35 protein-coding genes (1 of these 35 cut by a window edge) are annotated in these 48,399 nt (G+C 41.0%); 9 read left to right on the top strand and 26 right to left on the bottom strand.

Going from position 1 to position 48,399, the window contains the following annotated elements; translation table 11 throughout:
• Positions 1-68: 68 nt before the first annotated feature.
• Entirely contained in the window at positions 69-1,244 is a 1,176-nt protein-coding gene (devC, locus tag AB0756_RS38620) for an ABC transporter permease DevC (protein ID WP_038079515.1), read from the bottom strand.
• A complete protein-coding gene (locus AB0756_RS38615; protein ID WP_038079516.1) occupies positions 1,241-2,557 on the bottom strand; it encodes an ABC exporter membrane fusion protein in 1,317 nt (438 codons plus the stop codon). The genes devC and AB0756_RS38615 overlap by 4 nt, the downstream gene beginning before the upstream one ends.
• 228 nt (positions 2,558-2,785) lie before the next feature.
• On the opposite strand from AB0756_RS38615, the gene AB0756_RS38610 reads away from it, so the two are divergent.
• From AB0756_RS38610 to AB0756_RS38600, 3 genes are all read left to right on the top strand, one after another.
• Positions 2,786-3,634, top strand: a complete 849-nt coding sequence (locus AB0756_RS38610) for a TetR/AcrR family transcriptional regulator (protein ID WP_038079520.1) — start codon at positions 2,786-2,788, stop codon at positions 3,632-3,634.
• Positions 3,635-4,136: 502 nt separating this feature from the next.
• On the top strand, positions 4,137-6,248 hold the full coding sequence (gene argZ / locus AB0756_RS38605; RefSeq protein WP_038079521.1) for a bifunctional arginine dihydrolase/ornithine cyclodeaminase: 2,112 nt from the start codon (positions 4,137-4,139) through the stop codon (positions 6,246-6,248).
• 86 nt (positions 6,249-6,334) lie between these two features.
• Positions 6,335-6,874, top strand: a complete 540-nt coding sequence (locus tag AB0756_RS38600; RefSeq protein ID WP_038079716.1) for a DUF2085 domain-containing protein — start codon at positions 6,335-6,337, stop codon at positions 6,872-6,874.
• Here AB0756_RS38600 and AB0756_RS38595 read toward each other — a convergent pair.
• Together AB0756_RS38595 and AB0756_RS38590 are read right to left on the bottom strand one after the other, a co-directional pair.
• Complete coding sequence (locus tag AB0756_RS38595; RefSeq protein WP_167844677.1) at positions 6,871-8,256, bottom strand: endo-1,4-beta-xylanase; 1,386 nt, start codon at positions 8,254-8,256, stop codon at positions 6,871-6,873. The genes AB0756_RS38600 and AB0756_RS38595 overlap by 4 nt on opposite strands.
• Positions 8,257-9,238: 982 nt before the next feature.
• Positions 9,239-10,528: an RNA-guided endonuclease InsQ/TnpB family protein gene (locus AB0756_RS38590; protein ID WP_038079522.1), complete on the bottom strand. Its 1,290-nt coding sequence runs from the start codon at positions 10,526-10,528 to the stop codon at positions 9,239-9,241.
• A gap of 51 nt (positions 10,529-10,579) precedes the next feature.
• Between AB0756_RS38590 and tnpA the strand changes: the two genes are divergently transcribed.
• Positions 10,580-10,978 (top strand): IS200/IS605 family transposase, encoded by a 399-nt coding sequence (gene tnpA, locus AB0756_RS38585; RefSeq protein ID WP_038079531.1) that lies wholly within the window; start codon positions 10,580-10,582, stop codon positions 10,976-10,978.
• Positions 10,979-11,169: 191 nt separating this feature from the next.
• Here tnpA and AB0756_RS38580 read toward each other — a convergent pair whose 3' ends face one another.
• The 15 genes from AB0756_RS38580 to AB0756_RS38510 all read right to left on the bottom strand — a co-directional run bounded on the left by AB0756_RS38580 (position 11,170) and on the right by AB0756_RS38510 (position 32,946).
• Positions 11,170-12,258, bottom strand: coding sequence for a glycosyltransferase family 4 protein (locus AB0756_RS38580; RefSeq protein WP_038079720.1), 1,089 nt, complete (start codon positions 12,256-12,258; stop codon positions 11,170-11,172).
• Positions 12,259-13,204: 946 nt separating this feature from the next.
• Positions 13,205-14,548, bottom strand: coding sequence for an oligosaccharide flippase family protein (locus tag AB0756_RS38575; RefSeq protein WP_038079533.1), 1,344 nt, complete (start codon positions 14,546-14,548; stop codon positions 13,205-13,207).
• A gap of 39 nt (positions 14,549-14,587) precedes the next feature.
• Entirely contained in the window at positions 14,588-15,631 is a 1,044-nt protein-coding gene (locus tag AB0756_RS38570) for an acyltransferase family protein (RefSeq protein ID WP_202048611.1), read from the bottom strand.
• A gap of 462 nt (positions 15,632-16,093) precedes the next feature.
• Entirely contained in the window at positions 16,094-17,383 is a 1,290-nt protein-coding gene (locus AB0756_RS38565; protein ID WP_038079535.1) for a glycosyltransferase, read from the bottom strand.
• A gap of 3 nt (positions 17,384-17,386) precedes the next feature.
• Positions 17,387-18,424, bottom strand: coding sequence for an NAD-dependent epimerase/dehydratase family protein (locus AB0756_RS38560; RefSeq protein ID WP_038079539.1), 1,038 nt, complete (start codon positions 18,422-18,424; stop codon positions 17,387-17,389).
• Positions 18,421-19,473: a Gfo/Idh/MocA family protein gene (locus AB0756_RS38555; protein WP_038079540.1), complete on the bottom strand. Its 1,053-nt coding sequence runs from the start codon at positions 19,471-19,473 to the stop codon at positions 18,421-18,423. The genes AB0756_RS38560 and AB0756_RS38555 overlap by 4 nt, the downstream gene beginning before the upstream one ends.
• Positions 19,474-19,573: 100 nt before the next feature.
• Positions 19,574-20,572: a glycosyltransferase gene (locus tag AB0756_RS38550; RefSeq protein ID WP_038079730.1), complete on the bottom strand. Its 999-nt coding sequence runs from the start codon at positions 20,570-20,572 to the stop codon at positions 19,574-19,576.
• A gap of 155 nt (positions 20,573-20,727) precedes the next feature.
• On the bottom strand, positions 20,728-21,681 hold the full coding sequence (locus AB0756_RS38545; protein WP_167844676.1) for a glycosyltransferase: 954 nt from the start codon (positions 21,679-21,681) through the stop codon (positions 20,728-20,730).
• Between the two features lie 53 nt (positions 21,682-21,734).
• Positions 21,735-22,940 carry an O-antigen ligase family protein gene (locus AB0756_RS38540; RefSeq protein WP_050045747.1) on the bottom strand — a complete coding sequence of 402 codons (1,206 nt, stop codon included), beginning with the start codon at positions 22,938-22,940 and terminating at the stop codon, positions 21,735-21,737.
• 115 nt (positions 22,941-23,055) lie between these two features.
• Entirely contained in the window at positions 23,056-24,285 is a 1,230-nt protein-coding gene (locus tag AB0756_RS38535) for a glycosyltransferase family 4 protein (RefSeq protein ID WP_167844675.1), read from the bottom strand.
• 407 nt (positions 24,286-24,692) lie between these two features.
• Positions 24,693-25,979 (bottom strand): glycosyltransferase family 4 protein, encoded by a 1,287-nt coding sequence (locus AB0756_RS38530; RefSeq protein WP_038079543.1) that lies wholly within the window; start codon positions 25,977-25,979, stop codon positions 24,693-24,695.
• A gap of 16 nt (positions 25,980-25,995) precedes the next feature.
• Positions 25,996-27,207: a glycosyltransferase family 2 protein gene (locus tag AB0756_RS38525; protein WP_038079545.1), complete on the bottom strand. Its 1,212-nt coding sequence runs from the start codon at positions 27,205-27,207 to the stop codon at positions 25,996-25,998.
• 123 nt (positions 27,208-27,330) lie between these two features.
• Positions 27,331-27,894, bottom strand: coding sequence for a serine O-acetyltransferase (locus AB0756_RS38520; RefSeq protein WP_038079547.1), 564 nt, complete (start codon positions 27,892-27,894; stop codon positions 27,331-27,333).
• Positions 27,879-30,101, bottom strand: coding sequence for a GumC family protein (locus AB0756_RS38515; protein WP_038079549.1), 2,223 nt, complete (start codon positions 30,099-30,101; stop codon positions 27,879-27,881). Before AB0756_RS38515 ends, AB0756_RS38520 begins: the two co-directional genes overlap by 16 nt.
• A gap of 1,057 nt (positions 30,102-31,158) precedes the next feature.
• The gene (locus AB0756_RS38510; protein WP_038079562.1) at positions 31,159-32,946 is read right to left on the bottom strand and encodes an N-acetylmuramoyl-L-alanine amidase; all 1,788 of its coding nucleotides are present in this window, start codon (positions 32,944-32,946) and stop codon (positions 31,159-31,161) included.
• A gap of 144 nt (positions 32,947-33,090) precedes the next feature.
• Here AB0756_RS38510 and AB0756_RS38505 point away from each other — a divergent pair, with 144 nt between their 5' ends.
• Both AB0756_RS38505 and AB0756_RS38500 read left to right on the top strand, forming a co-directional pair.
• Positions 33,091-34,728 carry a CTP synthase gene (locus tag AB0756_RS38505; RefSeq protein ID WP_038079564.1) on the top strand — a complete coding sequence of 546 codons (1,638 nt, stop codon included), beginning with the start codon at positions 33,091-33,093 and terminating at the stop codon, positions 34,726-34,728.
• Positions 34,729-34,816: 88 nt separating this feature from the next.
• Complete coding sequence (locus AB0756_RS38500) at positions 34,817-35,248, top strand: hypothetical protein (RefSeq protein ID WP_038079568.1); 432 nt, start codon at positions 34,817-34,819, stop codon at positions 35,246-35,248.
• Between the two features lie 18 nt (positions 35,249-35,266).
• Here the strand turns inward: AB0756_RS38500 and AB0756_RS38495 are convergent, their stop codons facing one another.
• The 5 genes from AB0756_RS38495 to trxB form a co-directional block, all read right to left on the bottom strand.
• Positions 35,267-36,166, bottom strand: a complete 900-nt coding sequence (locus tag AB0756_RS38495; protein ID WP_038079574.1) for an ROK family protein — start codon at positions 36,164-36,166, stop codon at positions 35,267-35,269.
• A 58-nt stretch (positions 36,167-36,224) separates the two neighbouring features.
• Complete coding sequence (locus tag AB0756_RS38490; RefSeq protein WP_038079578.1) at positions 36,225-36,428, bottom strand: hypothetical protein; 204 nt, start codon at positions 36,426-36,428, stop codon at positions 36,225-36,227.
• Between the two features lie 291 nt (positions 36,429-36,719).
• Positions 36,720-37,610 carry an ABC transporter permease gene (locus AB0756_RS38485; protein WP_038079581.1) on the bottom strand — a complete coding sequence of 297 codons (891 nt, stop codon included), beginning with the start codon at positions 37,608-37,610 and terminating at the stop codon, positions 36,720-36,722.
• Positions 37,611-37,730: 120 nt separating this feature from the next.
• Entirely contained in the window at positions 37,731-38,063 is a 333-nt protein-coding gene (locus AB0756_RS38480; RefSeq protein WP_038079583.1) for a DUF433 domain-containing protein, read from the bottom strand.
• A gap of 211 nt (positions 38,064-38,274) precedes the next feature.
• A complete protein-coding gene (trxB, locus tag AB0756_RS38475) occupies positions 38,275-39,645 on the bottom strand; it encodes a thioredoxin-disulfide reductase (RefSeq protein ID WP_038079585.1) in 1,371 nt (456 codons plus the stop codon).
• 252 nt (positions 39,646-39,897) lie between these two features.
• On the opposite strand from trxB, the gene AB0756_RS38470 reads away from it, so the two are divergent.
• From AB0756_RS38470 to AB0756_RS38460, 3 genes are all read left to right on the top strand, one after another.
• On the top strand, positions 39,898-41,226 hold the full coding sequence (locus AB0756_RS38470; protein WP_038079592.1) for a class I SAM-dependent methyltransferase: 1,329 nt from the start codon (positions 39,898-39,900) through the stop codon (positions 41,224-41,226).
• A gap of 145 nt (positions 41,227-41,371) precedes the next feature.
• Positions 41,372-41,923 carry a type IV pilin protein gene (locus AB0756_RS38465; RefSeq protein ID WP_038079595.1) on the top strand — a complete coding sequence of 184 codons (552 nt, stop codon included), beginning with the start codon at positions 41,372-41,374 and terminating at the stop codon, positions 41,921-41,923.
• Between the two features lie 132 nt (positions 41,924-42,055).
• Entirely contained in the window at positions 42,056-44,284 is a 2,229-nt protein-coding gene (locus tag AB0756_RS38460) for an O-linked N-acetylglucosamine transferase, SPINDLY family protein (protein ID WP_038079601.1), read from the top strand.
• A 100-nt stretch (positions 44,285-44,384) separates the two neighbouring features.
• Here AB0756_RS38460 and AB0756_RS38455 read toward each other — a convergent pair whose 3' ends face one another.
• Entirely contained in the window at positions 44,385-47,426 is a 3,042-nt protein-coding gene (locus AB0756_RS38455; RefSeq protein WP_038079606.1) for an O-linked N-acetylglucosamine transferase, SPINDLY family protein, read from the bottom strand.
• Between the two features lie 294 nt (positions 47,427-47,720).
• A protein-coding gene (locus AB0756_RS38450) for a glycosyltransferase (protein WP_050045745.1) crosses the window boundary here: on the bottom strand, positions 47,721-48,399 show its end. Its footprint extends 1,913 nt past the window's final position; the window shows 679 of its 2,592 coding nt (coding positions 1,914-2,592); its start codon lies beyond the right edge, outside the window; the stop codon is at positions 47,721-47,723.

Genomic DNA, 48,399 nt, shown 5'->3' with positions numbered 1-48,399 from the left:
ACGGCGGGAAACCCGCCTACAGGGCTGGTCTCACCATTAGCCATTAGCCATTAGCCATTAGCCATTAGCTAAAACATATCCGCAGGATCGGCTGATTGCAGTTTTCGAGTAGCGATCGCACCCGATATGAGACACATAATGATGGTGAGGATAAGGACGAATACAGCTCGTGAGAGAGTCATGTAAATGGGTAGGTTGGTTGCATTTCTGGTTAAAGAGTAAAGACCGAGGGGTACTATAGCCCCAGGAATAAAGCCTAGAAATGCTAAGATAATAACTTCTTCAAATATGACTCCAAGTAAATAGAGATTTTGATATCCCATTGCTTTGAAGGTAGCGTATTCTTTAAGATGGGCATTGACATCTGTGGAAAGGACTTGATATACGATGATGATCCCAACCATGAATCCCATTGAGACTCCCACCCCAAAGATAAAACCAATAGGGCTTTCTGATTGCCAAAAGTTTTGCTCAAATTGAATAAATTGCTCGTGGGTTAAAGCTTTGACATCATCCGGTAAGTAATTTTGTAGCGCTACAGCTACCTGTTCTGCATTATAGCCAGATTCAAGGTAGATTAAACCTAGATTAATACTTGCTGCTTCTCGCTTGGGAAATAGCCGTAAAAAGTTTTGGTCGCTGGTAATTAAGTTACCATCAGCCCCAAAGGAAGTTCCCAGTTTGAATAACCCAGCAAGCGTAATGGTTCGATTTTCTATTTCAGTTGTTGCTGTTTTTCCTTGTTCAATTTGAGCAATAACTTCCTGATACTTTCCTTTAGAATCTCGGTCAAATAAAAAGTTATCTGTCAGTTTTATCTTATCTAACTGTTGGTTGACTTCTGCTAGCTGGAAAGCCGAACGGTCGGGATTAATACCCATAACTTGAATGGCTGTTTCGCTGCGAGTTTGAGGATTTTTCCACGTAATGACGTTAACGTACATTGCTTCTGCTGCTTTCACTCCTGAAAGAGAAGATGCTTGATACAATCGCCGTCGGGAAAATGTGGATAAATTTTGCATATTACGAGCTTTAGGGCTGATTAAAACAATATCTGCATCCAAAACTCGGTTGAGGCGTGTATTACTGTCATACAAAGCGCTTTGAAAACCCAGCTGCATAAACATGAGAACATCAGCAAAGGCTATCCCTGATAATGCTACAAGCAAACGGCTTTTTTCGCGACTCAGTTGCAGCCATCCTAAAGGAGTTCGTCGTTGTAATTGTTGGATAAATCCGATCAAATCTCAATCACCGCCTTGACTTGTAAGTTAGTTAACTTTGCTGCTTTTGTACTGGAAGCATTATCGAGTCGTATATGGACTTCCACAACTCTGGCGTCAATATTGCTGCTGGGATCTGTGTTGACAACGCTTTGGCGCTTCACTTGCAAGCCTATTAAATCAACTTTTCCTTGCAATTCTTTTGAGAAAGAATCACTCGTGACTCTCACTTGCTGTCCCAGACGCACTTTATTAATATCACTTTGATAGACTTCTGCAACAACGTACATTTGGCTTGTTTGTCCAATTTCAACAATGCCATCTTGCGATACGACTTCGCCCGCACGCGTGTGTATATCTAAAATTTGACCGTTTTGTGGCGATCGCACGTAAGCTTGTTCTAAATTTTTCTTAGCCTGATTGACTTCTGCTATAGCGTCGTTGACTTCTGCTATAGCCAATTCTATATCCACCGGGCGGACTTCGGCTATCTTTTGCAATGTGGCTTGAGCTTCATTAACTTGTCGCTTACCGGTGGTATTGATGCGGGAAAGAACAGCTTGGGCTTCGCTCAGTTGTCTGCGACTCGTGCTATCGATACGGTTTAGGACTGCTTTGGCTTCGTTAAGCTGCTGTGTTGCTGTATCTAAACTCAAACGTTTGCTGTCAAAAGAAGATTTAGAAATCGCACCTTCTATTGCAAGCTGCTCGTAACGTTTGTATTCAGAGCGAGCATTATTCAATTCTGCTTCTAGTTTTCCAATGGTTGCTTGTTGCGCTGTTTTATCTCCTTCCCATTGCGCTTTAATTCTAGCTATGGTTTCTTCTTGAGCGATTTGATCTCCCTCCCACTGGGCTTTTAATCTGTCAATTTGAGCTCTTTGGGCGTCAATCTCACCGCGTTTTGCACCCGCTTTAACCTGAGCAAGGTTTGCTTGCTTGATTTTTACCTGTTCTTGCGCCTTGACTAAACTGGCTTGAAGTCTATCTTTGCTATCAAGAATGGCGATCGCTTGTCCTGCTTTGACTTCTTGTCCCTCCTTTACCAAGAGTTGCTCGACTCGATTTTCTTGAGAGGATGTGGGTGCTGAAACTTTAATGACTTCTCCCTGTGGTTCTAGCTTTCCTAAAGCAACAACCTTTGTGACTTTAGGTGCGATCGCTTGAGGTACTTGAGGCTGACTCGATTCTTTCGCCTGAAACTGCTGAAGTTGGTAGATTGTGACTCCACTAATAACGAGAGTTGTGGCAATTCCTAAGACGAACACGGGGTGGCGCTTTTGTTTGAAAGATACAGAACTGTTAGATGTTGTCTTTGTTGCATCACTCACCATAGGTGATTTGCCTCGTCAGTTATGACATTAACTAAACTGTTTAGTTTTCTTGCTTATTTATAAACTAAACTGTACAGTATATGGATGTCAAGGGGAGAGCGCATACATAAAATATAGTTATTGAAAAGCTGTAGGATAGAAAAACTCGCTATTTAGTAGAAAACCTGTTTGTCAGACTTATTTTCTGACAATTCAAAGAAAACACTATATAATGTAGCCTTATTTAAAATGAAAGAAACAGAAGACCAGACTCCAGAGCGCAAGCTTTCCGAAGAGAAGGTTGAAGCCATTCTCTCAGGAGCAATACAAGAGTTCTTAACACATGGATATGCTGCTACAACAATGGATCGGGTCACAGCAGCAGCGGGTGTATCTAAGGCAACTGTTTATAATTATTTTCAGGATAAGGAAGGATTATTTACTGCCCTCATACAAGAATTGATCCTCAAGCAGTATCAAGCTGCTTTTAATCCTCAAAAAGCCCTCTCAGCGGAGGGTGAAGTGTCTGATATTCTGCGCTTAGTAGCAGTTTCCCTTATGGATAAAGCAACAGGCGATGAACGGGTTATGGGATTAATGCGCTTGGTAGCTGGTGAATCGGGACGCTTTCCGGAATTAGCACGAGCTTTTGTTCGTAACATGGAAAAACCAGCTTTACAAGACCTCACTCAATTTCTGGCTTGCAGTCCTCTCAATCTACCCGATCCAGAAGCATCTGCACGAATTTTTTTGGGGGCGTTGGTTCATTTCATGTTGGTTCAGGAAGTATTCCATGGTAAAGACATTCTACCTATGGAACGCGATCGCCTGATCGACAACTTGGTTGGCTTGTTTGCAGCCAAACAAACTCCACAGCCTTCACCATCAGATCCATTTTCAGGAACGAAGCAAAAATCTCAAAGACGTAACCGTAAGGATTCTGGGAAATTTGAGCGAGACTATTCCGAACCCAAGCGTCTGAGATCTATCCGACTGACAGATACAGCTTGGGAAAACTTGGCTGCGATCGCAGCTAAAAATCAACTGACCCGGAGTGAAATTATTGAAATCATTGCTCGCAATGAGGATGCGATCTAAAAATATGTACACCAACGTGTATATACATGGGTGGCTAAAGATTGAGTACTTTTGTTGAGTAGATATGCTGTATATACATGGATGGAATGATTTATTCTTATGGTTAGTATTTTCTCGTTCTCAAGGAGAACCTGTAAAAAGGAAAAGGAGCTTAGCAAAAATTAACAATACTCGTAACGGTAAACTCTAAGCGAATATACAGAGGAGAAACAAACTAAGCAAGCGGTATTGCCGAATTACAGCATAATTCCAAAGCTTTAAGTCCAACTCCCTTCTCCCTAAGGAAGAAGGGTTGGGGATGAGGGCAACTTCGTTATCTCTCCTGTTTGATACCTTGCACACTAGGGCTAGAATATAGCATGACCTTTGTGCCTTTATTAACTTAATCAGTAGAAATTTTTACAGAAATGTAGTAAATTCTACAGAAAAAAGCTCAAACAAAAATCTGTATTGAAAAAAAAGGCAAAAAAGGTTTAGCATCTAACCCCAACTGTAAACTTTTATGGATTCCCGGATTCGCTTTTTGATGTGCTCCCCCGACCACTATGATGTGGACTACGTTATTAACCCTTGGATGGAAGGGAACATTCACAAGTCATCTCAAGAACGTGCTGTAGAACAGTGGGAGAAACTGCATCATATCCTTAAAGAATATGCAATTGTAGACTTGGTGCCACCTCAGAAAGGTTGGCCAGATATGGTGTTTACAGCTAACGCTGGCTTGTTGTTAGGGAAAAACGTTGTCCTGAGTCGTTTTTTACACAAAGAGCGTCAGGGGGAGGAACCTTACTTCAAGCAGTGGTTTGAAGACAACGGCTACACTGTTTACGAACTGCCTAAAGATTTACCATTTGAGGGTGCGGGAGACGCACTTCTGGATCGGGAAGGACGCTGGCTGTGGGCTGGATATGGTTTCCGAACAGAGTTAGATTCTCACCCCTACCTGGCAAAATGGCTGGATATTGAGGTGCTGTCTTTGCGCTTGATTGATGAGCGATTTTACCATCTAGATACTTGCTTCTGTCCTTTAAGTAATGGCTATCTGCTATACTACCCTCCCGCTTTTGATTCCTACTCCAATCGTTTGATCGAAATGCGGGTTCACAAAGATAAGCGCATTGCTATTGCAGAAGCAGATGCGGTTAACTTCTCTTGCAATGCGGTGAATGTTGACCACATTGTTGTCATGAATAAAGCTTCTGATGCTTTAAAAGCACGTCTGGCACAAGTCGGGTTTCAAGTCATTGAAACTCCACTGTCTGAATTCTTGAAAGCTGGGGGTGCGGCTAAGTGCTTGACACTGCGAGTCACCGAACCAGTACGGGAAGAAGTTCATGCCAACGTATTGGTTGAAAGTCGCATCTTCCGCATTGAAGGGCATTTGCTGGACTCTGGTTTGATTAACCGTGCTTTGGATTTAATTGTCGATAACGGTGGTAGTTTCCAAGTCCTGAATTTTTCATTGGGAGAACAACGGCAAAGTACTTCAGCGGCGGAGGTGAGAGTGTCAGCACCTTCTCATGAAGTGATGGAAACTATTCTCTCTCTTCTGATTGATTTGGGTGCGGTCGATTTACCGCAGGATGAGCGGGATGCTAAGCTCGAACCCGTGACTCTACCTGGAGTTGCACCTGATGATTTTTATGTCACCACAATTTATCCGACTGAAGTGCGGATTGATGGTGAGTGGGTAAAGGTACACAACCAGCGCATGGATGGTGCGATCGCAATTTCTCAAACTCCCAATGGCTTGTTAGCACAATGTAAAATTTTACGTGACTTGGAAGTTGGGGAACGCGTTGTTGTTGACGTACAAGGTATCCGTACTATCCGGAAAACAGAATCTCGCGAACAACGGAATGCTCAGGAATTTAGCTTTATGTCGGCTGGGGTTTCTAGCGAGCGGCGCGTGGAACTGGTTGTTGAGCAAGTGGCTTGGGAATTACGGAAAATCCGCGATGCTGGCGGTAAAGTTGCTGTAACGGCTGGACCTGTGGTAATACATACTGGGGGTGGCGAACACCTGTCGCAGCTGATTAGAGAAGGATATGTTCAGGCGTTGCTGGGTGGAAATGCGATCGCAGTTCATGACATCGAGCAAGCGATGATGGGGACTTCCCTAGGTGTGGATATGAAGCGAGGTGTTGCTGTCCGTGGAGGACATCGACATCATTTAAAGGTGATTAACACGATTCGTCGCTATGGTAGTATTGCTAAGGCAGTTGAGGCTGGGGTAATTCCTAGTGGCGTAATGTATGAGTGTGTACGCAATGGCGTACCGTTTTGTCTTGCTGGATCGATCCGGGATGACGGTCCTTTGCCAGATACGGAAATGGATTTGATTAAAGCGCAAACTGAGTACGCTAGGTTGCTCAAAGGTGCGGATATGATTTTGATGCTGTCATCGATGCTGCATTCGATTGGCGTGGGAAATATGACTCCTTCCGGGGTAAAGATGGTTTGTGTTGATATCAATCCAGCGGTAGTGACGAAGTTGAGCGATCGCGGTTCCATAGAGTCTGTTGGTGTGGTGACGGATGTGGGCTTGTTCCTAAGTCTCTTGGTGCAGCAATTGGATAAGTTGACCAGTCCTTATACTATTAAGTTAGGTTAAGTTAAGTTGGGTGGGCAATGCCCACCACTTGATTGTTTATTCATGAGCCACAGAGTACGCAGTGGAAAGAAGAAGAGGAAGAGAGAATGGTAGGCGTGACTTCTCGTCAAGGAGTACAAATTCGTTGGGTTAGTTTTATTGCGGATTTCCTACTATCTGGGATGGTGGTTGGACCTCTGGTTGCTCCTTTTTTGGCAGGGTCTGGGTTACCTTTATTACCTATTGTTGCGGATATTATTTATTTGATGGGCCGTCATGTGTGTCCTCAACCCGATATGGGAGTGGTTTTGGCATCACCTCACATTATGGCGGTTTGTATGCGTTGTTACGGAACTGTAACGGGTTTGCTGGTGACTCGCTTGCTGTTTGGGATAACAGGTGGTAAAGGTTTTTACTGGTTGAGTCAGTACGGTTGGAGTGGTGTTGCGGTTGCTAGTGTTTTGATGATGGCTTATCCCTTGGAACTGGCTGCTCAGGTTTTGGGTTTGTGGAGCTTTCACAATTATGTTGTGACTCCTTTTGGGTTGATAACAGGTTTGGCATGGGGTTTATTGACTATGCCGATTTTGCATGGAGGGGTTGTAAACTCCCAACTTCTTGAAGGAAGTCGGGAGTCTGGCGTCTAGGACGTTATACCACTGATTGTCAATCTTCTACCATCAGGTGAAAGAGTTGTGGATACTGTTTGACTGGTAAGGTTTTTGCTGGCTGTGACTTCATAGTCGCCTAGGAATCCTCTGACCTTGAATTCCCCATTAGTATCTGTTTTACCTGTTGTATTCGTCCACCACTGATTGAAGACTAAATCAAGGTAAACCTGTCCGCTGGGCTTTAAGCTCCAATCGGCATTGTAGATGGGCGCATTGCTAAGCCAATGTTTGCCGTCCCAAAAACCCCACATGATAAAGCCTTTTGTAGCTGGATGGCTGAAAACAGCCGTCATAAAGTCACGCGTTACCTCAGCTTGTAATTGTTTGTCAGGTGTCAGCACATCAAACTCAGTAATTTTAATGGGAAGGTTGAATTTAGCAAAGCGATCGAGGGTACTGAGAAAGTCTGGTATTGAAATAGGAAGCTCGTTGAATAAATGACCTTCTATACCAATTCCTTCAAGTGGCGCACCGTTGGCAAGTAGGTACTGAATGATATTTTCGTATTCATCTGCTTTGCTGTTTCTCTCATATAAATTTTGGTTAACGTAGAGAACAGCATCTGGATCTGCCTGATGAGCAGCATGAAATGCATCGACAAGAATAGATTGACCTAAAATTGTCTGAAAATCTGTGTTCTCACAAGGCTCGTTTACAACATCCCAATCGTTAATTTGACCTTTCAAGGCACTAGTCTGTTCGGTGATATGAGAAATGATACGAGTCCGTAAAAAGTTATCTGCAGCTGTCTTTCCCTGTAGCGATAGGGTGTCATTGTAGGCACTCTCCAACTCAGGGGGCGAATTTCTCCAACTAGGCCAAATAAGATTGTGTCCGCGCACTTTCAGGTTTCTACTTTTCAACCAGTTAACTGCTTCTATCGCTTGGGAACGTAATTGCAAGTTATCCCATCGAACCCACTTAAGACTATCTTCATTCACTGCTTCATTAAATAACTGTAAAACGTTATCTCGATACCGATCGCCATCAGAGTTATTCGAGTTCAATAGCAAAGCATCGTCAGTTGCACTCCCAAAGCTGTAGGCGTGGCGCTTCATGGCAACACGTACATCTGCATTAGGGATGGGATTACCACTAGCATCCGTGACTACAACTGTCAAATCACCTTTACGGTATTTTTCAATATTTTGGTTAGCTGTTTCACGCCACGCAGTGTCAGATGAAATTTGGGCTATTAAATGGCTGCTGTTTTCCTGTCGATTTGGGAAATTTGTCTCCTTTGCTTGCGTCAGTGCAATATGAATACCAAATGTCATGACAAAACCGAACAGAGTTGCTAGCAGTGTCACGATCGTTTGCCTTCTCAGTTGGCATTGCTGCTTTTTGCAATTGAACATATTCATTATTTCTAATTTCTTGCTTTTTTACACAAAGATTTTTGCTAAAAACCGGAGTTTCTATCTCACTTAGCAAAGCCAGCATATCATAGTAGCGCAGTTAATATTAACCTGAATTTATCAATTTTTCAGATAAAAATCTAGAATGGTTAAAGTATAAAAATCTTTACTAAAAATCTTGGGTTTAACCATTCTCTTAAACAAGAATCACCTATCTAAAGTTAGAGATTCGTTTGTTATATGACTTTTCTTAAAGTGGCACAAGAGGGTTGCTATAAATGTTCTAAAATTGAAATTAAATGTCAAAAAGCTTTCAACAAACTATGTTTGAGCTTAGCGGAACCTCACTTATAAGATTTTTTCATGAATGATATTCAATCTATAATTTAGAGTTTTATTATTGAAATTTTTATGTTTATCTATTAGAAAATGTAATTTCTCTATCGAAAAATTCAGGACAATCAACACAAATCTCACCCAATGCAAACCCATTCCACTGTTTGGATGACTCCCAAATCACCCTAAAAATTACTAATTTTTGGAAATAGGGGTATAATGAAGCCCACGAGCATCAAACGGTAGACTTTAGCCTTAACGATTCTTATATGGAAATCCTACAAAGAGACGCATATATGCACATCGGATTTATCTCCCTTAAGTACCATGTATAAAAGGAGAGAACTAGGAAATTAAGTTCCCTCCCCTTTACAAGGCTACCCATTAGGTGCATCTTTACTAAAGCTTCCATGAAGCCAGACAAAGCTATGTATTGTCCGGATTTCTCTTAATATTTTGAGAAAGAGCAAGCTAAATTACAAACAATTAGATCTTCGGCGCAACTTTAGCAAGTTGACCTACGAGACTGCTCCTTGTAAGCTTTATCCAATCAAAATTTTAAGATTGTGAAGAAAGATGTGGATTAATGGATCGCTCTTATAAGCAGGGGGAGGGAGTGAATGTATATAGAGTAGTTTTGACATACTCACCGACCTAAAGGTGCGGTGATTCTTGACACTTCATCGACTGATGCGACCGTTGTCGTCTGACTCTGTCTCTGTGTCCGTTTAAGGTCGTGCCGATGCCCCATGCCGACCATTTCTATATTTCTACAGGCATTCTCATCTCTGTCGTGTTCAGTACCGCAATTTAGACACAATACTGAACGCACAGAGAGATCAATTTTGCCCCAACGATACCCACAGCAAGAGCAAGTTTGACTAGTAGGTTCCCATCTGCTAATCACCCTGAATTCCCGGTTAAGCTTTTCAGATTTAGCCTCGCACAATACCCGGAATTCTCGCCATCCCTGCAAGCTGATTGCTCTTGCAAGTTTGCGGTTTTTAACCATTCCTGATACGTTTAAATCTTCCAAAACAATAGTTTGGTTCTCGCTAACTACTTTGGTTGATAACTTATGCAGGAAATCTTTGCGGGTATCAGCGATTTGATTGTGTCGTTTAGCAATCTTTAACCGAGTAACTTCACGGCGTTTAGACCATGATTGTTGTCTTGCTAGTTGGCGTTGTAGTTGGCGAATTTTACGGTCTTTCTTTAAGTAATTTGGGCTAGTTGCTACTTCGCCATTACTCATGACCGCAAAAGTTTTAAGACCTAAATCAATGCCAATGCTTTGGTTTTTAGCGTTGACTTGAATAGGAGCTATCTCTACAACGAAACTGAGGAAATAACGATTAGCACAATCTTTGATGACTGTTACGCTGCTTGGTGCAGATGGTGAGCAAGTTCGAGTCTTGGCGGTTTCCGTCGAGTCGAAACTTGCGAACCCGGAGGGTAGTTGTCTTGACCAAACTGGCTTAACATTGCCAATCTTTGCCAAGTACACTTCATCTCCTTTGATAGAAAATCCACCAATTCTAAACCGTGCTGATTGTCTCCCTGTTTTCTTTTTAAACTTGGGAGTACCTACTTTTTTGAGGCAGCGCGTTGCGGGGGTTCCAAGCGTTGTAGCGACTGCCGTACCTTTTCTTTTACCTTTGAGTGAATCAAAAAAGTTCTTGTAGGCAACACCTAAATCAGCAACAGACTGCTGTAATGGAATGTTAGAAACATTAGACAACCACGATCTTTCATCAGTCTTTTTAGCTTGCGTAATCACCAACTTTTGCAAGTCGTTGTTACTGGGCAACTTTTCAGACTGCTTACAGATAGCCAACGCATCATTCCAAACTACGCGCACACAGCCAAACAACTGAGCTAAACTCTGTTGCTGTTGGTCTGTTGGGTAGAAACGGAATTGATACCTGGCTTTCATAGACAGTGCTATAATTGGTCTACAAAATAATTATACATTGGTCTACAGAGAATGACAAGCCAGTTTCGCAGGGAAAGACACTCTGTTACAGACTTAAAAATTCACTTGGTCTGCGTTACTAAGTATCGTAGGTCTGTATTTACAAAAGAAAGCCTTGAATTAATTGATAAGACGTTTAGAGAAGTAGCTAAAAAGATGGACTTTCAAGTAATTGAATTTAGCGGCGAGGATAATCATGTTCACGCACTTATTGAATACCCTCCTAAATTATCTATCTCTCAAATAGTTAATGCTTTAAAAGGTGTTTCAAGTCGCCGCTATGGACAAGCTCGATACCCGAAACCTAATAAAGATGCCTTATGGAGTCCTAGTTATTTTGCTGTGTCTGTAGGGGGTGCGCCAATTGAAGTTCTAAAGCAGTACATCAGGAATCAAGAAAAGCCGTCCTAGAAGGACGGGGCTTGTATCCCATTCTTTTGGTCAAATCAGTGGTACGTTGATAGGGGCACACGGTATTGTCCTCAAATTGGGTACAATTGAGGTAAAGGAAAACTGCTATAGCTCGCAGTTTGAGAGCCGTTATGAATTTTCTCACTCTTGTAGTGGGATAAGGTGGGAAAAGTATTGTTTGGACATACAAACTAAACAAAAATGGCTGTTCTTACCGGGCTCTCAAATCTCGAGCTGATTTCCATAGCTAAATATTCAACATAATTTTTTTGGTTGTACTGCTTTTGGACTAGTTCGTAACCTCTCTGAGCCTGCATTTGCGCTTTGTACGGATTGTCCAAGAGATTCTGGATTGCTTGTTTCATTTGCTCTGAATCGTAGGGACTAACACCAGTAACTATGCCTTCATCAATCAGTTTGCTAATTATTCCTGGTGTGCGAGTGATTACAACGGGTTTGCAACAAGCCATTGCTTCAAACAAAGTACTGAGTCCGGCTTCTTGTGTATTCTCAACCAAAGGAACAACAACTATGTCAGAGTCACGGTATAATTGTAATAATTCATACCAAGAGTAAAAGCGAGATGACATATTATTTGGAATCAGTTTTGGGAACGATCGCTTTAATTTTTTGGCATTATTTGAGAAAGCGCAAATTTTGACATCTACATCTAAATCCTTGGTAGCATCTGCAAGAGTCCTATAATCCCGTTTTTCTAAACCTCCACTGCCTATAATCGGGCGGCGTTTCTCGTGGGAGGTAGGTCCTGGTGTAAAGAAAGATGCATCTGTCGGTTGTGCTTTCACTTCATAAATTCGATTTTTGGGTAATTGCAAGTATTGGCTGAGAAAAGTAATTTCTGAAGGAACCGTAGAAACAAATAAATCAATTTTATTGGCTACTTGAAATATTTGTAATGCCAGACGACCGCGAGGTCTATTCATGTTGTGAAAATAGCCAATAAGTTTGGGTCGCCTCTTTTTCAGCCCACAAAGAGTTGCTAAAGGAATGCCGACATCCTCACCCGTACAATAAATGATATCATCTTCATCACATTGTAAGGACAAGTTGCGTGCTAAAGCCCAGTGTTCTGGACGACCTATAACCTTTGCAAGTATTCTATCTATTGGTAAAATTTGTTCTTCTCCTGGCTGATGAACTTTTGCTCCCAAACGCTGACTGAGTTCCCAGATAGCGTGAGAGGGAGTCATTCCTAATTGGGCATTTCGTGTCATGCCTTCTAGATCGCATGGGGGACTTAAAGCTATATGGTATTTCAAATTTTTCTCCTTCCACAATTCACTATTAACTCTTTCCAGAGTCTTGTAATTTACTCTCAAAAAAAATGTAAGAATGAGAGAAAATGTTTTGAGTTACAAGTTGTATCATTAACAAAATAATATCAAACATATATGTAAAAAACATTACGATGATTTGTCAAGGTTTTGTATTTTTTGATAAATTTTGTATATAGGAAATGCTATGATTTCGTTCTATTATGAAGATTATGATAATTTTTTATAAACTTTGATTTTTGAGAGCTTTTTTTTGGTAGAAGCTGCTTTTAAACAAAATCTAATCTGAGATGCATGAAATTTTTCAAGCTAAAAACTTGACAGCAAGGCTTTCAAGAACCAAAAAGTACTGACGAATATAAGATATATTTTCAAAGCTACCAACCTTAGTTACAAAGATTAAGGTATACCTGAGTTACTTGGGAAACGTAATGAAAGTAATAAAAGTAAGATCGAACCAACCTTACCTTGCTAACACTTAATTTTTATCCCTTTTAAACTACATAGATAGCAATCCTAAATCATTTGTAGAAAATTGGAGTGCTAATAGCTAATAGCTAATGGCTAATGGTAAGCCCAGAGAAAGCAGGATGTGAGTACAGTGCTGCAGGCGGGTTTCCCACGCTCTGGGGACTAGCGAACTCGTATAGCCCTGCGGGCATAGCTTCGCAACGCGAAGCGTCTCCGTAAGGAGATAGGGCTAATGGTCAAAAAGCCATTAGCTATTAGCAGTCTTCACTCTTATTTTTATATTTCATTTAGGACTGCTATATATGTAACAAGTGTATTCAATCCGGACAAAAATTGAAGATTATTCAAAGCACTTGCAGATGAAAAATTCTATAAATAAGCATACTTACTATAAATTTAGTTTGTGATTCTCATCGTTGATTATTTTTCATCTAAAAATTAGCTTTCGATCGCTGTTCGTTCAACTCCAAAGTGACTGAATCGGTAACCCGAAACCTAAATAATTGCGAATTGCTAAAAATAGAGCTAAGACACCAATAAAAAAGACTGTGGTTTGAATATCTTGGATAAAACAAGAAAGTTTTTCCCGCCAAAGCCCGTAAAGGTTAACTATATATAAAGGGAAATCGCTCAATGCAATAACGAGAATTGCCCCAAGCGTACCATATTGAGAATATAAGACTGGTAGGATGAACGTAATTGTTGCAAACCGAGCAAAGTTGCTTTGGGCTGAGTAAAGGGGTTTTCCAATTGCTAGTAGAGCAGGGCTAATGGTATAAAATAGCAGGGAAAACCAGATACCACAGCATAAAATTGGCATCATCCAGGTGGCTTCAGCGTACCTGTCATCATACAGTACTGCAATCACCAGATCGCCGACAGTCACAAGTGAAGCTAATACAACTGCAAAACCTAATAACATCAGCCGTCGTTGACGAAGTATTTTAGCTCGTAAAGTCTCCCTTGGTCCATCAAGTACGTTAGCGATCGCTGGAAAAATGACTTTATAACTGAGTTGTCTGATGATTTCACGGGGTATGGTTGCTAGAGTGTAAGCGACTGTATAAACACCTAACATTTGAAACGATAGTAGCTTACCCAAAACTAGGCGATCTGCTTGTTCAGCAGCAAACATCAACCCTGATGAAATAAACATCCATTTACCGAAAGACAAAATTTCTTTGACTGCTTCTGGTTCCCAGCCAAAATCAGTGGGAGATTCTGGTACTAACCAGTAGCTGCTAATCATTTTGTACAATCCTCCCAGCGCTACTCCAAAACCTAAAGTCCAGATGTTAGGGTAAAGCCAGACTAAGGTAATCAAAGTGGAAAGATAACAAAACTGCAAAACGAGCTCGTAAAGGTTGAGCTTACCCAATTCCATTCGTCGGTGAAGGCTGTGCAAACCAATAGCACTCAATCCATCAAAAACTGAGAAAATCACAGATAGAGGAATTAACCATAAAAGGCGTCGATCGTTGTAAAAGTTTGCAATGGGAAAAGTGAGAATCAAGCAAACAATCCAGATGATCAAACCGCGAATTGCTTGTAGTGTTTTTGCAGTCTTCAGGAAAGCTGGTTCATCTCCCCGTTGGCTGTTGACTATACTTTGAGCAATACCAATGTCTGAGAATAATTCAAGACCTACTCTTAAGGTATTCACTAATGCCATTAAACCAAAAAATTCCGGTACAAGGAGGCGAGTTAGAATTAAATTATTGCCGAATCGCAGGACTTGAATGCCTCCAAAACCAACAATTGTCCAAATTGCTCCAACGATAGCTCGCTTTTTTACAGATTTCATATTTACATTTTAAGGTAATAGTCGTTGTGAGAATAAAAGTTAAGCTTTTAGAGAACGGAGCTTAAACATATATTGAAATCCCAATTTTGAACAAATTTTACTGAAGGCGATAGGTCCGTAAATACCAACATATGTTCCTATTAGTAAATGAACGATAGGTTCTGAAATGTGAAACATTTTCTGAAGAAAAATACGAGCAGAAGATGCAGCGATAATATGGGCTACATAAATTTCTAAAGAAAAGATTCCCCACTGTTTTACAAAATTCATTGTATTGAAATTTTGTAAGAGAACAGATAAAGCTGTTGACGCAGCAATACCGATCGTAGCAATGATGAAAATTGCAATAGGATTTTCATCGAATTTGAACACAACTGCTAGCGCGATTGCTAAATATCCAACTACTATTGTTAAGAGTAAAGGAAGAACCTTAAGTTGGTTAATTTTTGTTAGTAAGTTACTGCTACCAAAGCAAAGCCCTAAAGCAAAGTAAATGGCATAGCGTCTGACTAAATACAAAATACCCCAAGGACCAATGCTAATATCCAAGCAATATAAAATGTATATAAAGACAGAAAAAGCTAAAAAAATAACAGGAGATATTCTTAACTTATGGAAAATTGCATAGGCTAGCAAAATGATAAATAAAGTATAGAGGAACCAAAATTGCTGATAGGGTTGATAGATAATCCTCCAAATATCTGTAAATGTAACTGGCTGATTTGTATAACGTGAGGTCAAGATTTGAAGAATATTTTGTAGAATTGACCATATAAAATAGGGGTAAACAATGACAGAAATTTTATCAAGGACAAAACTTTTGAAAGGTTTGGATAGCGATCGCACTACAAACAACCCAGAGATAAAGAAGAACAGAGGCATATGAAAAGCATAAATCCAGCGATCGACCCACATGATGAATGCGGACTCTTCCAAAATCGAACTTTTTACTAGACCCCGTAGAGTATGTCCAACCACAACTAAAAATATACCAATCCCCTTTGCATAATCAACCCAATGCAGCCTTTGCTGCTTTACTTTTGTAGATGTTGCTTGAATCATAGTAGATGTTGCCTGAATCATAAATGGGTTTCTTAAAGGAATTTCAAATAAAAATATCCAAAAATTTCTTGTGGTACTAAGAGCAGTATTATGCGGTAAATCCAGAGAAAGGAGCTTAATTTCCTTATCTCTATGGAGAACTCCAAAGCCTCTGTTGAGGCGACTGCGGAGCCTGAAACTTGCTACCGATATAGGACAGGGAAGGACGCCTATCCCACAAGATGGATAGGATAATTTATTTCTTAGAAATCCCTAAAGACCATCACTAAATAACTAAATCTTGGGCATATATAGAGAAGAGCATTTCGGTACTCATGAATTGTTATAAGTAGGTGGGCAGAAAAATTTACAAGTATCTAACGAAAAGTAAAATCTTTGTATTTAACTTGGAGTAGCGCTGTCTGTACCTGCTGTATGCAAGAGTAGCGAACGCACGCGTTGCAACGAAAAACCAGTAATGATTGTTTGCACCCACTGGCTTAGTTACACTTTGCTGATAGCAGCTTCTTTTTTGGTTGTTAAAATCGAAACCTCTTTTTCTGGTAGCTTCGGACGAATAAGCTCGATACGTCCTTGTAGTGCTGCATTCATGACACAATGCAGCCGTGTAACTTCATAGATAATGTTAAAGTCTTTTTCAACTTTTGCTCTACCCGCCGTGCCAAATGTAACTCGGAGTTGAGGAGCATGGAGTAATTTTTTGATACACTCTCCTAGGGAGATTGCATCCCCTGGTGGAACTAGATAGCCGTTAACACCATTTTCGACTAACTCACTGACTCCAGCAATTTGCGTTGCTACAACCGGTACACCCGCAGCCATGGCTTCCATCAGGACAACAGGTATACCCTCTGCAAAGCTAGACATCACAAACACATCTGTCTGTTGCAAATACTGGCGTACTTCTGCTTGGGACTTATAACCAACATATTCGACACGATCTGTCAATCCCAGTTCGTCAGTTATTTTTTCCAATTGAGCGCGATCTGGTCCATCTCCAACGACTGTTAGCACGATCTCCGGTTCAACATCTTTTAAAGCAGCAAGGCTTTCTAGAAGAACGGGCAACCCTTTGACCGCCGCCAATCGTCCCACAAAAAGCAGCCGTTTTCCCAATTGGTTGTGAGTCACAACATCAAATAAAGTTGGATCGATACCGCAATGAATGATATGCATTCGATTCCATTTGTCAATAGGTGCAAACACCATTCCTTGAGAGCGAGCGTAATGGCTGATACAGCATACAAACAGCGCTCGTTTGATTTTTTCGTCAAGTCGCCAGTGATAGGGTTCAAAAAAGATGTTTGGACCGTGAAGTGTAAAGCTGTAAGTAAACCCGCCCAACTCAGCCGCTATCATTGCTACAGTACCACTAGAACTTGCCAAGTGATTGTGCAGGTGTTCTATACGCTTGGTCTTAATTTGTTGAGCGAGAATGCCGGCTTCCAGAAAGTAGAACAGTTGATAGATTAACCCGCGCCATCCTGGTTGTTGTGTAGCCCATGCTAGTTTCAACGCCCGCAAATATCTACTTGGGGAACTTAAAAATAGACTGAGATGCGCCAGGAGTAAGGCAATGGGATTGGGGGGAAGGATGTAGAACGTGCGATCGCGTTCGCTCTTTTGTTCCGGTCCTACCATATGCTCATCCCCCGTGCGGCGAATGGAAAAGGTATGGACTTCTACACCAAGTTCTCTCAAACCAGCAACTTCACGTTGGATAAAGGTATCCGTTGCTCTAGGGTACTCACCAGTTAGATAGGCAATCCGCATGACCTAGCCCCCCACAGTTTGTAACGAAGGTGCGGGAGAAGGTACATCTAACAGTTCCATATCACTACAACTGCGCTCAATTGCTTCATCAAGAGAATATTTGGGTTGCCATTGCAAAACTTTTTTAGCACGAGTATTGGGATATTGGAACGGCTTAAACCGAGCATCCAGCACTCTGGGAATAAATATACCAGGGAATCTTGCTTGCCCTTTAAGGATCTGTTGGTTGTACGTCCAGAAAATCCATGCTAAGAAGCGCATGAGAGGCCAACTAATGGAAATTGTGCGCGGTAAAGAGTCTAAGTGTTGCGCCAGTTTCTTGGCATAAACATTTTGGGTAGGCAAATTGTCATCAATGATGTTGAGAGTTTCTCCAATTGCTTCATTGCGTTCTACAGCGCTGACAATTGCATCTGCACAATTTTCTACATATGCTAAGGGACATTTTGCATTACCACCAACTTTTAACCACAGGTTCCCAACCAAAGGAGCTCCGATACAAGTGTTCCAGAGGTTATCTCTTCCATAAATCATCCCAGGGCGAATGTATGTCACTTGTGCTTTATAGTTTTGCTCAAACTCACGTACAAGTTCTTCCTGGAGAAGCTTGACTTGAGCATACTCGTCGCGATCGAGGGGTTTGCTCTCAAGGGGAGTCTCTTCGGTAATTGCTCTACCAGATGAGTAGTCATACACCGAGAAGGTGCTAATGTCAACTAACCGGAAGACTTGGGCTTGAATCATTGCATCAAGCAAGTTTTCCGTAGCGATAACTGTACCAGCAAATCGCCCGTAAAAGTCACCATCTTTAACGACTGCCAAATGGAGGACTGCATCTACACCCCGCAGAGCCTCAACAATACCATCCTTTCGCCGCAGATCGAGACGGACAAGTTCTACTGATGGATGATCGTGCCAAGCCAAGCGATTGACAGAACTTGCAGGTCGTACAACTGCACGCACTTTATGTCCCCGTCGCAAGGCTTCCGCAACAACATACTTGCCCAGATAACCTGATGCTCCTGTTATCAAGAGTTTCATATTTGATTTGCCTCCAGAAGTAATAATTGCACTAAACGGTTTGTTCGTTCCATGTCTTCAAAAGTAATTGGTGGCGTTTCACCATCGGCTAATGCTGTATAAGTTTTATCTAAAAGACGGTGCAGACCTTCATAGGGAGTTTTTTGCATCACCTTGCGGCGGAAGTTAGTCATTGATGCTCCCATCAACTCCCATCCATTAACAAAATGGTTTATTAACGGCGAGAGGAGTTTACCACCACGAGGTACAACACAGCGAAGGTAAGGTTGAAATAAATCTGTTTCCGCGTAACCTTTTGAACCACGTACTGTGATAAAGAAACATTGGGGTAACGCGTGACAGGTGAATCGAATCCGAGCGTGTTTTGAGCCTCCAATCACGATCGCATCCAAGTCATCGTACTTAAATAAATCTCCACCACCGTGATTGCTCCAAGCCGCACTGACGCGGTCAAAATCCGGAATAAAGCGCACCACTAAGGAGCACAAGTGTGTAATAAAATCATGAACAACGCCTGCGGGAAGTTTGTGAATGGGATTGGGCAGATTTTCATCTGCAAACGGTCCACCACTGCGAACATCAACTGCTACGCGAACTTCAACTTCCTGCACTTCACCAATAGTACCATCATCAACTAATTGTTTAATGGCAAGGATTTGTTCGTTGAAGCAGTAGTTCTGATTTTCAATTAGCCAACGATTTTGAGACTGCGAGAATGCCCAAAGTTCTTTGAATTCATCATAGGTTGGTGTAATTGGTTTCTCACAAAAGACGTGTACGTTAGCTTCCAAACAATCCTTGGCAATCCGCTTGTGGGTGTTAGGAGGAGTCAAAATGTGAACAACATCAGGCTTCACCTCATCTAACATTTGGCGGTAGTCAGTGTAGATCGAGTCTGCACCGAACCGTCGTGCTGCATATCTAGCAGCAGCATTTGAAAGGTCACACACACCAGCCAGATGAGCGCGATCGCACTCAGACAGAAACTTTAAATGCTCTTTAGAAATTGCCCCCGTACCAATTACGGCTGATTTGAGTTTTGTTGCCATTTAGAGTTAGTTGTTATTAGTTGTTATTAGTAGTTAGGGTTAGTAGTTAGTCACAACCACTACCATCAGCCATTAGCCATTAGCCATTAGCCATTAGCCATTAGCCATTAGCCATTTTGTATTCCACAATAGTGCTCTGCTGCTTGGATAAGCGAGACAGGTGAAACTTAATTTGACCTTGTAGTTGTGGGAATTTATCTAACACGCAAAACAGAGCGTAAACAATTGCATCTGATGCTGAAAAGCCCCGTTTTCGGGTAAAGCGGTACACGCGGTAAACTAAAAAAGCATAAGCTATTAAAAGTAACATCACACTCAGCCCCATGGTTGGCAATACACCAGCGATCGCCAATAAAGGCAAAAACAAACCCCAGAACCAAATTCTACGACTTTCCCTCACCCAGTGCCGTTCTGGACTGCGACCGTGGAGCCAAGCGCCTTCTGCATAAGCATGACCGTTACGAATTGAACGCTTCCACCATTGTCCAAAACGTAGAATTTGGGCATCATGTAGAGTCATTTCTGCATCAATACGCAAAATTTTACCACCTATTTGACGCAGCCGCACGCACAATTCTGGTTCTTCTCCTGCTATGAGTACTGGATTGTAACCTCCTACCATTTTGAATGCACTGACTCGCATCATGGCGTCACCCCCACAAGCTTTAGCTTCACCTACGGGAGTATTCCATTCAATATCACAAAGGAGATTGTAAATTGATTGGTGAGGAAATTCTTCTCGACGACGACCGCACACTACCACAACGTCTGGTTGAGAGACTAAAATCTGTTCGGCGCTTTCCAACCATCCCTCAACAATCCGACAATCTCCATCTACAAATTGAACAAATTCTACCTCTGGTTTCACCTGCAATAAGTGTTCAAAACCTGCGTTTCTCGCACGAGCTGCTGTAAAGGGAACAGATAGATCCAGTTCCACTACACGAACATCAAGGGACTGTGCTAGTGCCACGCTACCATCTGTTGACCCAGAATCAACGTAAACGACAGTTCGGTTTTCGCCCATCGCTGATTTTAAACAATGATGGAGACGTTCTCCTTCGTTGCGCCCGATAACAACAACTCCAATAGATTGCAAAGTCATACCTCCTAAAACGATACTGTCTTTTATCGATTCAAATTGACCTTAGTTGCTTTTGGGCTCGTAGTTGTGCTGTCTTCGCACAGATGGCAACAACTTTTTTTAATTGAAAGACACCTTTTTTAGGATGGCTGGAGGAAACTCAATCAAATTTAAACACTACTTTTACGACCTAATAAAAATTTAAAATTTATTAAGATACTTTTCAAGTAGTTATAAAAGATTCTAGAACCTCCCACAATTCCAAATTCCAAAGAAAAGTAATCTTTGATGTATTCTTTAAATTCAGGTATTTGTAAAACCTTAGTTAGATTTGTTTTCCCAATAAGTCTTCCAACTGCGTGAGCATAAAGTCTATTAGTGTAAGATTTAGTTTCAGGAAAACACTTTCTTAGGTAATAACATGTTTTGATATTCGTTGCTGCGTTGATGTATTCGTAATCCTTTCTAAATTCAAATAAATTCGCTCCATGAATACGATGAACGGCTACTTTATCAGGAGATAACAGACCGGGTGACTTAGAAATTGTTGCTAATCGTAAAAAATTATCTGCAGAAATTAAAATTTGTTCTGGCATTGGTAATATTTGCTCTAGTACGTTTCGTTTGAAACATAACCCGCTAGTCGCTGGAAGATAGGGTAGGTTACCTCCCTCAAGCATCTTTTTACGGAAATCAACCAATGAAAACTTGTGAATGCTTCGATCGGCTCGAAATTCTAAAGAATGTCCGTTTGCATTCACATCATCTAGTTCGTGAAAAATCCAACCTAATTCAGGATTTTTTTGGAAAAGTTCAACTATTTGACTGACTTTATTTAGATGAAAGTAGTCATCAGCATCAAGAAAACAGATGATATCTCCTTTACTAGCTTTAAAACCTGCATTAAAAGCGGACGCTTGCCCTCCATTCTGCTTCAAGACAGAAACAATCTGATTTTCATAACTCTTGATAACGTCCTTAGAGTTATCTGTAGAACCATCATCAACTACAACAACTTCTATAAGAGAATATCCTTGATTTAAAGCACTGTCAATTGATTTGCGTAAAAATTGTGCATAGTTATAGTTATTAATGAGAATGCTAACCAACGGTTGTTCGTTCATGTTATTTCCTGTTTTCTCTTCGGTAATGTTGATTTTTTATAAAAATGATTTTTTTAATCTCTTTTCAGTCTTTTTTGATGTCCGGTAAAAGCAATTGCTATGTAAAGAACCCAATATAAATTAGCTAAACGCATTAAAAAACTCTCTGTCATGTTATTCATTGCCAAGAAGCTCAGGAAAGCTAATGGCCAAAGTTCTTCTGTATCTTTAGTGGCGTAAGCTCGTTTCAAAGCCCGAGCAAAGGCGATAACAAAACTTACTAGAAAAAGGGATAACCCAACTAAGCCAATATCAAGTGCTACATCAAGAAATCCATTGTGCGCGTGGGGTGGAATCCATCCTGATATCGCTTTACCTGCTTCGACCGCAAACTTACTTTTAGGAGCCCAATAGGCATCACGCCCATATCCAAAAAACGGTCTTTCCATTAACCGGGATATTGCAGTAGCCCATAGAGGTGTACGTCCGGTTAGGGTAGGATCTTTGCCCAAGCCAGAAATGAGTTCTACCCAATAACTAAAAATGACTAGAGAAAGACATCCTAGAACAAGAACTCCAATGTCTACAAAAATTACACTAATTTTTCCCTGCCAACGAAAATTTTTATAAAATAACATAACTAATATAAGTAAGAAAGAAAGAACCAAGGAAGTTTTTGATGTTGACAGTAACATCAAAACTATGGATAAACTAAAACCAAACCATTTATATAAAATTGAAGAATCTTTTGGCAGTGAAAAAAAGGCTAGTGAGCTTAAAACCATCATGCTACCCAGTGTATTTTTATATCCATACACTCCTCTCCATGCTCCTGGGTGGTCGAAACCATGTATTGCAATGGAAGGAAATACAATAGCAAAAAATATACTGAAGAAAGCTCCTAATAATAAAGTAAAAGCAATAAGTTGCACCTGCTCTCTTAAGGTAAATCTTGTAGCTAAGTACAAACCAAAAGAGGTCATCATAAAGATTTCTTTTGCATTAGATAATGTAAAATCTGGAAACTCTGACCATGCAAATGATAATAAAGATAAAACTGTCAATAGACAAAGTAATACATCTCGGCTAGCTGCGATCAAAGATTTTTTCCAATAGATAAAAATAAGAAGAGTTGAGGCTACCCAAACTATATATCTAATAGATGTGGCAACAGCGCTTGGAAGAACATCACCCATAGCGCCGATACCTAATACACCTGAGAAAAAAGTTAATCCTAATATGGCAAAGAAAATCTCGGCATTTTCTAAAAATTTTTTCACTGGTTTAAATTTGTTTAATTGGAATAGCAAAAAAATTATTTTTAGCGATCGGTCAACAGTCGCGATGGAAATATTTAGTTTCCTATTGAATTAGACTGTTGACTTTTCGTATTATCTATGATTCAACTAACAAGCGTTTTTGCTGACGCCAACCATAAAAATTGTAGCAAGTTTCTTCTATATGTTTCAGCCGTCTTTGATATGTTTTCTCAAACGTATGTTCTTGAGCAAACTCTAAAGCTTGAAAAGACTGTTCTCTAATCAATTGTCTGTTTTTGTCTAAGATAGCAATTTTTCGAGCTAATGCTTTTGGTCTATCCATCTCAATTAACCATCCCGTTTTAGAATGTTGTACAACTCCTGCAAAAGCTTCATTGTCATATCCAATAATTGGTACACCACATGACATTGTTTCTAGATAAGTACATGAAGGATCGCTTTGTCTGTGACAGCAAACGAACAAATCTACATTTTTTTTGACAAAAGGAAGCAGTTGTGTATTGAAGCTCACCATCCCCATCATTTTCACAGAATCACTCAGAGCGCTTGCTGCAATTTCAGACAGCATCTTCTCTTTCAGGTCGCCATTACCAAAAATAAACATTTGAAACCGAACCCCTAATTGCTTGAGTTCTTGAGCAATATCTATAAGATGGTCAGCACCTTTCATTTTAATGAGACGACCGGAAAAACAAAGCCGTAGAGGTCGATTGGGTTCACACAAGTCATTAGTTCTTTCTTCAAGCTCTTGACGCTTTGCTAATAAGCGGTCAGGAACTCGATTATCAAAATACAGAAAGGCATTAGAATTGATTTTACGGTATTCGTTATAAGTAGGAGTGCCATTACATTGAATACCCTCAGCCAACTTTATGCCATTGACCTGTTTTCTTTCTTGATTTTGCTCCCATAAAATTCTTCGCCAACGGAGAATTGGATTTTTTGTGCTTATATTTACAATTTGTTTTCTAGCTTTGAAGCTGTATTCAGAGATATAAATACAGGGAACACCAGCCGATTTGCAATACTGACTGATTTTGTTATGCTTAGCTCCTACAGCGCTATATACAATCGATGTCTTTTTTAGAAGAACAGCAGGTTTGAGGTTTTTATAAGAGACGATTTGTAACTCGTAAGGTAACTCATCTGGGTTAACAGTGACAGTTTCTAGCAACTCTTTTTTTGTTGGATCTTGCTCTATTAGAAGTCTCATTTTACCAGGCCATAGACTAGAAAATTTATTCATCTCATCGAAAAACTTTCTAACCACGAGCACTTGTGAATTTTCCTGACTTTGAACTTGGTAGTTAAGTAATACGGTCAAACCTAGGTCTTGAGAGTTCATGAGTTGCTCCTGCTTTTTTATCTTCAAAGGAACGATCGGCAGACAGACAAATTCAAAGCACAAATCAAGCTATTTATAGAATTTTACTAGCGACCTGCAATCAGTCACCAGTCACCGGTCAATCGATATCGCTTGCTGTTATCTCTACGAACTCAGACATTTTGAAGTTTAATTACAAACCAAAGACAGACAGGAATCTTCCAAAGAGCACATCAGAAAATCGCTTATAAAGTTAGCGAGCGGCAATGGCCCTGTAGAGAATTAGTACAGTAATATCAAAAACTTGGTTGCTGCAAATGAGCAGAAGAGCTATCGAGCTTTATGACTCAAACAACCGAGTTTTCCCCCATGTTCATTGCTAGACTCGCTCTCTAGCAACCTCTACCTAAGTCAGCATCATGTTAAATTCAACCCACCTGGATTAATGACTTGAGTTTTCTTTGATTGAATTTTGATATTTTACAAGTTTGGTGATAAATATCAAGAATGCAGTCAATTTTACGTTCCCAATCAAAATACTCGCGAACACGCTGTTGCCCAGCACGACCCATTTGCAAGCGCAACTCAGGTGACCGTGCAAGCTTTAACATAGCGTTGGTGAGCCCAGTAATAAACTCTTCCTTTGAAGAAGGCTCAACTAAAATACCACAAGTGGCATCCAAGTAATCCATAGGACCACCCCATTTTGTTGCAATTACGGGTAATCCGATCGCCATTGCCTCCAGAACTACTGCTCCACCACACTCTATCAAACTTGGCATAACGAGTGCATCTCCGGCTCTTAGCTTGCTAGCGCAATCCTTTTGAGACAGCCAACCAGTGAATGTAACTTGATTTGCCAAGCCTAAACTATGAGTCAGAGCTTCTAGTTTCTGGCGGTGATTGCCATCTCCAACGATCTCTAAACTAGCATTGATTTGGGCAACCACTTTTTGAAAGGCTAAAAGCAGTAAGTCTATAGCTTTACAGTCTACTAGCCGCCCAACAAAAAGAAAATTAATCCCTGCTGGATTGAGTGTCTTCAATTCCAGTGGTGCCGGTTCCCACACGGACAAGTCCACACCGTTCTCTGTTAGCTCAATAATGTTACCAACGACTCCAGTGGGGAGTGCTTTTCTTGTCCGTTCGTTACTGACTAACAGCATTTGCGCTCTAATTTTACCAGGTAAAAGATAATTGCAAAAATCTGCAAATTGGCGTCCTAGTGAAACGAGTGGTTTAATCAAAAAGTTCTCCCGAGAGCGGAAAGCCGGAGGGTATTCCATTCCACCATTCATTGGACCAATAACAACTGGTGCGCCAACGTTAAATATCAGCGAGGGGTTTTTAGGTGCAACGGGAATTGGTTGATGCACGACATCTATATTGTTTTGGTAAACAATTTGGCGGACAAGTTTACGCTGAAGACTTTGGGTATACAGAGAACTCAGCAAGCCGGTCGTCATTTCTGCAACTCTTCTAGGTAGCAACAACGTGCAGCGCCATAGGATTTTGTGTATCCAAGTATCAGATATAAAGTGAATGCGATCGCGTTCTTCTGGAAAAAGGGCTTCTAGTTCAGCTTGCGTGCGAGAATGAACAATCAACCATGCCTCTATTTTCCGTGCTCGCAGCAATCTAAAATAATTCAGTGGCAAAAACGCTTCTCCACCATATTTACTAGAAGCATGTTCGGCAACAATGGCAACCCGCATTTCAAGCTTCTCCTATTTAAGTTACATCTCGTTCTGTACGAATCCAGGTATCTTGAGGTTTGACTAAAAACTTGAAATAAACTGGAATCTTCCAAAGTACATATAAAGGAATCGTTAACAATTGGCCTAAAGGCACATCTTGACTGGCAAATTTCGCCCAAGCTACAAGAATTCCACTGAAAAAAGACAATCCAGCAGTGGCTGCGATCGCAAATGGAATCCAAGATGCACCCAATACCGCACCTAGTAAAGAACCCGTCATCACTGCTAACAAGACGATTGCAAGCAAAGACAGAGGAGGAATACACAAATCGAGAGCGCTCATGACTAAGTCGAACCGACCTTGTTTCACAGCCTCTTTTAGAAGAAGGGGAAGATAAGCCTGTATCATCTGTAGATGACCGTGCTCCCAACGAGTGCGTTGAGTTTTAGCTGCTTGCACCTGAGATGGCCAATACCCTGTTACCATTGCTTCCGAGCAAAAAATGGGTTTGTGTCCGGCTATGGTTAAATCCAACCCTAATTTCATATCTTCAACAATATGACCGCTAGCTAAATTGACCGAGCGAATCACAGACCAAGGAAAAGCCATACCCGTACCATTGAGCAAACAAGGTATTCCTAAGAATGCTCCTCCACGAGCACGAACTAAATTTCTCACTACATTAGAAAATTGTGAAACCAAATCTCTTGAAGATGTAGAGTTTCGATCTCTTTTCATCAAGTAAATACCCTGAACGGGTCGTCCTGTAGCGATCGCATACTGACTCAGTTTCTCTACTGCACCCAGATGAGCTATACAGTCAGCATCCATCAACACGACAACATCAGGAGGTTCTGACTCTATAAACCGCAAACCGCGATCCAGGGCATATCCTTTTCCCCTGAGAGAAGAGTCATGACGTTCAATAACTGTAGCACCTGCAGCACGAGCAATTTCGGCCGTTGCATCAGTACAGTTATCAGCAATGACAATCAAGCGGTCTTGCTTTTTCAACACCGGAGTGAGTTTTTCCAATGTTTTTCCGATCGTCAGTTCTTCGTTATGAGCAGGTACTAGGACAGCTACTTTGGTATTGTGCCAACTCTCTTTAAAGTTAAAAGAGGCTGTTGGGAATAGAGCAGCAGTACATTCGAGAAGAAAAAACAGGCAAACGAGCGCAACGCTTGATGCACCGAGCAACAAAACTGCATCAGTACAAAAAGCCAGAATTTGGCTAACTGACATAAAGTTGTAACCTCAGTGTGACCTTGGACTTGAAATTTCGGATTTTACGGCAAGGACGGGCTATAACCACCAACATTTATCGGTGGGTCATACCCACCCAACCTACTTGCTTATCACTAACAACTAACCTCTAACAAGAATTTTTGCAGGTATCCCTACAGCTGTTGCTCCAGGTGGAACATCGCACAGAACTACAGCGTTAGCACCAATATTTGCGTTATCTCCAATAGAGACATCGCCAAAGATTTTGGCCCCAGCACCAACATTCACGCGTTTACCTAGCTTGGGTGCTTCAAACGGACGATCTAGATAACGAAGCCCCAAAGTCACTCCTTGGCGAATAATACTGTCGTCACCAATAGCGCAGTATCCGTGAATAACTATATCTCCCTGATGTTCAACAATGACGCGACGACCAAGTTCAACAGTGTAAGGCAACTCAATCCCGTACTGATTCCGAACTTTACGATACAGCATTCCATAAAGAATGCTGAAAGGTGCTCGTAAAAGTTTGGGTTTAATTGTCATTCTCCAGACACCAAAACGGTGAACTGCTACTGCTCGAAATCCCGGCTTGGTCCAATCTTTTCCATGAGCAATCCAGTCTTCTTTTATTTGTTGCCAAAGACCAAGATCTGAAGCTTCAGATATCTCGATCTTTGGTACAGAGTTTATTTGTACACCCATCGTTCACTCTCCACTTCAGCTTCTGTTACACTTTGTCCGGTGCGAGGATCGGCATAATAGAAGTAACTGTTAGGCTCGTGCTTCACTTTAACAGCGTTAGCAACAATTCCTAAAATGTTAGCTTCAGAACGTTCTAGAAGAGATTTTGCTGCTGTAGCACTTCTAGAATCAACAACACCAGGTCGAACCACCAACAAAACTCCGTCTGCCATTTTTCCTAAAATGGCAGCATCTGCAGTCCCTACTAAAGGAGGGGTATCAATTACGATGTAGTCATAAGTTTCAGAAAACATTTGAATCAGAGAGGTCATGCGTTCTGAATCAATTAAAGCTAGAGGATTGGGAGGTTGAACCCCTGCAGTCAGGACAGATAAGTGACTTGTCACTTCTTGTACAGCCTGAGAAAATTCATCCTGAGCAACAATAACGTTACTTAAACCGACTGAGTTAATCAAACCCCAGATGTGATGTTGGGATGGTAGGCGCATATCTGCATCAATCAGTAAAACTTTTCTTTCTGACTGAGCGAGTACCGCTGCTAAATTGGCAGAAACTTCTGATTTGCCCTCTCCCGGAACAGAACTGGTAACTACAATGGTGCGAAGTCGCTTGTGACTGATAAACTTTAAGTTTGCTTGAAGCATTTGGTATGCTTCATGAACGACGGTTCGAGGAGAAGTCGCTACAATCACTCGAGGAGAAGTCGCTTCGCCCATCAAGCGATCGCTTGATGATTTGGTGCTAGATTCGCTTGATGATTTGGTGCTAGATTCAAAGGTTGGTATTAAGCCAAGTACAGTGTATTTGAAAAATTCTTCAGCTTCCTTAGCTGTTTTTAGCGATCTGTCTACTAGGTCTACAAAAAACGCAGCAGCAACACCAAGTAGTAGCCCGCCCAATATACCCCCCACGGGTAAAAGTAATGTCAATTTAGACAGCGCTGGTTTTTGGGGCAGTTGAGCTGGTTGAATGATTCTAGCATTTCCAACAGTTTGCTTCTCTGCAACTTGGATTTCCTGCAATCTTAATGTCAGGTTTTCGTAATTCTTCTGAGCCAGATCTAATCTGCGCTCTAGATCTCCGTGTTTTTTCTCCAAATTCGGCATAACTGTCAGCCTTTGTTTGTATCCATTTCTGATATCAGACAAAGACTTTATTTTCTCTTCCAAACCTTGCCGTTTTTTCTCCAAGTTGGCATACTCAACGGTCATATCCTGCTTGATCTTACCTAACTGCAATTTATCGGTGGAAATCTCGCGTTGGGAGCCAGCAGTCTCACCGACTCGCTGTTTCAGTAGAGCCTTCAGGGTAACTTCTTCATTTTCTAAGTTAACAACAGATGGATGTTTCTCAGTGTAGCGTGCTCTTTCATTTGCCAGCTTTGTTTGGACTTTTTGCAATTCAGTTAAAACATCTTGTACGCCCGGTATCTGGTTCAAGGATGTTATTTCCACTGCATCCTGTCCGGCTAATTTGAGTTGGTTTAAAACTTTTGCTTGTTCGGCGCTCACTTCAGCAAGTTCTGCCTGAGCTTGATTAATTGTGTCATCGAGCTGGGCAACATTGCTAATAGCAGAAGTTGCCTCCTGTTTTAGCTCGACGATCTTATTGCTAGTTTTAAACTGGCGCAGCGCTTCTGATGCTCGTTCTAAATCTGCCCGAGCATAAGGCAATTGCTTTTTAATAAATTCTCCAGCAGCAAGGACTTGCTCTTGGTTCGATTGAATATTATTGTTAACATAAGCTTGCATCACTAGGTTAACAACATTTGCTGCTAGATTGGGAGCTTTTGCAGTGTAGGAAACCTTCAAAACATCTGTCCCTACAACTGGATCTACCTTAATTTCAAGGTCTTCTGGCTGTAGCGGAGTCCCGTCATTATTTTTTAATGCTAATTTGTCAATAACTTGTTGTAAAATTGGAGCAGAGGTTACAACTACAGCTTGGGTATCTGATGGGTTACCCTCACGCATCAGTGATTCAAGATGTCCTATTTTCTCCCCTGCTTTGGTCAGCGAAGAAGTTCTATCTGATTGGATAAGAAGTATTCCAGTGGCTTGGTACTTTGGTTTTTGCAAGTATATACCCAGTCCCGATAGTACCATTGAAACAAGCATAACTCCTGCAACAATATGCCAGCGACGCTGTATAACTAGCAAATACTTTTGAATATCTATTTCTTCTTGATGGCCTTTTGTTTCTTCCATAAAACTTCCCCACCTATCAAATTCAATGCAAAATTTCAGATGACATTGAAATTATTATGCAAACACTTTGACCTTATAGCATGAACTCTCTTTCAATTCATCAAATATAATTCTTTAATATGCGTCAAAAGGCATGATTTCAACTTTGATTTTCACATCTTTGACCGAATATCAACCAACTCTTCGGGCTATATAGAGGACAGAGAGTAAAATTTTGCACTTTAAATAAAGCTTTTTTGCCTTCTGGCAATTTTTGTCTCACTTTATTGTGTAGGAACTTGTGCTACTGCATTGGAAACACGCAACTCCATCTCCTTGGGATCGTTACACTACCGTTATCCGCGATCGCAAAAGCAGTGAATCCAGTTTTGCTGTCCATAACACTTAATGTCCTCACAATGTTGGTAAATGCACAGAGAGGTCGCATAATTTTTCAAACCTTTCTATACTGCAATGACTACTTAACTGTTACACTTTAAACCTCAAGTACAACCACTTACAACTGCACAAAAAATTGTAACTTCAAACACATTAATATTTTAATCTGCTGTTAGTTAGCTGTTGCTTTGGGTTTAAGGATACTAAGTGTTTTTTGTTAAGTATTGTCGAAACCAACTATAGCTTTTATCTTCTGCAATTTCAAGTAGAAACCCGGAAACTTTTTTAAAGAAACTGTGAACTTTACTGCTTTAATTCTTAAAGTAATAAAGGTAATAAAAGTAAGTTTCTCGGTCAAGAACTTAAAAGTTTTATGATTTCAAATTTAACCTTATCAAACATAACCGGATGAAAGATCCAAAAATTGGAAAGGTTGAGTGCTGGAGGTTAGAAGGATTCTTTGTGCCTACTATAGTGAATATTTTGACGGGTATTAACACCTTAGGTATATTTCCAAAGTACTATACTTGCTTGCAAGTCATAAAAGTAGGAAAAGTGTGGAAACTTCTTGTTTTTGTAAAAGAAAAAAGATGTTTTTGAGTTTATATAGATAATTTATTTCAAGCGAAAAAAGCTTTGCCTAAATAAAGTGCGCTTATTGTATGATACGAGAATTAGCTCATTTTTTAGCATCAGTTGCAAACCACTCAACAATTCCATCAGCGACGACTTTTGCTAACTTCTTTTGCTCGCTCGAGTCAGTTACCCACTCAAATTCATTAGGGTTACTCATAAAACCTAACTCTAACAAGACTGAAGGCGCACTAAAAGGACGTGTCAGTGCTAAATTATCCCAGAACACGCCATAAGAAGGACGTCCTAACTCTCTCACTATATAATTGTGCATGAAAATAGCTAAGTCGTGAGCTTGGGGATGGTACCAAAAAGTTCCCACTCCCTGAGTATTTTCAGCATCACCCTCATCCGGTAGTGAATTATAATGTACGGAAAAAGCAACAGTTGGCTCTTCTTTGTCGATCGCAGCAACTCGATCTGCTAAAGAGACTTCGCGATCGTCTTCTCGCGTCATGACCACCGTCGCCCCACGCTTCACCAACTCATCGCGCAATAATTTAGAGACAATCAAGTTAACATCTTTTTCTAAAAAACCAGTCGGTCCTGATGCGCCAGACTCTTTCCCGCCGTGTCCCGGATCGATCAGAATTTTAATACCTGTTAGCGGTTTTTGTTGTTTTTTCTCTCTGACTTTGGGAGGATGCCGTAAAGCCAAAATCAGACTTGTACCTTCGTACCTCAGCTTGTAACCCCACTGTCGATCGGATTTGAGGCGAAAAGAATATTGGACTCCTCCTTGTCCTCCCTGTGGCAAAGCAGGTAGTTGTTGCCAATCTAAGCGAGAAATGACAGGGTCATCATCCAAACGGATGATATCAGTTTGGGCAGTTGTATGATGAAGAGTGAGTGTAAAATTGCGATCGCTCTGCTGTACGCTTACAGGCACCGGAACTTGCAGGGGAAAAACCATTTCCGTCATACCGGAAAGTTTGCGATATCCCAAACTCCGAATAATTGTGCTTGGAGGAACAGCCCCCTTGAGCACGCGAGTTTCTTTGCTGTTAATCCAAGCACCATAATCCAACCGCAACCACTCACCTTGTCTCCCGATGATTGTTGCTTGAGTTCCTTTGGGTAAAGGTGTCAGCCTCGAATAATCCGAACTTGGTCCGGTGCGAGCTACCCCTGAATCTGCTGTTACCTCAACAACTTCCAATTGTGCGGGTGAGAGGACGGTAATTTTTCCAGAACTTTGTTGAGTGATTGTCTTACCATCCCGTGTCAATTGAAACTCAGGTTGTCCCATATTGCCGGATTCTGTCACCGTTGTACAACCCGCATACTTATCCGTTTGAGTTTGAACAGATGGTTGATTTTGTCCGGTTAAAGCAGCCGAGTTAGGTGGAAGTTGCGACATTTGTGGCTGGGGTAACAGAGGAATTGTTTGATTTCCCAGCTTGACAGAAACACTAGCACTTGGGGCAGCTATTGCGCTAAAACAGATGAGTTCCCCTGGAAGTTTAGCAGTATCTACTGCAGGAGTTAGAGAATCTTTAGCAAAGACTAGCCCTTGCAACAGTTCCGGTTGAGAGGAAACTCTTGTCACCTTAATTTGGACTTCTTGCTCCTGATAGCGGATATTAAAAGTATTTTCTCCCAATTCTAAGGGGAAACTTGGAGCAAAATGACCGGATTTGCTGCGAGTGATGGGCTTACCATTGATCGTCACTTGTCCATTAGATGGTGCTGTACCAATAAAAAATACCTTGCGAGCGCTCGTTTGGTATTTTGCTGGTGGATAAACAATCTTGAGGGATTGCTCTTGAGCCAAAACTATATTGGAGGTAACAACTATAGAACTTATTATGACTAATGCTAGTACTGATTTCACGTCAAAATAGAATAATAGTTTACAAAAATAAGGACGAAGGATCGAGGATAAAGAATGAACTATAAATGAAGTACATTGTAATTCATGCTTCATACTTTATACTTCATACTTTATACTTCCTACTTCAAAGGCATTTGAAATCCTATGACTAAGTTTGTATTTGTTACTGGCGGCGTTGTTTCTAGTATTGGTAAAGGAATTGTAGCAGCAAGTCTGGGACGGTTGCTCAAATCTCGCGATTATTCCGTGTCAATTCTCAAGCTCGACCCGTATATTAATGTCGATCCCGGTACAATGAGTCCCTTCCAACATGGTGAGGTATTTGTGACTCAAGATGGGGCAGAAACAGATTTAGATTTGGGACATTACGAACGTTTTACCGATACTTCAATGTCGCGATTGAACAGCGTGACTACAGGGTCAATTTACCAAGCTGTGATTAACAAAGAGCGTCGCGGTGATTATAATGGCGGCACGGTACAGGTGATTCCTCACATTACTAATGAAATTAAAGAGCGAATTGTCAGAGTTGCTAAAGATACAAACCCCGACGTGGTTATTACAGAAATAGGAGGTACGGTAGGCGATATTGAATCATTGCCCTTTTTAGAAGCAATCCGCCAATTCCGAAAAGATGTCGGACGGCATAACGTACTGTATATGCACGTGACGCTGATGCCGTGGATTGCTTCAGCAGGTGAAATGAAAACCAAGCCTACGCAGCACTCGGTAAAAGAACTCAGATCGATTGGGATTCAACCCGACATCTTAATTTGTCGGTGCGATCGCCCAGTTCCGGCATCATTAAAACACAAATTATCGGAGTTTTGTGATGTCCCTGTAGAATGCGTGATTACGTCCCAAGATGCCAAAAGTATTTATGAAGTACCGCTCATTCTAGAAAAAGAAGGATTGGCGCAGCAAACTTTAGAGTTGCTGAATATGGAGCAACGGACACCGAATTTGTTACAGTGGCAGACATTAGTGCAGAAGATGCACAGTCCCACACACCGGATAGAAATTGCGATCGTAGGTAAGTACGTGCAATTAAGCGATGCCTATCTTTCTGTAGTAGAAGCACTGCGCCATGCAGCAATAGCTATCAGTAGCGAACTGCACCTGCGTTGGGTGAACTCAGAAAAATTGGAAACCGAGGGATATGAAAAATTTTTGGAAGGTGTAGATGGCATAGTTGTACCTGGTGGTTTTGGCGTCCGAGGAGTGGATGGCAAGATAGCAGCAATAAAATACGCCCGTCAATCCCAAATCCCCTTCTTAGGTTTGTGTTTGGGAATGCAATGTTCCGTGATTGAATGGGCAAGAGATGTTGGCGGATTAAAAGATGCCAATAGTGCTGAATTTGATCCCCATACCGATAACCCAGTCATCAACTTGTTACCAGAGCAACAAGATGTCATTGATTTGGGCGGAACAATGCGCTTGGGTTTGTATCCCTGTCGTTTACTGCCAAATTCCCTAGCATACAAGCTTTATGAAGAAGAAGTCATTTACGAACGTCACAGACACCGCTACGAATTCAACAATGCTTACCGCAATTTGTTTGTAGACACAGGCTATGTTATCAGTGGAACTTCGCCTGATGGACGTCTTGTAGAGATTATTGAATTACCCGAACACCCCTTCTTTATTGCTTGCCAATTTCATCCGGAGTTTCAATCGAGCCCTAGTGTACCCCATCCTTTGTTCAAAGGTTTTATCCAAGCTGCCGTAGCACGAGCAAACGTATCTTTTGATACACAAAAACCTGTAGAAGTCTTTTAAGAACAATTGCTAATAGCTAATAGCTAATTGTCAGTTTTCTATTAGCGATTAACCATTAGCTATTAGCCAAATTAAATGAGGAACTTTTGTGGCATACTGGGTAAAAATTTACTATGAGAGAAATGAATACGTAGTCAATTTTGAGCACGTGACTGCTTTTTGCTGCGAACGTAATGGCAGGATTACGTTCTGGTTACCCGATTGCGCCATTCCAGTTATTATCAACCCTCAAAGTAACTTAGAAGATTATCAAAAAATTCTGAACTATGTAGAATACGTAACGGGAGTGGGATTTAACAGAGGTTATTGGGTAAAAATCCTTTACGAACGAAATGAGTACGTGGTTAACCTTGACAAAATCAGTTCTTTTTGTAGAGAACCAAACGGTAGGATAACTTTTTGGCTCCCAGACAGTACTATCCCAATTATTATCCACCCTATCAGTAATCCAGAGTCCTATGAGATTGTGGTGGAATATATTCAAAAGACAACAGGTTATTTATGGGAGATGAAGGGTTAGTGGGATAGGGAGCAATAACTATTGTCTAATCCCCAATTTCAAAAATGCCAACTTCGCTGCACCAACCATCCCGGCTGCATTACCTAACTCTGCTGGTAATATATGCAGCCCAACGCGTGAAGCAGGAACCACTCGGCGCTCAATTTCAGCACGGACTGTTGATAGGAAAAATTCGGCACATGCGCTGACTCCACCACCAATCACAACCGCTTCTGGTGTCAGCACGTAAATCAAGGTTGCCAATCCTGCTGCCAGTTGCTTACCATATTCTTGCCAAAATATCAATGCTTCAGGATCTCCCGCTTTTGCTAAAGCACTTAATTCTTCTGGTTCCTTTCCCGTGCGGCGGCGAATAGCAGTTACCGAAACATATTGCTCTAAAGATCCTTGATTTCCACTGTTGCATACCGGACCGTCTGGGATAAGAGTAATTAATCCCAGTTCGCCAGCAGCACCGTAATGCCCAGCAAACAGTTGACCATCCAGGATAATTGCTCCACCAACTCCAGTACCTAATGTTAGCAGAATAAAATTTTTAAAACGACGCCCCGCACCCAGCCAAGCTTCGCCCAAACCGGCACAATTCGCATCGTTTTCTACAATAGTTGGCTTACCTGTTTTTGCTTCCAACCAATCAGCTAAAGGAACATCGCGCCACTCTGGTAAGTTGATAGCGATTTTAGCAATGCGTCCGGCTGCATCTGACGGTCCGGGGGTTCCAATTCCGATGGCGGTTGCTTGTTGTTCTGGATCGACTTGAGCGATCGCATTAACGATAGCTGTGACAACTGGTAGTGGTGTCGCGGGTTGAGGCGTTGCTACAGTGAGCGATCGCAAACAAGAACCATCAGTAGCAAAACGCCCCAGTTTGATTGCCGTTCCCCCCAAGTCAATACCAATTACTTGAGAATGTTCCACCTTATAAATCCTTACACAAAGCAGTTACCGGGCATATTGGCACAAAGCAAACCCTCAATCAACTATTTCCACCGTCGTTAAAAAATTCAGTGTCCTCATTTTTCTCACGAGTTGCGGGGCGAAAGGTGGTAACAGTCAGAGAATGAAAATTGGGTTGGCTTTGCAATGATAATACCGGGTTACCATGTAAGATGCCAGAAAGGGCAACAGAAAGCATAAAACCACCAGCAGTCGCTGCTATTAGAGATAAGTTATCTTTCATACAAATTTCTCAGTAAGAATAGAACAAATAATAGGTTATACCATTTTGAATTTGAGATGAGTGGATTTTGGATTGGGAAAGCGTTGCCTAGACTCAATTGCATCCAACTATCTGCCATATAGTTTTTTCAAATTGGTATTGGCAAACTGGGTTAGTGGTAAATCTATAGAGAGTTTCCACATTTGCTAAGAATGCCAGAAGCAATAGCTCACAACTAAAAATGGCAATCCCTCTTCTGTAACGCTTAACTCTACAATCCCCATTTTCAAGATAGCTTAACAAAAATCGACTCTACTGCCGAATCTGTTTTCGCAAACGGGGATTGACAAAGTCGTTTAAACCTTCTCCCAGCAGCGATAACCCTACAACCATTAATGTCATAGCTAACCCAGGAAAAAGAGCAGTCCACCAAATACCTGTGGGTAGTGCATCCAATGCTCTTCTTAAATCTTGTCCCCATTCTGGTGCTCCAGGAGGTAACCCCAAGCCTAAAAAGCCCAAGCCTCCCAATGTCAAAATAGCGTCAGCAGCATTCAGGGTAAAGAGAACGGGTACGCTTTGAATAACGTTGAAAAATAGATACCGGGAAAGAACTTGCCATGTGTCAGCACCCATGGCTTGTGCTGCTTCAATGAAGACTTCTGTTTTTACACTGACAGTATGATTGCGGACAACACGGTAATATTGAGGGATGTAAGCAATACTGATAGCGATCGCTGCATTGAGTATTCCAGTTCCCACAACAAATGCCAGGGTAACTGAAAGCAGCAGACCTGGTAGAGTGTAGATGCTATCCATGAGAAACAGCAAAGCTTTATCCAACTGACCGCCTGCATAACCACTGACCATCCCCAAAGGTACACCAATGACCATGCTTAAAGCTGTCGCTAGTACGACAACTTGCAAAGCGGCTTGAGCGCCGAATAGAGTTCGCGAAAATACATCATAAGCTTGACGGCTCGTCCCAAACCAATGTTCGAGGGACGGTGGCTGCTGAACGGAGTTACCCCTAGTAGAGGTGGGACTTTGAAGCCATCCCAAGTTTTGAAATACAGGGGTGAAGATGGCAATAAAGATGAAAAATAGAGTAATGCCTAGCCCAATCCACATGAGTTGCTGGGACAGGGTTGGATTTTTAGCAAAGCGAAAAAATCGTGATTTAGGAGTTTTTGTAACGGTCATTTATATAAAGAAGGAAATAGGGGCAATAACTTCTGAATACAAGTGACCATTTTACATATCGGGGAGCTTTATGCAATGGAGCAAACACACAAATTAATTTGAGATGGTGACCCCCGATATTTATGATTGCTTTGGACGACGAGATAACAGGCGATCGCGAACACCTTGAGGGTCAAACTGAGCCTCATTCAATTGGCGAATCTCATTTGCACGTTGCTGCCTTTGTTGTAAGTAAGTTTCAACTTCCTGTTGATGTCGTAAGTAGTAGCTGATGACAGCATAAACATCGGCAAGCTGCAAGGACGGATACTGCAACACAATTTCCTCAGCAGTCGATCCTTGATTGAAGGCTGCAACAACTGTATCTAGGGTGACTCGCGTTCTGCCAACTCTTACTACACCATCAGTATTTAGTTCTAAAGGAAGGGGTTCTGTTATCATCGAAAGAGTCATAGAAGTCGTCCAATTAATAACTTAATATAAAGTAGCAGGTGGGATAGTTTTTGTGATGCGGAAAGGACGTAAAGCCTAACGACATTTTCCGCTCCCCCTCAATCACCCTGAAAAGCGGGGTTAGGGGGAATCGTTTATTGTTAGACAAAAACGGGCGAGACGCCCGTTCCACAAGACAAGAAAAAAGTCAGATGATGGGAAAGCCACAGAACTACAAGTTGCTAGCAATTAACTGGCGATACTCACTTTTTTGCTTGACGCCTTTGAGTTCTTTCAATAACTCTTTATTCTTGAAGAACTGAATTGTTGGAGTCCCGGTGACACCTGCATTTTCGGCTATATCTCTGTCTTTATCAATATCGATTTCAACAAAGTGAATTTTGCCGTCAAATTCATCGACAACTTTGTTGAGTATTGGTTTGAGGGTGTGACAGGGACCGCAGCCCGGAGCAACGTATTTGACAATCAGAAGGCGATCGCTATCATGGAAGAGTTTGCGTAAAGCATAACTTCCTTCATGGCGAGTTGAGTCAATATTAAATTCGCTTTCTTGCTGCGCTTCTGTTTTCTTCGCGGGGTGTTCTAACTCATTATTTGGAGTTTCAGGTTTTTGATGGAATTCCTGAATCAATCCGTTAGAAGACAACCAGCGTTCTGCTAGCATTGCTGCTGTACAACCACTACCTGCAGCCGTAATAGCTTGACGGTACTCGTGGTCTTGTACGTCACCTGCAGCGAAAACACCTTCGACACTGGTTTCTGGAGAATTGGGTTTGGTGAGAATGTACCCAACTTCATCGAGTTCCAGTTGTTCCTTAAATAAGGAGGTATTGGGCTTGTGACCGATAGCGTAGAATAACCCCTTAACGTGCAGTTCGCTTTCTCCACCCGTTTTGGTGTTGCGAATTTTTACACCTTCCATGTGGTTCTTGTTACCAAAAATATCTACGGGTTCGGTGTTCCAGTGAACGACAATTTTGGAGTTACTTAAAACGCGGTCTTGCATGGCTTTAGAAGCCCGCATCTTATCAGAACGAACTAGCAAATTCACTTTAGAGCCGTACTTAGTTAGGTAAATGGCTTCTTCTGCAGCCGAGTCACCGCCACCAACCACAGCCAATTCTGCACCGTGGAATATAGGTGTAGCACCATCGCAGATCGCACAAGCAGAAATACCCCGGCTCCAAAACTCGTGTTCGAGGGGTAGTCCCAGGCGTTTTGCAGTTGCGCCAGTGGCGATAATAACACTATGGGTTTTAAATTCTCGTTCTTCAGAGCGGACTGTAAAAGGACGCTGGCTGAAATCAACTTCAATAACATCTTCAGTATATAGTTCAGCTCCCCAGCGTTCCGCTTGAGCTTTCATGCGATCCATCAGTTCAGGTCCGGTAATTCCTTCAGGAAATCCAGGAAAATTTTCAACTTCAGTTGTCGTCATCAACTGACCGCCAGGTAATCCCCCAGCTTGGAAACCTTCAAAGACAACAGGTTTGAGGTTAGCCCGTCCAGCATAGATAGCAGCCGTGTAACCTGCTGGACCAGAACCGATAATGACTACGTTTTCTACTGTTGGGTTGCTCATAATACTTTAAGTAAACTCATAATGACTACGACTTAGTATAGCATAGCAAACTGCAGTGGTGGCAGAAGTGAGGGAATCATACCTAAAGCGTAGTAGACAGAGGGCTTGGGGAAGCAACACGGATTCATCTGTTCTCTTCTACTCTGTGTCCTTCTGCTTTTAAAAGCGATCGCGGTTTTTGTGTTAGAAATCCAAAAAATTGGGAACACTCATGGAATATACCTCCATACCCTAGCTTAGGAGAAACATTCCATGCCAAGTCAATCATCTGAATTAGTGGAGAAAATTCGACAGCAATTTGACAGTGCGCCCTATCCAAGAATTCCCATAGATAAATCTCCTAAAGATAACCCTAATTTACTCTACATTCATAACTTAGTTACATCTTACTATTTAAGAAATCAAAAATTTATAGAGAGTAAAGAAAAAGTCATTTTAGATGCAGGATGCGGCACTGGTTATAAATCGCTTGTATTGGCACAAGCCAATCCAGAAGCAAAAATTGTTGGGATTGATATTTCGGAAGAATCTATTAAATTAGCGCGGCATCGATTGGCATATCACGGATATGACAATGCTGAATTTTACGTTTTACCAGTAGAGGATTTACCAAAACTAAATTACAAATTTGATTATATAAATTGTGATGAGCTTCTTTATCTCTTTCCTAATCCTGCCATTGCTTTACAAGCGATGAAAGAAGTTTTGCAACCCAATGGCATAATTCGCAGCAATCTTCACAGTGCAATACAAAGAGTTAATTTTTTTCAGGCACAAAAAGTTTTCACAATAATGGGCTTAATGGATGACAATCCCGAAGAAATAGAGATAGAGGCTGTTAAAGAAATTATGAAGTCTCTCAAAGAGAACGTTAACCTTAAAGCTAGTACCTGGAGTTCTATCTATGAAGGAGAAGATAGCAAAGAAAGTATTTTAATGAATTACTTATTCCAAGGAGATAAAGGTTATACGATTACCGATTTGTTTACTGCTTTGAGAGCGGCAGAACTAGAATTTATCAGTATGGTGAACTGGCGACAGTGGAACTTAATAGATTTGTTTAAAGAACCTGATAATTTACCTGTTGTTATGGCAATGAGCTTACCAGAGGCTTCTGTAGAGCAGCAGTTACAGATTTTTGAACTTTTACACCCCATTCATCGATTGCTTGATTTTTGGTGTGGTCACCCAGATCGAGGTGAATCCTTTGTTCCAGTAACAGAATGGACAGTATCTGACTGGGAAGAAGCATGGGTTTATTTGCATCCTCAACTTGTGACAGAGAAGTTCAAAGAAGATTTGATAGCTTGCGCCACAGACATGAAAGTATTTGAAATGAGGGAACATTTGTCATTGGCTCAAGCACCTGTCAGTATTGATAGTTCCTTAGCACTTGTCCTAGTTCCACTGCTTAACGAGCCTCAGACAATGAGCTCTTTAGTGAAAAGGTGGACAAAAGTTAGGCCCATACATCCAGTGACTTTAGAGCCAGTCAAGATCGAGGAAGCGTTTCAGATACTGCAGAAGTTACTGACCAAGTTGGAAAGTCACGGTTATGTGCTGCTAGAGCGAAAACCTTGACCAGAGCCGCTTTTCCCGTATGCTTTTTTTAACAAGAAAGATTTTTTACTAAAAGTGATATGGAACGGATGTGGGGTGGGTAAGTTCTTTTTAGAACACCGAAATCCAACCCTTGAAGCTAAAAAAAGATATTAAGGAGACCCCCATGCTTAAGCCAGAACTACAAGTTAAATTCCTCAATCACCTGAACCGCCGCAATAAAAAAGATGAAGGTTTTACTCTGATTGAACTGCTAGTCGTAGTCATTATTATCGGTGTATTGGCAGCTATTGCTTTACCTTCGCTACTCAATCAAGTTAGTAAAGCAAGACAGTCAGAAGCCAAACAGAATCTTGGTTCAATTAACCGAGCTCAACAAGCATTCTATTTAGAAAACAATAACCAATTCACAACAGTGATTGCTGAATTAGGTATCGGACTCAAAACGATTAGTGAGAACTACGTGTTTGAAGCTAATGCCAGTGATGTTGGCAACTTTGTTACCAATAGAGCTAGAGCTAGAGCGGCTAAACTTAGATCTTATGCTGGTGTTGTTTACACATCCACTCAATTAGTCGCTGGCATAAACGAACCACTGACTCTTGCCACATTATGTGAGGGTAAATTACCCATTGCTAACAAAATTAACGATGGCGAAGTTATAGGCTCTGGTTCTTCTAATGGTGCTTGTCCTAATAATATGTCTGATATTAAATAGACAGAAGTTAGGTTGTCTAATTGGTATCACTTGCTTTCATTGTGAGTTAAGTTTTAAGAAAAAGTGGGTAGTTGATACTACTCACTTTTCCATTTTTATTTATTAGTGAAATAAGCTACCTAAATTTCCATTATGACTTTGAAATTTTCTTTTAGTAATTGCGTTGATTTACACAACCAAGCTTATCAATGCCTCATTCAGGGAGACTACTACCAGGGTGCGCGGCTTTACGAACAGGCTATTGCTATAGAACCGGATGTTAAGTCACATTATTGGCATTTAGGGTTAGTATTGCTATTGCAGGGGCACGAAGCAGAAGCGCAAACAACTTGGCTGATGGCATTAGTAGAACAAGAACCAGCAGAGATAGAGCAGTGGACTGTGGAATTAATGTCTGTGCTAGAAACGGAGGCACAACGACGCTTAACACTCAGAGATTATTCCACAGCTTGGTTACTGCGGCAACATATAAGAGAAATTCAGCCTACAAACATTAACAATCTATTACATTTGGCTCAACTAGCTATTAAACTGGACACGTTAACCAATGATGAGCTAAATGCTCTAGAACTAATTCCACTTCTTAAAGCAGATATTCTTATAGAGTTAGATATTGATTTGTTATTGCAAGTTCTACAGGAGATTCTGAACTCTGTACCACTGTTTCCAGCATCTTTAGAATTTGCACAAGCTTGTCTACCTTATATTGAGCCCCTACCACTGCTGCGTATTTTGCTACAGGTATCAGTTACAGTGGCATACTCAATGCAGCAACCTGCACAAGGGGCACGAATAGCAAAGTTATGTCTGGATATAGCTCCTGATAATCCAGAAGTTTTGCGACATTTAGCTGCTTTCTATCAAAATTCTGGTGAACATTCCAAAGGGATAGAGATAGCTAAGCAGTACTATTCCTTAATGGAAAACTTGCTTGACAAAGTCCTGGCAAATCATATGGTGCTGCGTGGCTTAATGCACGCAGGTGGATACTGGGAAGAAGCTAGTTTAATGTTTCAGAGGCATGAGTCATTGCTGTTGTCCTTAATAGCGGAGCAGCCAAGTTTGGTGGATAAACCACATATGGTTCGGTTACTAACTTCAACGTTTTTCTTTCCCTACTGGCGAGACGAAGCCCAAAGTAATAGGCTAATTCAAAATGAAGTAGCCAAGTTGTTTCAATCTAGTTTGCAAAACAGTAATAGAGAGCTAAGAAAACAATATAATTCTCAATTAATTTTAAGAAAAACACATTCTAAGAGTAAAAAAAAGTTAAAAATTGGATATTTATCTGCTTTTTTAAAAAGACATTCAGTAGGATGGTTAGCACGGTGGTTATTTGAGCATCATAACCGCGATCTCTTTGAAATTTACGGCTATTTTGTTTGTTATAAGGATACTTATCATCCTTTACAAGAATGGTATATCAATCAAGTTGATAAAGCACACAAACTAGGAACACATAGTGGAGAAATCGCTAAGAAAATTTATGAAGATGAAATTGATATTTTGATCGATCTTGACAGCATTACTTTAGACATTAGCTGTGAGGTTATGGCGCTGAAACCAGCTCCTATTCAAGTCACTTGGTTGGGGTGGGATGCTTCAGGAATACCAGCAATTGATTATTACATAGCCGATCCCTATGTTTTACCGGATTCGGCTCAAAATTACTATACAGAAAAAATCTGGCGCTTGCCCGAAACTTACATTGCAGTAGATGGTTTTGAGGTGGGTATACCAAGTTTACGTCGGGAACACTTAGATATTCCCAATGATGCAGTAGTTTATCTCAGTGCTCAGGGCAATTACAAGCGGCATCCTAAGACAGTTAGGTTGCAAATGCAAATTCTTAAAGAAGTGCCAAACAGCTACTTTTTAATCAAAGGATTTGCTGACGAAGAAGCGGTAAAAGATTTTTTTATCCAAATAGCACAAGAAGAAGGTGTGAATGCGGAACGCCTGCGCTTTTTGCCAGACGTAGCTTTGGAAGCAGTTCACCGCGCCAATTTGTACATTGCTGATGTAGTGTTAGATACTTACCCTTATAATGGAGCTACTACCACTTTAGAAACTTTATGGATGTGTGTCCCTTTAGTAACGAAAGTGGGGCAGCAATTTGCCGCTCGTAATAGCTACACAATGATGATGAATGCTGGTGTGGCAGAAGGTATTGCGTGGACTAATGAAGAATACGTAGAGTGGGGTGTGCGCTTGGGAAAAGATTCAGCTTTGCGGCAAAAAATTGCTTGGCAACTGCGGCAGTCTCGTCTTACAGCACCGCTTTGGAATGGGAAACGCTTTACTTGTCACATGGAGAAAGCTTACGAGGAAATGTGGCAGAGGTATTTAGAAGCTGAGTAAAGACCGTTCAGTTAAGGATTGTTTGTGGAGATTTCACACTTGTAGAGACGTTGCATACAACGTCTCTACATTTGTTTCCATTGCCATTCAATTTTGACAATCAATTGCAACCTTGCTGTATAACACGGCGAAAGAAATCGTCAAGTGCGAGCACGCAAGTTTTGTCGTAGTAAAGATTGGAATGGTGCTTGTCCATTCGCTCAACAATACTATCTCTCCATTGCCGATCGCTCCCTAATTTAACAGCCATATTAATATACTCTTCTTCATTTTGAGTAATTGTGTCTGTTACGCCCAGCATTTTTAAGATTCCATAAGAATGAAGACCGCGCATATATTCACCAGGGCAGGTAACAATTGGCAAATGACAAGCGATCGCCTCTAACGTGGAATTACCACCTGACCAACCAAAAGTATCTAAATAGACATCTGAAAGCAAGTTGAGGGTTAAATAGCCAATCGTACTTTGTCGGGGAACAATCACACAATATTCTTTACTATTTAAGCCAAATTTAGCAAAAGCACGTTGTAGGCGTTTGCTAAATTTTTCAGTTATGTGAAGGCTTTTGTGAGCCAAAAAGGCAAACTGCGCTTGTGGTAATTTTTGAGCGATTGACGGGAATACATAATCGTATTGTGGTAAATACTTAAACAAAGATTGGCAAGATAAATAGATTATTGCCTCATCCCGTAGCTGAAAGTCCGAACGGTGTTTGTTAAGTTGAGGAATAACAGGGTTGGGATAGCAAAGACCGATGTTGGGTAAGCGAACTAATTCCTCTGAATAATGTTCTTGAGCGTTGTCTGGTTCCATTAAATCCCCAGATAAGAAGTAGTCAATGGTTGGCAATCCAGAGGTAATAGCATGACCCCAAGCTGTACATTGCACGGGAGCTAGTCGCAATCCTGCCATCTGAGTTGTAAGTGGAGCCATACCAATATCCGGAAAAATAAGTATGTGTAGTTTGTCAGCTGCAATCCGCTCGCAAACTGCTTCTAAATCATCTGGTATGTGATGAAAGAAATCAGCTAATAATTTGAACTGTTGAGTTGTAGCATCTACAATTGGGCTTGTATGGTAACAGTAAATCTCAAAGTCTTGTCTATTGTGATTTTTTATCCACCCAAGTGCCCACCTAGCACCATTATGACTTCTTAAATAATACGAGGCATAACCAACACGAATTTTTTCTCCTTCGTGTAAAGATGGTATTGCTAAGAGTTTAGACCAGTGAGGGTAGTTAGCAGCCATAACTTTTTCGACAAACTCACCATAACGTTTTTGTAACTCTACATCATTTTTACACTGATACTGTAGATAAAAATTTGTTCTACTACCGACACCTATTAAAGCATTTTGTCTGGCTTCAGGAGTATCTAAAGATGTTTGCTGAATCAACTCTTCTAATCCTTGAGCAAAGCGCTGTCTGTAAAAATTTACTTCCTCTTCAGTATCATAAAGAATTGGTAGTATTCGTTGCTTCTCTAATTGTAAAATAGTAATGTGTGGTAACAATTGTGATGCTTCACTTACAACTACAATTGCCTCCTCAGTACGTCCAAATTCTTGTAAAGCTAATGACAAAGAAAGATACAGTTCTGGAGATTTGGGGTAAAGCTGAATTCCTTCTTTATATGTTTTTAAAACCTCTTCATCTTGACCCAAGTTTTGGTAACATTCAGCTAAAGCAATATAAAAATTTTCGTCTCCTGTTTTTGTTTTGAGAAACTCCTGATACTGGTCTATGGCTTCTTGATATTTTCCTTGACGATAGTAGGCGTAGCCATAGTGAAGGGCAGCCTCTGCTGGATCGTTTTTAGCTTCTAGGGCAACTCCCAAATTATAAAGAACATCAGGATTACGAGGCTTCAAATTAAGAGCCTTTTCATACACTTCCACAGCTTCATCCACTTGCTGCCGTTCCATCAAAACATTGCCCAAGTTAAGATAACTACCAAAATGCTTGGGATTGGCTGCTATGGCTTGTCGATAAATTGATTCTGCTTCGTCTAGGTCACCTTGTGCCAACAAAATATTCCCTAGGTTGTTATAGGGGTCAACAGCTTCTGGTTCCAAAGCGATCGCTTGCTCATACGCCTTGATTGCCTGGGAAGTGGCACCAATTTTTTCCAGTACCAGGCCCATAGTATAGTAAGGTACAGATGTTGATGGTTCAAGCTCTACAGACTTAAGCAATGCATTTAGCGCTTTCCGATCTTGGTTTGTGGCATAGTATAAAGTCCCCAAATTTAACCATATCCTTGCTTGATTCTTATCCCACTCCAATAATTCCATGTACTTTTTTTCTGCTTCTTCATAGCATCCGTAATGTTGTAACGCTACTGCTTCTCTTTGCAAGTTGTCTAGTGCCTTTTTCTTATTATCAAGCTCCTCTTGCCACTGGATAATAGCTTGGATAAATACCTGATTATTCCCTTGTTTAATAGCTGAAATATCGTAGTTATAATCTCTTGTGGTATCCCAACTTAAAATCTGAATACCATTCAAAAATGTATTGTAATTATCCTCATGTGTGGGTAAGTCTAATAGTATTTTGCATTGAGAATGAGCAGCAATGAAATCCCAATTGGCTTGCTGTACAGAAATGGCATTACTATTGCTGGTAATGATAATTGCTTGCTCTGCAAGGAACGGTCTGATGAGAAGAAGACTCAATATTTGCGACCTGTAGTCCTTATCGCTATTGTAAAAGTAAACACCAATTTTATTGTTTGTCTCAATTTCTCGTAAATCGTAGAAAAATTCTTCGGTATCTTGAGCGCAAACTAATGTTTGTACCTCTAAAGCAAAACAGGATAAGTTGTTATTCAACGTATCAATAACTTCTTCGTTATTTTGGTATTGCAAAAAATTATCCACCGCATATGCCATCTGATTAGGATGGTCTAGAAGTGCAGCGATAAGATTTTCACCCGTAGAGCAACCTACCTCACAATAAATTTCATCTGGCTCCATACAATCTACAGCAAAGTTAAGTAATTGCATAAGATTGGGTGTAGTTTTTGTATCTCGATCCTTCTGTAATATGTGTTGAAATTTATTAGTTTTCGTAGAAACTGAATCTTTCTTCCAGTTGTAATAGAAATCGGGTAATTGGTTAATAAAGTTCTGGTAATCCATAGATATTTTTTGTCTATTAGTTAGAAATTGTATTTGCTAGAACCAATTGATGAATCAGAAATGTAGCTAATAAACAGGATGTTTTTGCTACAAAATCTGATAACAATTTAGGCTAAACTTAAAAGAAAATGGATAAAAAAGTTTCTCTAGTAAACTTTATCTGACTTTAGCTTTAAGCCCGAAATTTATTTTTGAGTTAACTTTTGTAAGAAGTCAAATAAGGTTTGGTTAGCGATACTTACCACTAGAAAGTTCTTTACCTCCATCTACAGGGTCTGGGGAAAGCAAGCTTTATCAGAATAAGACTGCCAAGGCATCTTCATTAATGCCAGTTAAACTATTTATGTCAAAGGCTAGAAGGTTTTCTGCTTTTACAGCCGCGATCGCCTCAGCATCTTCATGTTCTAGAATGATTCTCCCTTGAATGCGAGATAGCAAAGCCTCCCATTGAATACTACCTAGTTCTTCTACTAACGAAATATCTAAACCTTGGCTCACATCCAAATCTTCTTCCATTAAAAGATTCATTGTGACACTAGATAAAAACAGTTCTGCGTTTTCATAAGCAATGTTACTAGTGTCAATAAGCAGAGTGATGCTTTGACTGTTAGGAAGAAATGCGATCGCTCTCAGTGTTGTTTGCAAATCTTCTCCCAGTAGCTCTTCTGGTTGTGACCAATCTGGGAAGATTATGAAATTATTCTCTTTAAGCTTTAAAGGCAACAAAGTAGCATGAATCAAGGCAGAACTTACAGTCTTCGCCATTTTTGACCAAGAAAACTGTCTTGCTTGTTCCAAACCAGCAGCAATGAGTAATTTACGAACACTGGGTTTTTGGATTTCACAAAGAGCATCAGCTAGTTCCTCTACATTAAAATCACTCACATACAAAGCTGCTTCCCCTGTAACTTCTGGAATCGAAGCGTTAGGACAGGTTATCACCGGACAACCACAAGACATCGCCTCTAGTATA

Origin of the sequence: Tolypothrix campylonemoides VB511288_2 (assembly GCF_045999855.1) — a bacterium.
GTDB lineage: Bacteria > Cyanobacteriota > Cyanobacteriia > Cyanobacteriales > Nostocaceae > Scytonema > Scytonema bouteillei_A.
The sequence above is the reverse complement of the archived record's forward strand: the minus strand, read 5'-3'. Positions and strand labels throughout refer to the sequence as shown.

Coding starts and splice junctions, on each gene's coding strand:
- AB0756_RS38615 (WP_038079516.1), bottom strand. CDS start 2,557: ATGGTGAGTGATGCAACAAAGACAACATCTAACAGTTCTGTATCTTTC.
- AB0756_RS38610 (WP_038079520.1), top strand. CDS start 2,786: ATGAAAGAAACAGAAGACCAGACTCCAGAGCGCAAGCTTTCCGAAGAG.
- argZ (WP_038079521.1), top strand. CDS start 4,137: ATGGATTCCCGGATTCGCTTTTTGATGTGCTCCCCCGACCACTATGAT.
- AB0756_RS38600 (WP_038079716.1), top strand. CDS start 6,335: ATGGTAGGCGTGACTTCTCGTCAAGGAGTACAAATTCGTTGGGTTAGT.
- AB0756_RS38595 (WP_167844677.1), bottom strand. CDS start 8,256: ATGTTCAATTGCAAAAAGCAGCAATGCCAACTGAGAAGGCAAACGATC.
- AB0756_RS38590 (WP_038079522.1), bottom strand. CDS start 10,528: ATGAAAGCCAGGTATCAATTCCGTTTCTACCCAACAGACCAACAGCAA.
- tnpA (WP_038079531.1), top strand. CDS start 10,580: ATGACAAGCCAGTTTCGCAGGGAAAGACACTCTGTTACAGACTTAAAA.
- AB0756_RS38575 (WP_038079533.1), bottom strand. CDS start 14,548: ATGAAATCTGTAAAAAAGCGAGCTATCGTTGGAGCAATTTGGACAATT.
- AB0756_RS38570 (WP_202048611.1), bottom strand. CDS start 15,631: ATGATTCAGGCAACATCTACTATGATTCAAGCAACATCTACAAAAGTA.
- AB0756_RS38565 (WP_038079535.1), bottom strand. CDS start 17,383: ATGCGGATTGCCTATCTAACTGGTGAGTACCCTAGAGCAACGGATACC.
- AB0756_RS38560 (WP_038079539.1), bottom strand. CDS start 18,424: ATGAAACTCTTGATAACAGGAGCATCAGGTTATCTGGGCAAGTATGTT.
- AB0756_RS38555 (WP_038079540.1), bottom strand. CDS start 19,473: ATGGCAACAAAACTCAAATCAGCCGTAATTGGTACGGGGGCAATTTCT.
- AB0756_RS38545 (WP_167844676.1), bottom strand. CDS start 21,681: ATGAACGAACAACCGTTGGTTAGCATTCTCATTAATAACTATAACTAT.
- AB0756_RS38535 (WP_167844675.1), bottom strand. CDS start 24,285: ATGAACTCTCAAGACCTAGGTTTGACCGTATTACTTAACTACCAAGTT.
- AB0756_RS38530 (WP_038079543.1), bottom strand. CDS start 25,979: ATGCGGGTTGCCATTGTTGCCGAACATGCTTCTAGTAAATATGGTGGA.
- AB0756_RS38525 (WP_038079545.1), bottom strand. CDS start 27,207: ATGTCAGTTAGCCAAATTCTGGCTTTTTGTACTGATGCAGTTTTGTTG.
- AB0756_RS38520 (WP_038079547.1), bottom strand. CDS start 27,894: ATGGGTGTACAAATAAACTCTGTACCAAAGATCGAGATATCTGAAGCT.
- AB0756_RS38515 (WP_038079549.1), bottom strand. CDS start 30,101: ATGGAAGAAACAAAAGGCCATCAAGAAGAAATAGATATTCAAAAGTAT.
- AB0756_RS38505 (WP_038079564.1), top strand. CDS start 33,091: ATGACTAAGTTTGTATTTGTTACTGGCGGCGTTGTTTCTAGTATTGGT.
- AB0756_RS38490 (WP_038079578.1), bottom strand. CDS start 36,428: ATGAAAGATAACTTATCTCTAATAGCAGCGACTGCTGGTGGTTTTATG.
- AB0756_RS38485 (WP_038079581.1), bottom strand. CDS start 37,610: ATGACCGTTACAAAAACTCCTAAATCACGATTTTTTCGCTTTGCTAAA.
- AB0756_RS38480 (WP_038079583.1), bottom strand. CDS start 38,063: ATGACTCTTTCGATGATAACAGAACCCCTTCCTTTAGAACTAAATACT.
- trxB (WP_038079585.1), bottom strand. CDS start 39,645: ATGAGCAACCCAACAGTAGAAAACGTAGTCATTATCGGTTCTGGTCCA.
- AB0756_RS38470 (WP_038079592.1), top strand. CDS start 39,898: ATGCCAAGTCAATCATCTGAATTAGTGGAGAAAATTCGACAGCAATTT.
- AB0756_RS38465 (WP_038079595.1), top strand. CDS start 41,372: ATGCTTAAGCCAGAACTACAAGTTAAATTCCTCAATCACCTGAACCGC.
- AB0756_RS38460 (WP_038079601.1), top strand. CDS start 42,056: ATGACTTTGAAATTTTCTTTTAGTAATTGCGTTGATTTACACAACCAA.
- AB0756_RS38455 (WP_038079606.1), bottom strand. CDS start 47,426: ATGGATTACCAGAACTTTATTAACCAATTACCCGATTTCTATTACAAC.